48 protein-coding genes and 2 tRNA genes are annotated in these 50,997 nt (G+C 43.0%); 15 read left to right on the top strand and 35 right to left on the bottom strand.

The window, feature by feature from the left end; genetic code table 11:
* Nucleotides 1-1,592 precede the first annotated feature (1,592 nt).
* Entirely contained in the window at nt 1,593-3,131 is a 1,539-nt protein-coding gene (locus L2748_RS15640; protein ID WP_220780018.1) for a M17 family metallopeptidase, read from the bottom strand.
* A gap of 288 nt (nt 3,132-3,419) precedes the next feature.
* Here L2748_RS15640 and L2748_RS15635 point away from each other — a divergent pair, with 288 nt between their 5' ends.
* Nucleotides 3,420-4,880: an aminoacyl-histidine dipeptidase gene (locus tag L2748_RS15635; RefSeq protein WP_220780020.1), complete on the top strand. Its 1,461-nt coding sequence runs from the start codon at nt 3,420-3,422 to the stop codon at nt 4,878-4,880.
* 120 nt (nt 4,881-5,000) lie between these two features.
* Here the strand turns inward: L2748_RS15635 and dinB are convergent, their stop codons facing one another.
* The 16 genes from dinB to L2748_RS15555 form a co-directional block, all read right to left on the bottom strand.
* Nucleotides 5,001-6,080 carry a DNA polymerase IV gene (gene dinB / locus L2748_RS15630; protein ID WP_220780028.1) on the bottom strand — a complete coding sequence of 360 codons (1,080 nt, stop codon included), beginning with the start codon at nt 6,078-6,080 and terminating at the stop codon, nt 5,001-5,003.
* Between the two features lie 127 nt (nt 6,081-6,207).
* Entirely contained in the window at nt 6,208-8,208 is a 2,001-nt protein-coding gene (locus L2748_RS15625; RefSeq protein ID WP_220780030.1) for a methyl-accepting chemotaxis protein, read from the bottom strand.
* 380 nt (nt 8,209-8,588) lie between these two features.
* Entirely contained in the window at nt 8,589-8,801 is a 213-nt protein-coding gene (locus tag L2748_RS15620; protein ID WP_220780031.1) for a hypothetical protein, read from the bottom strand.
* Nucleotides 8,802-9,164: 363 nt separating this feature from the next.
* On the bottom strand, nt 9,165-9,632 hold the full coding sequence (gene bfr / locus L2748_RS15615; protein WP_220780032.1) for a bacterioferritin: 468 nt from the start codon (nt 9,630-9,632) through the stop codon (nt 9,165-9,167).
* Between the two features lie 11 nt (nt 9,633-9,643).
* Nucleotides 9,644-10,111 (bottom strand): bacterioferritin, encoded by a 468-nt coding sequence (gene bfr, locus L2748_RS15610; protein ID WP_220780033.1) that lies wholly within the window; start codon nt 10,109-10,111, stop codon nt 9,644-9,646.
* Between the two features lie 334 nt (nt 10,112-10,445).
* Nucleotides 10,446-10,667, bottom strand: a complete 222-nt coding sequence (gene nqrM / locus L2748_RS15605; protein WP_012156314.1) for a (Na+)-NQR maturation NqrM — start codon at nt 10,665-10,667, stop codon at nt 10,446-10,448.
* 12 nt (nt 10,668-10,679) lie between these two features.
* Entirely contained in the window at nt 10,680-11,696 is a 1,017-nt protein-coding gene (locus tag L2748_RS15600; RefSeq protein ID WP_220780034.1) for an FAD:protein FMN transferase, read from the bottom strand.
* Between the two features lie 29 nt (nt 11,697-11,725).
* A complete protein-coding gene (gene nqrF, locus L2748_RS15595) occupies nt 11,726-12,973 on the bottom strand; it encodes an NADH:ubiquinone reductase (Na(+)-transporting) subunit F (RefSeq protein WP_220780035.1) in 1,248 nt (415 codons plus the stop codon).
* A gap of 47 nt (nt 12,974-13,020) precedes the next feature.
* Nucleotides 13,021-13,629, bottom strand: coding sequence for an NADH:ubiquinone reductase (Na(+)-transporting) subunit E (gene nqrE / locus L2748_RS15590; protein WP_220780036.1), 609 nt, complete (start codon nt 13,627-13,629; stop codon nt 13,021-13,023).
* Nucleotides 13,630-13,634: 5 nt separating this feature from the next.
* Nucleotides 13,635-14,267, bottom strand: a complete 633-nt coding sequence (locus L2748_RS15585) for an NADH:ubiquinone reductase (Na(+)-transporting) subunit D (RefSeq protein ID WP_028769180.1) — start codon at nt 14,265-14,267, stop codon at nt 13,635-13,637.
* Nucleotides 14,267-15,061, bottom strand: coding sequence for a Na(+)-translocating NADH-quinone reductase subunit C (locus tag L2748_RS15580; protein WP_220780037.1), 795 nt, complete (start codon nt 15,059-15,061; stop codon nt 14,267-14,269). Before L2748_RS15580 ends, L2748_RS15585 begins: the two co-directional genes overlap by 1 nt.
* The gene (locus tag L2748_RS15575; RefSeq protein WP_220780038.1) at nt 15,054-16,253 is read right to left on the bottom strand and encodes an NADH:ubiquinone reductase (Na(+)-transporting) subunit B; all 1,200 of its coding nucleotides are present in this window, start codon (nt 16,251-16,253) and stop codon (nt 15,054-15,056) included. Before L2748_RS15575 ends, L2748_RS15580 begins: the two co-directional genes overlap by 8 nt.
* Nucleotides 16,253-17,587, bottom strand: a complete 1,335-nt coding sequence (locus L2748_RS15570) for a Na(+)-translocating NADH-quinone reductase subunit A (protein WP_220780039.1) — start codon at nt 17,585-17,587, stop codon at nt 16,253-16,255. The genes L2748_RS15575 and L2748_RS15570 overlap by 1 nt, the downstream gene beginning before the upstream one ends.
* Before the next feature lie 781 nt (nt 17,588-18,368).
* A complete protein-coding gene (luxS, locus tag L2748_RS15565; protein WP_220780040.1) occupies nt 18,369-18,878 on the bottom strand; it encodes an S-ribosylhomocysteine lyase in 510 nt (169 codons plus the stop codon).
* A gap of 389 nt (nt 18,879-19,267) precedes the next feature.
* Nucleotides 19,268-19,567 (bottom strand): BolA family protein, encoded by a 300-nt coding sequence (locus L2748_RS15560; protein ID WP_220780041.1) that lies wholly within the window; start codon nt 19,565-19,567, stop codon nt 19,268-19,270.
* Between the two features lie 128 nt (nt 19,568-19,695).
* Entirely contained in the window at nt 19,696-20,325 is a 630-nt protein-coding gene (locus L2748_RS15555; protein ID WP_220780042.1) for an alpha-ketoglutarate-dependent dioxygenase AlkB family protein, read from the bottom strand.
* A 117-nt stretch (nt 20,326-20,442) separates the two neighbouring features.
* Between L2748_RS15555 and L2748_RS15550 the strand changes: the two genes are divergently transcribed.
* Nucleotides 20,443-21,702, top strand: coding sequence for a methyltransferase (locus tag L2748_RS15550; RefSeq protein WP_220780043.1), 1,260 nt, complete (start codon nt 20,443-20,445; stop codon nt 21,700-21,702).
* A gap of 80 nt (nt 21,703-21,782) precedes the next feature.
* Here L2748_RS15550 and L2748_RS15545 read toward each other — a convergent pair whose 3' ends face one another.
* The 6 genes from L2748_RS15545 to L2748_RS15520 form a co-directional block, all read right to left on the bottom strand.
* Nucleotides 21,783-22,841 (bottom strand): hypothetical protein, encoded by a 1,059-nt coding sequence (locus L2748_RS15545; protein ID WP_220780044.1) that lies wholly within the window; start codon nt 22,839-22,841, stop codon nt 21,783-21,785.
* Nucleotides 22,842-23,016: 175 nt separating this feature from the next.
* On the bottom strand, nt 23,017-24,495 hold the full coding sequence (locus L2748_RS15540) for a tetratricopeptide repeat protein (RefSeq protein WP_220780045.1): 1,479 nt from the start codon (nt 24,493-24,495) through the stop codon (nt 23,017-23,019).
* Nucleotides 24,496-24,616: 121 nt separating this feature from the next.
* A complete protein-coding gene (locus tag L2748_RS15535; RefSeq protein WP_220780046.1) occupies nt 24,617-25,528 on the bottom strand; it encodes a sterol desaturase family protein in 912 nt (303 codons plus the stop codon).
* Nucleotides 25,529-25,656: 128 nt separating this feature from the next.
* The gene (locus tag L2748_RS15530; protein WP_220780047.1) at nt 25,657-26,724 is read right to left on the bottom strand and encodes a DUF2804 domain-containing protein; all 1,068 of its coding nucleotides are present in this window, start codon (nt 26,722-26,724) and stop codon (nt 25,657-25,659) included.
* Nucleotides 26,725-26,865: 141 nt separating this feature from the next.
* Nucleotides 26,866-27,426, bottom strand: coding sequence for a porin family protein (locus L2748_RS15525; RefSeq protein ID WP_220780048.1), 561 nt, complete (start codon nt 27,424-27,426; stop codon nt 26,866-26,868).
* Nucleotides 27,427-27,606: 180 nt separating this feature from the next.
* A complete protein-coding gene (locus L2748_RS15520; RefSeq protein ID WP_220780049.1) occupies nt 27,607-28,164 on the bottom strand; it encodes a porin family protein in 558 nt (185 codons plus the stop codon).
* 228 nt (nt 28,165-28,392) lie between these two features.
* On the opposite strand from L2748_RS15520, the gene L2748_RS15515 reads away from it, so the two are divergent.
* The 5 genes from L2748_RS15515 (at nt 28,393) to L2748_RS15495 (ending at nt 32,224) form a co-directional block, all read left to right on the top strand.
* Entirely contained in the window at nt 28,393-28,959 is a 567-nt protein-coding gene (locus L2748_RS15515) for a YajG family lipoprotein (protein WP_220780050.1), read from the top strand.
* A gap of 32 nt (nt 28,960-28,991) precedes the next feature.
* Nucleotides 28,992-29,588, top strand: a complete 597-nt coding sequence (locus tag L2748_RS15510) for a peptidylprolyl isomerase (RefSeq protein ID WP_220780051.1) — start codon at nt 28,992-28,994, stop codon at nt 29,586-29,588.
* Between the two features lie 189 nt (nt 29,589-29,777).
* A complete protein-coding gene (locus L2748_RS15505; RefSeq protein ID WP_220780052.1) occupies nt 29,778-30,098 on the top strand; it encodes a hypothetical protein in 321 nt (106 codons plus the stop codon).
* A 293-nt stretch (nt 30,099-30,391) separates the two neighbouring features.
* A complete protein-coding gene (locus L2748_RS15500; protein ID WP_220780092.1) occupies nt 30,392-31,771 on the top strand; it encodes an AmpG family muropeptide MFS transporter in 1,380 nt (459 codons plus the stop codon).
* 219 nt (nt 31,772-31,990) lie between these two features.
* On the top strand, nt 31,991-32,224 hold the full coding sequence (locus L2748_RS15495) for a hypothetical protein (RefSeq protein ID WP_220780053.1): 234 nt from the start codon (nt 31,991-31,993) through the stop codon (nt 32,222-32,224).
* Nucleotides 32,225-32,284: 60 nt separating this feature from the next.
* Here L2748_RS15495 and L2748_RS15490 read toward each other — a convergent pair whose 3' ends face one another.
* On the bottom strand, nt 32,285-32,770 hold the full coding sequence (locus L2748_RS15490; protein WP_220764780.1) for a YajQ family cyclic di-GMP-binding protein: 486 nt from the start codon (nt 32,768-32,770) through the stop codon (nt 32,285-32,287).
* A 98-nt stretch (nt 32,771-32,868) separates the two neighbouring features.
* Between L2748_RS15490 and L2748_RS15485 the strand changes: the two genes are divergently transcribed.
* The 5 genes from L2748_RS15485 (at nt 32,869) to L2748_RS15465 (ending at nt 37,052) form a co-directional block, all read left to right on the top strand.
* Nucleotides 32,869-33,303, top strand: coding sequence for a VanZ family protein (locus L2748_RS15485; RefSeq protein ID WP_220780054.1), 435 nt, complete (start codon nt 32,869-32,871; stop codon nt 33,301-33,303).
* Nucleotides 33,304-33,376: 73 nt separating this feature from the next.
* Nucleotides 33,377-34,387 carry a ketopantoate reductase family protein gene (locus L2748_RS15480; RefSeq protein ID WP_220780055.1) on the top strand — a complete coding sequence of 337 codons (1,011 nt, stop codon included), beginning with the start codon at nt 33,377-33,379 and terminating at the stop codon, nt 34,385-34,387.
* Between the two features lie 292 nt (nt 34,388-34,679).
* The gene (locus L2748_RS15475) at nt 34,680-36,173 is read left to right on the top strand and encodes a sodium-dependent transporter (protein WP_220780056.1); all 1,494 of its coding nucleotides are present in this window, start codon (nt 34,680-34,682) and stop codon (nt 36,171-36,173) included.
* Nucleotides 36,173-36,283 carry a methionine/alanine import family NSS transporter small subunit gene (locus L2748_RS15470; protein WP_220780057.1) on the top strand — a complete coding sequence of 37 codons (111 nt, stop codon included), beginning with the start codon at nt 36,173-36,175 and terminating at the stop codon, nt 36,281-36,283. Before L2748_RS15475 ends, L2748_RS15470 begins: the two co-directional genes overlap by 1 nt.
* Nucleotides 36,284-36,356: 73 nt before the next feature.
* Nucleotides 36,357-37,052 carry a phosphatase PAP2 family protein gene (locus L2748_RS15465; protein ID WP_246616097.1) on the top strand — a complete coding sequence of 232 codons (696 nt, stop codon included), beginning with the start codon at nt 36,357-36,359 and terminating at the stop codon, nt 37,050-37,052.
* On the opposite strand, the gene L2748_RS15460 is transcribed toward L2748_RS15465, so the two are convergent.
* From L2748_RS15460 to hemA, 9 genes are all read right to left on the bottom strand, one after another.
* The gene (locus L2748_RS15460) at nt 37,049-37,924 is read right to left on the bottom strand and encodes a DMT family transporter (RefSeq protein WP_220780058.1); all 876 of its coding nucleotides are present in this window, start codon (nt 37,922-37,924) and stop codon (nt 37,049-37,051) included. The genes L2748_RS15465 and L2748_RS15460 overlap by 4 nt on opposite strands.
* A gap of 192 nt (nt 37,925-38,116) precedes the next feature.
* Nucleotides 38,117-39,679 carry an AbgT family transporter gene (locus L2748_RS15455; protein WP_220780094.1) on the bottom strand — a complete coding sequence of 521 codons (1,563 nt, stop codon included), beginning with the start codon at nt 39,677-39,679 and terminating at the stop codon, nt 38,117-38,119.
* Between the two features lie 208 nt (nt 39,680-39,887).
* Entirely contained in the window at nt 39,888-40,736 is an 849-nt protein-coding gene (gene kdsA / locus L2748_RS15450) for a 3-deoxy-8-phosphooctulonate synthase (RefSeq protein WP_220780059.1), read from the bottom strand.
* Nucleotides 40,737-40,804: 68 nt separating this feature from the next.
* Nucleotides 40,805-42,073 carry a DUF819 family protein gene (locus L2748_RS15445; RefSeq protein ID WP_220780060.1) on the bottom strand — a complete coding sequence of 423 codons (1,269 nt, stop codon included), beginning with the start codon at nt 42,071-42,073 and terminating at the stop codon, nt 40,805-40,807.
* 182 nt (nt 42,074-42,255) lie between these two features.
* The gene (locus tag L2748_RS15440; protein ID WP_220780061.1) at nt 42,256-43,044 is read right to left on the bottom strand and encodes a transglutaminase family protein; all 789 of its coding nucleotides are present in this window, start codon (nt 43,042-43,044) and stop codon (nt 42,256-42,258) included.
* The gene (locus L2748_RS15435; RefSeq protein ID WP_220780062.1) at nt 43,044-43,439 is read right to left on the bottom strand and encodes a SirB2 family protein; all 396 of its coding nucleotides are present in this window, start codon (nt 43,437-43,439) and stop codon (nt 43,044-43,046) included. Before L2748_RS15435 ends, L2748_RS15440 begins: the two co-directional genes overlap by 1 nt.
* A 185-nt stretch (nt 43,440-43,624) precedes the next feature.
* Nucleotides 43,625-44,467: a peptide chain release factor N(5)-glutamine methyltransferase gene (gene prmC / locus L2748_RS15430; RefSeq protein ID WP_220780063.1), complete on the bottom strand. Its 843-nt coding sequence runs from the start codon at nt 44,465-44,467 to the stop codon at nt 43,625-43,627.
* Between the two features lie 46 nt (nt 44,468-44,513).
* Complete coding sequence (prfA, locus tag L2748_RS15425; protein ID WP_220780064.1) at nt 44,514-45,599, bottom strand: peptide chain release factor 1; 1,086 nt, start codon at nt 45,597-45,599, stop codon at nt 44,514-44,516.
* 13 nt (nt 45,600-45,612) lie between these two features.
* Nucleotides 45,613-46,863, bottom strand: coding sequence for a glutamyl-tRNA reductase (gene hemA / locus L2748_RS15420; RefSeq protein ID WP_220780065.1), 1,251 nt, complete (start codon nt 46,861-46,863; stop codon nt 45,613-45,615).
* A 269-nt stretch (nt 46,864-47,132) separates the two neighbouring features.
* Between hemA and lolB the strand changes: the two genes are divergently transcribed.
* From lolB to L2748_RS15405, 3 genes are all read left to right on the top strand, one after another.
* Entirely contained in the window at nt 47,133-47,792 is a 660-nt protein-coding gene (lolB, locus tag L2748_RS15415; protein ID WP_220780066.1) for a lipoprotein insertase outer membrane protein LolB, read from the top strand.
* A complete protein-coding gene (gene ispE / locus L2748_RS15410) occupies nt 47,789-48,643 on the top strand; it encodes a 4-(cytidine 5'-diphospho)-2-C-methyl-D-erythritol kinase (RefSeq protein ID WP_220780067.1) in 855 nt (284 codons plus the stop codon). Before lolB ends, ispE begins: the two co-directional genes overlap by 4 nt.
* 65 nt (nt 48,644-48,708) lie before the next feature.
* Nucleotides 48,709-49,656, top strand: a complete 948-nt coding sequence (locus tag L2748_RS15405; protein WP_028769213.1) for a ribose-phosphate pyrophosphokinase — start codon at nt 48,709-48,711, stop codon at nt 49,654-49,656.
* A gap of 1,159 nt (nt 49,657-50,815) precedes the next feature.
* On the opposite strand, the gene L2748_RS15400 is transcribed toward L2748_RS15405, so the two are convergent.
* A tRNA-Gln gene (locus L2748_RS15400) sits at nt 50,816-50,890 on the bottom strand.
* A gap of 20 nt (nt 50,891-50,910) precedes the next feature.
* Nucleotides 50,911-50,995: transfer RNA gene (locus L2748_RS15395), tRNA-Leu, on the bottom strand.
* Nucleotides 50,996-50,997 lie beyond the last annotated feature (2 nt).

Below are 50,997 nucleotides of genomic sequence, written 5' to 3'. Positions count from 1 at the left end.
AGTTACAATAATTACATGACACCAACAGCGGCTGAAACGGCTGCGTAAATACGTATCCCCTATTGGTGTACAGTTTTAGTTGACCACATCAAAGCCCAGATGCAACCTGATTTCAAACCTTAAATCCAAGGTAAAAAAAACCAGCTCAAAGGAGCTGGTTAAGACATTTCAAGCATCTCGAATAAAGAGTAAAAAGGAAATCGGCATAATGTTGCTAGCGTTAGTTCATAACGATACCTGTATTAATGCCCCACCATGAAGCAATCATAAAAATTTAGACAAAAAAAACCAGCTCAAAGGAGCTGGTTAAGACATTTCAAGTGTTCCATAAGGAAATCGGCATAATGTTGCTAGCGTTGGTTCATAGCAATATTAGTATTGATATCAACCTACCTTCAAACCCCATTAAATTTAGGTAAAAAAAAACCAGCTCAAAGGAGCTGGTTAAGACATTTCAAGTGTTCCATAAGGAAATCGGTTAGCGCGCTAGCGTTAATCAATGGCATATCGACATGGTCAATATACAACTTGAGTCTAAAAACACCCAAAAGGTGCTATAAGGTTGATGGAAACTTAAAGCGACTTTAAAGGTAAGTGAACCTTTAAACGTCTCAGCGATTAATCGCTGCGCCAAACCACCGCTAAACGCCCTGTGATTTGCCTATAAACTCGACTTGGCTGACAGCTGTCTAACCAAAGAAGGGGAGGATTATAGAGAGTTGTAATTTTATTACAACCCATTACGTTAAATAAGATAAAAAAAGCGGCTTAAGTGTAATAACCCAACAAGCAAACAAGATCTAAATCACATAAAACACCGTTATCTGCATACCGCATCGCCTTTCTCATTAATTTAGATCGATTAATTACCAAATTATCCATGCAGAGGAAGATACCAGGCTGCGACACTTTCTTACCCATGCTTAAAATTAAGATAAAAAAAAGCCCACTCAATGAGTGGGCAAGACATTTCAAGTGTTCCTAGCGGAAATTGGTTAGCGCGCTAGCGTTAATCAATGGCAAATAGCGGGAGTATACTAACTCAGGCTATCAGCGACTTGGTCTTAGGTATCTAAAAGATACAATAAAGGTTGATGGAAACTGATGCGACTTAATATAAGGAGGGTTAGCCCTTAAAAGTCATGGCGTATAAACCGCCACGCAAAATTTCTGTGTTTAACCAAAAGCTCTGCGAATAAATTGTGTGACTAAAATACATATTGATTACTCCAAACAAAGTTGAATTCCTAATACTCTACTTTCGTAAAAGCCGTTCGCTGGCTTGTAGAGTCAACTTGTCGCTCGATTCCTTGGAGAATTATCCTTCCTGGATAGACTAAGTGCCGATAAGCACCATTGCTTACCCGACGAAAGCAATTATAGAGAAATGTAGTTTTATTACAAGCTTTTTTATTAAAAAAGCTAAAAAAAGCACTTTTACGTTATTTTATTACAAGATTTATTAGTGAATGCCCCGATACCTAAATTAACTTATGCCGACCTAGCTGTTGTTAAAAATAAAAAAGCAGCGCCTAAAGCACTGCTTTTATTCAACATATAGATTTTAAGTTTGTATGGCTTTACTCGATAGCTTATGAATTAGCCATCATGTAATGGTACAAACCCACTAGCGGCGTGGCTGTTGGGGCACCATATTGTGGGTGGCCCTCTGTTGCACTGCCGGCAATATCGATATGGCTATAGGCAATTGGCGTTGCAGCATTCAACCCATGTTGACTCAAACCAGATGCTTCAAGCAAAAATGCAGCAGGATATTGATGACCTCGCGCCGTCACCGATGACGGGGCATTATTTGATGACAACATATCAGCAGCCCCCGATGGGTCGACAATCTTACTAAAGTCATCACGGCGCAATTGGCTGACCTCAATAGGTTCGCCCCAGAGTGATGCAAGGCTTTGCATATGAGTCGCTACATTTGCCTGCTTAGCTACACTGTTTTCAACAACCGCTGTATAGCCGCCATAACAACGCACCACATGGCCGGTTAATGTCGCCACTGAAAACATTTGTGGTTTCACCGCATCAACCGCTTTTAAACGCAGGTGTGATAACAGGTCTGCTAACACTAAACGCCCTTCTGCGTCAGTATTGCCAATACGTACACGTTTGCCAGCATGGCTGGTGATGATCTCGTCAGTAACAAAGGCTTCGCTACCGATACTGTTACGCACTAAACCAAGCTCTGCAATAATACGGATCCCTTTAGGCTTTAACATGCTGACTGTTTTCATTAAGCCAGCAACAGCCGCCGCGCCACCTTTGTCGCGGCTCATACCCGCCATACTGCCTGCAATTTTTAGATCGGCGCCGCCTGTGTCATACACCACGCCTTTACCGGCAAATAAGAATGTGTGTTCAATTGGGCCATCACCGACATATTCCAATTTAACCACGCGTGGCTGATGTCTTAACACGGCAAATGATGAACGGCCAACAGCGCTAAGTAACGGGTAGTCTCGCTCAAGAATATCTCGGTCTTCAACCACGCTAATGTTAAGATTAGAACCTTGTAGTGAGTCTAAGCAGTAATCGGCAAACGCTGGAGCTGACATGCGCTCAGGTTCAGTGCCACATAAGTCACGCGCTAGCACTCGTCCAGCTTCGATTGCCGTTAACATATCGCCATGCTGTTCATCAGCTAATAAGCCTATTGCCTCAAGAGGCTCGTCTCCGCCGCCCGCTTCTCTGAGCTCTAATGCTTGCCAAAGCTCTTGCCCACAAGCCAGTGCTGCAACTTGCGCTGCATACTCATAGCGTTGCTCGCTTAAACGATTAACCAGTAGTAGTGGGCGTTTCGCACCGGCGTCTTTAGCCAATTTAATCCCTTGCCTTGCAGCATCGGCAAACACACGCACATCTTGATAGTCATCATCGGCTTTTTTAACCGGGGCAATAATCAGCCTTCCGCCTGCCATTCCTGGCGCAAATAACAAGGTTGCAGACTGCCCCACTCGTTTATCTATCTTCTGACCATGATTCGCCAGCATCGCAATTTCTTCAAATTGCAACGATTCAAGATCTGCAGTCACAACCACTAATGCATCCCAGCCACTTCCTTCAAAAATGGCATCTTGCTCTACTACATCAACAAACTTAACTGACCCCATAACCTTTCCTTCTTAGATTTTATTATTGTCATTGCCTGTTTGCTTGTATGGCAACTTAACTTATTTGCTAACGCATTATTCACCGAATATGCCTTGAATACCAATCACATTATGTTGCATCAAAATGACAGTGGAAACTTAGGCTGACAAGCTAAATACCTCGCCTCTGTAAACGACTCCGCAGCGTACTTAGACTATGTTAAACTGTCGGCATTTTCAGCCTCAAGCCCACATGTGCCCTACTGTTTGAATCAAACGGGGCACTTTAATTAGAATAGGGGAATATACGTGACCACACTTAGTCAATTACAACCACAAGCACTTTGGCAATGGTTCGAGCAAATCTGTGCCATTCCGCACCCATCTAAGCATGAACAAGCACTTAGCGCTCATATTCAAGCTTGGGCTAAAGACAAGCAGTTAGATGTTGTCGAAGATAAAGTCGGTAACCTGATCATTAAAAAACCAGCCACTGCCGGAATGGAAAACTGTAAAACAGTAGTGCTACAAGCGCATATTGATATGGTGCCGCAGAAAAATGCTGACAAAGAGCATGATTTTGAAAAAGATCCAATTGAAGCTTATGTCGATGGCGACTGGGTTAAGGCTAAGGGGACAACCTTAGGTGCAGATAATGGTATTGGCATGGCGTCTGCACTTGCAGTTTTAGGCGCTGACGATATTGCTCACGGTCCACTGGAAGTGCTACTCACTATCGACGAAGAAGCGGGCATGACAGGCGCATTTGGCCTAGAAGCCGGCATGCTTGAGGCTGAGATCTTAATTAATACCGACTCAGAACAAGAAGGCGAGATCTACATGGGTTGTGCTGGCGGCGTAGATGCCCAGCTAACTGTGCCTATGGTATGGCAATCTCCAGAGCCAACAAATGCCAGCTACAAGCTGTCTGTTTCAGGTTTAAAGGGTGGTCACTCAGGAGTGAACATTCATTTAGGTCGTGGTAACGCTAACAAACTACTAGCGCGCTTCTTATTTGATCACGCTGACGAGCTTGCCATTGAGCTAACACAATTTGTTGGCGGCTCACTGCGTAATGCGATTCCACGTGAAGCGGCTATCAGCTTTATGATCCCGCCAGAGAACCTAACACTACTGCAGACTCGTATCGGTGAATTTCAAGCACTAGTGCGCGAAGAGTTAGCAATTGCCGATCCAGGTACGCTACTTACACTTGAAGAGATCCCAGCTGAAAAGCAAGTGATGAGCGAAGATTGCCAACAGATCTTAGTTGATCTGCTAAATGCATGCCCTAATGGCGTTATTCGTATGAGTGATGAAGTTGAAGGCGTGACAGAAACCTCGCTTAACGTAGGTGTTATCAGCACTGAGAGTGACAGCGTACAAATCCTTTGTCTTATCCGTTCATTGATTGATTCTGGCCGCAGCGAAGTTGAAGGGGTATTAACCTCACTTGCCAACCTAGCTGGCGCAAATGTTGAGTTCAGCGGTGCATACCCAGGTTGGAAGCCAGACAACAGCTCACCCGTTATGGCAAGCGTGCGTCAAACTTATGAAGCGATTTACAACAAAGAGCCGACTATCATGGTGATCCATGCAGGCCTTGAGTGTGGTCTATTTAAGAAACCTTACCCAGAGATGGATATGGTCTCAATTGGCCCGACTATCCGCTACCCACATAGCCCAGACGAAAAAGTGAATATCACTACAGTAGGTCAGTACTGGAAGCTGTTGCTAGCAGTACTAGAACGCACCCCAGCTAAAGACTAATTTACACTTATACTTCCAATCGTTTTAGGAAGTAAAAATGAATAAGGCCACTTAGCTATTGATTAGCAATAAGTGGCCTTTTTGTTATTAAACAGCTTTTAGATTCATGGAAATTAAAGGTTAAAAACCTAAATCCATTTGGCTGGTATCGCGACTATCACTCTCTACTGTAGTTGTAGTATTAGACGCCAAACCTACTGATACCCCAAGCAAACGAATACCGCGTTCATGTTGTCGCTCCATCGCTTGTTCAAGTAGCTGATAAAACAAGTTTACCGAGATCTCGTCGCTACGATGCTCAATCGTGGTTTGCTTAAAGTCTTCAAACTTAAGCTTAACCACCTGTTTATGGATAACTCTATCTTTGGCACTGCGACTCACACGTGCCCCTAGCTCTTGAATAAGTTGCGGCATCACTGCACGGCACTGCTCAAGGGTATGAATGTCTTTGGCTAACGTGGTTTCGACACCCACTGATTTTCGTTCACGGTTAGGTGAAATTGCGCGCTTATCTATACCTTTTGCTCTCTCTATCAATACTGCGCCAAACTTACCAAAACGCTCGATGAGCTTTGCTTCTGGATAAGCTTGAATATCGCTGCAATTATGTAACCCTAAATCAGCTAACTTTTTGGCGGTAACCTTACCTACCCCGGGGATCTTTATTAGGGGTAAGGTTTTTACAAACTCATCAATCATGTCGGGGCGGATCACATATTGTCCATTGGGTTTATTTAAGTCAGACGCTATCTTGGCAAGAAACTTAACCGGCGCGATGCCTGCCGATGCGGTTAGCCCCGTCTCGGCTAAGATGTCGGCGCGAATTGCTTGTGCCATGAGGGTAGCAGAGCCTTTACAATGTGGACTATCAGTAACATCAAGGTAGGCTTCATCTAGAGACAGTGGCTCGATTAAGTCGGTATAGCGCTCAAACACCGCACGAATTTGGCTAGAAACCTCTTTATAAACCTGCATTCGCCCGGGGACTAATATTAAATCGGGACATAACTTTAAGGCGTAACCCGATGCCATTGCTGAGCGCACGCCAAATTGCCGCGCTTCATAATTACAGGTGCTGATCACTCCACGGCGATCACTGCGGCCGCCCACGGCAATTGGTTTTCCTCGTAACTCGGGAAAGTCGCGCATTTCCACTGCAGCGTAAAAGCAATCCATGTCGACGTGAATGATTTTTTGCAAGCCTATATCCTCCGCCGACAATGATACTGTATAAAAACACAGTGCACAATAAAAAGCGCATTTTCACCGACTCTGAAAACAAAAAAGGAAGCCTATGGCTTCCTTTTCGGTTATTCAAATAAGCTGTTTAAATCTTAAACTGCTTAATATTGTTACCCAATGACTGACTTACCTCTGCAAACTCATCAAAGTTATGCGATAGCGCTTCACTTGCAGCAAGCGACTCATCCGATAAAGTACGCACATTTTCAATGTTACAAGCGACTTCTTCTGCAACTACAGCTTGCTGGCCTACAGCTGCAGAGATCTCTATTGTTTGCTGCTGTATCGCTTCAATCGCATCGGTAATATCGCCTAATGCCACTTCGACTTTGGCGGTAAGATCTTGACCAATATTTGCTTGCTCAACACCGGCCTCCATCACTTGCTCAGCTTCATTAGCGTTGAGCTGCAGTGTTTGAATGATCTCTTGAATATTGGTGGTTGAATCTTGTGTGCGCGATGCAAGAGTTCTCACTTCATCTGCGACCACAGCAAAGCCACGTCCTTGCTCGCCCGCTCTCGCGGCTTCAATTGCAGCGTTAAGTGCCAGTAAGTTAGTTTGCTCGGCAATGCCACGAATAACATTAAGCACCTCACCGATTTGCTCTGAACGAGTTCTAAGCTGTTTAACGACCTTAGCCGCTTCAATCACTTGAACTGATAAAGACTGCATGCCGTGCGTTGCCTGTGCGACAATCACACTGCCCTCGCTCGACTGAGTTTGGGCTTTATCTGCAAACTCACTGGCGCGCTGAGCACTTGCTGCCATCTCTTGGCTAGTGTGCGCCATCTCAGTTGCAGCAGTGGCAACTGACGCAATTTCTTGCTTTTGCTGGCTCACTGACTGCAGTGCTCTGGTGCTCACATCAGATGCAGAGCGCACCCCCTGTTCAACCTGCAAAGTTAACTCACGGGTTTCTTGCAACATTCCCTGCACCTTGGCAGCAAAACGATTAAATGCATCGCCAAGTTTGCCGAGCTCATCTTCGCGGTTAATATCAATTCGTTTAGCAAGGTCGCTATCCCCCTCGGCTATATCTTCCATCGCCCAGAGTAAGTGATTAATCTGTTTTCTAAATGGCAGCAGAGTTGCCCATACAGTCATACCCACAAATACCATGATCAATATTGATAACAGTATTGAGTTTATAATCGCATCGGTAACAGGCGCTTCAATCACATCGACGGGTAACATAAACGCTAGGTGCCATTTCTGCTCCGGGTATTGACCGCCAACTTCCACAAAAATAACCCGCTGCGCTTCACCTTTAAAGGTTACCTCTGCAAATCCAGATGCTTGAGAACGCATCTGACGACTAAGATCCGCAAAACCATTTGACTGTTGAAACTTGCTATCGACTTGCGCTGCATCACTTCCCGGCGGAAAGCTTTCTGAAAAACCTGGGAAGTAAACTAACTTACCACCGTTGGTGAGCAAAAATGCCTGACCCGCGCCTTGATACTTAATCGGCGCCAATAGCTCGCTACCTATGGTATCGATAAGAATATCCATACCACCAATACCAATAAGCTTACCTGAACTGCCTTTTACAACTGTTTTAACGGTTGCTGAAATAGAACCATCGTTAGCGTCTACCGCTGGGTCGCCAACAAACATACCGTTTTTATCGATGGCTTCTTGCCACCAAGGACGTTTATTGGTGAAGTACTCGCTATCGTTATAGCGGCCATTTAAATCAAAATATTCAAAGGTATTAGCTGAACCAAAGAAAACCGATTTAATGTCACTATCTTGATCTGAAAAAAACTTAAAATACTCAACAACAGATTGATACTGTTTGTCTGCTGAGAGGTCGCTTAAACGTTGGCTATATTGGCTAAACCAGTCAACCACGGTCGGATTGGCAAAAATGGCATGAATAAGCTGACCTTTGGACTCAAAGTAGCTACGGACTTCTATGGACTTTAATTGCACTAGACTGGTGAGATCGTTATCGATTTGTTGACGTGTACTGCTGCTTTCATTTTTCACAAGCAAGACGGCGACTAGGGTAAATAGTACTGCGAGTGCACCAACAATAGTCACGACCAATTGTAGGCTCAGAGAACGTTTAAACCACTGCATCGAATCCCCTCTTTGTTATATTTTTAAGTAGGTTCTGTTATCAGGTAGTCACAAATCTAACAGAAAAGAGTTCAGATTAAAGTAGTTAATCTAGTAAGAAGGGTTAACGTTAGTAAAAGTACACATGTAACCAACAGTAACAATATTTAACCAGAGGCTAATATTAAGCAAAAACCGTTACTAATGCCGCAGCAACAAAAACAATGACCTGATTTATTGCTCTTTATTGGTCTATATACCTAGGCTGCGACAAGCCCAAATAATATGTAAATATTTAGTTTAATAAATGGGTATAAGAAATAAAGTCGAAAGACTGACGCTAACAACTTTACGATAAAGCTCTGCTAAGCACTTAATCTAAGTATTGCTGAGTTAAGGATTTAAAAAAGAGTGGTTAACATCGCTAGCTCTTCTCGAGATAACACCGAGCGCGTAGTGATAGGATTAGCCGGCACATCAATTGAGGATTTTCCCACGTTTACAAGCTTAGCTTGTTGCTTTTCATAGCGCTCAATGCATTCAAGCAAAAAGTCTACTTGGAACTGGCTATCGCGATCTAGGGTCGCTGTATTTGATTTTAAAACGCTAAACATAAGCTTCCTCCTCATGCCAGTTAACTAAAAGATCTCTAACCAATGATAAGGTGCTAATTAGCAAGAGTTAGTGTCGAATCTAAGCTCAATATACTGAGTACCTACATATAATAGGCCGCTTTAGCTGAATACTTGCTGTACAGCTATATTGAGCAACTTCCCTTTCAACGATTTAAGTATAGACAAGAATTTTTAAGCGGTAGCGCTTTCTGCGATGTTTTTCGCTGGTACCAGCTGACCTTAGCTCACAGCTGATACCCCCAAAAATGACTCCTTCATAAATCCTTGTTAGTTACTAGACTTTACCCATAAAAAAGACGCTATAAGCGTCTGTTTTTATTAAGTATGATATAGCGTATCTCGCTACATCTTACTTTGTAAGTAATTTTGCAAGCCTATTTTATCAATCAGTCCAAGCTGTTTCTCTAACCAGTACATATGGTCAGACTCTGTTTCTTCTAGTAGAACCTCAAGGATCTCACGGCTTTCATAGTCTTGTTTGCTTTCACAAAGTGCAATCGCCACTCGAAGATTATCCGCCACTTGGTACTCATAGGCTAAATCGTTCTTAAGCATCTGCTCAGTATCTTTACCAATATTAAGCGGCTCACGACTGGCCACATCAGGTGTACCTTCAAGGAATAAGATCCGCTGGACTAACTTTTTCGCGTGTTCACGTTCATCATCACTTTCATGGGAGATGCGCTCATGCAGCTCATTAAGGCCCCAATCTTCATACATTAGCCCATGCACGAAATACTGATCCATTGCTGATAATTCACCGGTCAGCAGCTTATTGAGTGTATCGATGACTTCTTGATTACCTTTCATAATGCCTCCAGTTAGTCCATCTTAGATTGTAAGTAGTTTTGAATACCTGTCAGCGTAATAAGCTCTAACTGCGCCTCTAACCAATCTAGGTGCTCTTCTTCATCTTCGAGCAAGTCTTCTAAAATATCGCGGCTGACATAATCTGCAGAGGACTCACAAAGTGCTATTGCTTCGCGTAGCACAACAAGTTGCTCTTCCAACATGACTTTGTCACATTCGAGCATCTCTTGGCTGTGTTCTCCAATACGAATTTTGTCTAATTGCTGCAGATTTGGCAGGCCTTCGAGGAACAACACCCGCTCAATTAACTTATCAGCATGCTTCATATCTTGAATCGACTTTTTGTAAGCCTTTTCATTTAGCTCACCTAAGCCCCAATTCTTGTACATTCGTGCATGTAAGAAGTACTGATTGATTGCAGTAAGCTCGCTGGTCAGCACTTTATTTAGCTGACTAATGACCTTAGGTTGTCCTTTCATCCGTTCATCCTTAGTTAAATTGATCTATATCAATATTTACAACCTAGAACAAAAAACAACCAATTACAAATAAACTTTATATTTCAAAAGCTTAATAAAGATAACCATTCTCATTACTACTACAATTATTAATAAGCAATTCATGAATTAAGCCAGCAATTACTGCAGCAAAACTAGGGGATTACAAGATATGAGGATTATAATGATAAAAGACCGTCGTAACGTTAGGCCATTATCGTGGATATTTCGGCAGTAATAAGCGCCTGCCTTAGTTAAAAATGATATAAAAAAGGCCCCTACATAAGGAGCCTTAATTGTCGTGAACTTAGCAGTATTAAATAATGCGATTCTGCTCTAGTTTTTCACGGCGTTCTTGTTCAGCCATTCTCGCCTTGCGCTTATCACATGGATCATCACAATCACAGGCTTTCTCAATACCCAGTGCACCGAGACCACCGCAACTTCCGGCCACGGCTTGTCGTTTGACTAAATAGCCTATCGACATTAAGAAAAAGAAACCTAATAAAACGACAAAGGCGGCAATAAATGTGCTCATATTCGACTCCAACTACTGAGTAACGAATGGTTTGAAAGCTTCACTATAGAAAACTTTAAAGCCATCATCTTGCTTTTCAATAAGCATTATCGCTAGATGCTCACGTTTAGCAAGCTCTAGTGACGCTTGAGTACCTAAAACCATCATAGCGGTAGCGTAACCATCTGCAATCATTGACTCTTCATGCAACACCGTTACTGAGGCTAATCTGTGGTTAATTGGGTAACCAGTGCGTGGATCAATCAAGTGTGAAAAACGCTGACCGTTTTCCTCGTAATAGTTACGATAATCACCCGATGTTGCCATCGCCATATTTTTTGGTGCAATAACTTGCTGTATACCATCGCCACTGTTGCCTGGCTTTTCTATCGCAATACGCCATAGAGAACCATCAGCTTTGGTGCCACGCAGGCTAATCTCGCCACCGATCTCAACCAAATAACCCATTGGTTGATATTTATCCAATAAGGCGGCTATTTTATCAACACCGAAGCCTTTTGCAATAGAAGACAGATCGACATAGATATCAGGATTCAATTTACTGATCCTATTACCTTCAACCACGATAGCGTCAATACCTGTACGCTGTCTTGCCTCATCAATCTCTTGCTGGCTCGGAATTTGGGTTGGGCGTTTATCCGGGCCAAAGCCCCATAAGTTAACTAACGGGCCTAAAGTAATATCTAGGGCGCCATCAGTGGTTTTATATAATGCTAATCCTTCAGCAATTACCTTGGCAGTGTCTGCCGATACTTCAACCTTATCTTGGCGAGTTAACTGATTAAATTTAGATAACTCAGAGTTCGGTCGGTATGTCGACATTTGATCGTTGACTTGCTCTAACGCTAAATCAATCTCTGCTTGCAGTAACTGGGGATCTGGCAACTTGTCATTAGGCACAACTTTGATGTGATAAGTTGTGCCCATAGTGTTGCCAGACAGTGAAATCACTTCAACTTGTTTAGTACAAGCTGAAATAAAAAAGGCTAACCCGATAAGGGCCAGCCAATTTACTAAGGTCTTAAACATATTGACCTAGATCTCCAATAAGAGAAGGGTTAGCCACCGAAGTCATCCAATAGGATGTTTTCATCTTCGACACCAAGATCTTTAAGCATGCCAATTACAGCTGCGTTCATCATTGGTGGGCCACACATGTAGTACTCACAGTCTTCAGGTGCTTCATGGTCACGTAAGTAGTTTTCGTACAATACGTTATGAATAAAGCCGGTGTAACCATCCCAGTTATCTTCAGGCTGTGGATCAGACAGGGCAACATGCCACTTAAAGTTGTCATTGTCTGCCGCTAGGCCATCGAAATCTTCTACATAGAACATTTCACGACTTGAACGCGCACCGTACCAGAAGCTCATCTTACGCTTAGAGTTAAGACGCTTAAGTTGGTCGAAGATATGTGAACGCATTGGCGCCATACCTGCACCACCACCGATAAATACCATTTCAGCGTCAGTTTCTTTAGCGAAGAACTCACCAAATGGACCTGAAATAGTCACCTTATCACCCGCTTTTAGGCTAAAGATGTATGAAGACATCTTACCACAAGGCAGAGATAGATCGCGTGGAGGCGGCGATGCAATACGTACGTTCAACATGATGATACCTTCCTCAAGAGGATAGTTCGCCATAGAGTATGCACGGATTGTTTCGTCTTCAACAGTTGACTCTAAGTTGAAGAAGCCAAAGTGTTCCCAGTCGCCACGGTATTCTGCAGGAATATCGTAATCTGCATATTTAACATGGTGCGCTGGCGCTTCAATCTGAATATAACCACCCGCACGGAATGGAACAGAGTCGCCATCAGGAATTTGTAGCTTAAGCTCTTTAATGAAGGTCGCTTTGCTATCGTTAGAGATAACTTCACATTCCCACTTCTTAACACCAAAGATCTCTTCTTCTAGTTCAATCTCCATGTCAGTTTTTACGTTTACCTGACAAGATAAACGGCAACCGCCACGAGCTTCACCTTTGCTGATATGGTCCATTTCAGTTGGCAGAATATCACCACCACCTGACTTAACGTGGACTTTACACTGACCACAAGTACCACCGCCACCACAAGCAGACGATACGAAAATACCGCTTTCTGCTAGTGCGCCAAGTAGTTTGCCACCCGCTGCAGTTTTAATTGCTTTATCTGCATCATCGTTGATGCCGATAGTGACGTCACCGCTTGCTACTAGCTTTGACTTAGCGAATAAAATCACTAATACCAAGACCAATACGATTGCGGTAAACATACTCACACCGAGATATACATCGATTGGTGTAGATTCTAGAATACCCATTAACTTATCCTTAAAGGTTCAAATTAAGACGTCGTTATGGTGCCCCTTTACAGAGACACACCAGAGAACGACATGAAACCTAGAGCCATCAAACCAGCGGTAACAAAGGTAATACCTAGACCGCGAAGCCCATCAGGAACATCAGCATATTTTAACTTCTCACGGATACCAGCAAGCAGCACAAGTGCTAATGCCCAACCGATACCAGAACCAATACCAAACACTAAACTTTCACCTAGGTTGTAATCACGCTCAACCATGAAAGATACCGCACCGAAAATTGCGCAGTTTACTGTGATAAGTGGTAAGAAGATCCCCAACGCGTTATAAAGTGGTGGGAAATATTTATCCAATGTCATTTCAAGGATTTGAACCAAAGCTGCAATCACACCAATAAAGGTGATGAACTTCAAGAAGCTCAAGTCAGCATCTGGAACACCCGCCCAAGCTAATGCGCCTGGAGCAAGAATACCTTGATAGATGATTTGGTTAACCGGTACTGAAATTGCCAGTACAACGATAACTGCAACACCTAGACCCATGGCCGTTTTTACTTTCTTAGATACCGCAAGGAAAGTACACATACCAAGGAAAAAGGATAGCGCCATGTTTTCAATGAAAACAGAACGGATTAATAGACTAATATAATGTTCCATTATGCTTATCCTTTCGCTTCTACTTGCTCAGGCTTCATCACACGAATAATCCAGATCAATGCACCGATCAGGAAGAACGCACTAGGAGGAAGCAGCAATAGGCCGTTAGGCTGATACCAGCCACCATCTGAAATCTTGCTTAAGATTTCAATGCCAAATAGTGAACCATTACCAAATAATTCACGTACGAAGCCAACTGACAACAAAATTGCACCGTAGCCTAGACCATTACCGATACCGTCCATAAAGCTCATCATTGGCGGTGTCTTCATAGCATAAGCTTCAGCACGGCCCATTACGATACAGTTAGTAATAATCAAACCAACGAATACAGACAGCTGCTTAGCAACATCGTAAGCGTAAGCTTGCAGTACTTGGTCAACCACGATTACCAGCGACGCAATAATCGTCATCTGCACGATAATACGTACACTGCTTGGAATGTGGTTACGGATCAGCGAGATGAATAAGTTAGACAAAGCACATACAGCAGTAAGTGCAATAGTCATTACCAAAGCGGTTTCCATTTTACTGGTTACAGCCAAGGCACTACATACACCCAAGATTTGCAAAGCAATCGGGTTGTTGCTGACAATAGGTCCAATTAGAACCGATTTAAGTTCTTTAGCATCAGCCATTAGCTAAGCCCTCCATTGCGAGCCTTTTCGATAAAGCGTGCAAAACCTTCTTCACCTAACCAAAATTCAAGTGAGTTTTGTACACCATTACCGGTAAGCGTTGCACCAGATAATGCATCAACACCGTATGGCGAAGCAGCTACAGTTGGGTTTTTAGTGACGCTAATCGCTAGCTCACCCTTGTCGTTATATAGCTTCTTACCAGTCCACTTAGCGATCCACTGAGGATTTTGAACTTCACCACCTAGACCTGGTGTTTCACCAGAGCCGGTAAAGCTGTAGTAGACCAAACTACGAATCGTGTTCAAGTCTGGCTCAACCGCTAAGAAAGCAAACATTGTTGACCACAAGCCGTAACCTTTAACAGGGATAATCACTGTTTGTAGTTGCTTGTTATCATCATGCACTAGGTAAACTACAGCTTCATTAGCTACGCGTTTAACTGATGCAATGTCGTTTTCAGGCACAAATGAAGTAGCCGGAGTACGTGCTGCTTTTTCGGTATCAAAAGTATCAGCGTCGCCTGCAACAAACTCACCTGTTTTCAGGTCAACTAGTCTAGCTTCAACATACTTGTTGTATGTTTCTAGTACTTGCGCCTTTTCAATTTTACCTTCACGAGGATTGATAAGACCTGCCGCTTCTAGAATGTACTTTTGCTTATCAAGAAGCTTGTTTTCTTGTTGAGTTGGTTTCAACAATACTGCTGCCGTCGAAACGAACATCGAGCAGATGAAACACAAACCAACAACAACAAACAGCGTTCTACCGAAAGAATCTTTATTACTAGCCACGTGCAATCCTCCGCTTGATATTCGACTGAACCACGAAATGGTCAAATAATGGAGCAAATAGATTCGCGAATAAGATAGCCAACATCATGCCTTCTGGGAACGCAGGGTTGATAACGCGAATGAATACTGCCATAGCACCGATAAGAATACCGTAAGCCCATTTTGCATTATTAGTGAAAGACGCTGAAACAGGGTCTGTCGCCATAAACATCATACCGAACGCAAAGCCACCTAAAACAAGGTGCCAGTACCAAGGCATTGCAAACATTGGATTGGTATCGCTACCGATAAAGTTAAGTAGGTAAGAAACGGCAATCATACCGACCATCACACCACTTACGATACGCCATGAAGCGATACGGGTGTAGATGATAACCGCGCCACCAATTAAGATAGCTAAGGTAGAAACTTCACCAACAGAACCAGGAATGAAACCGAAGAATGCGTTCCACCAGTCTTGCGTTAAACCGTATTCTAATGTGCCTTGCGCTGCTTGACTCAGTGCAGTTGCACCAGAGAAGCCGTCTGCAACAACCCAAGTGGTGTCGCCTGACATATTTAGCGGATAAGCGAAGAATAGGAATGCACGACCAGCAAGAGCAGGGTTTAAGAAGTTACGGCCTGTACCACCAAAGATCTCTTTCGCAACCACAACACCAAAGGTAATACCTAGTGCAACCATCCATAGTGGGATTGTTGCTGGCAGTGTTAATGCGAAAAGGATTGAGGTAACAAAGAAACCTTCATTAACTTCATGCCCACGTACTGATGCAAATAGCACTTCCCAAATACCACCGACAGCGAATGTCACAGCATATATGGGTAAGAACCAACAGGCGCCATACCACATTAATGCGGCAACCCCCGAATTTGCAGTTAATTCAGTACCGAACATACCGAACATTGCAACCTGCCAAGTGTCAGGAGTTGCAAAACCTGCCGCTAATGCATCTTGTGCTTGTAAGCCGACGTTGAACATACCCAAAAACATTGCAGGGAATGTACATGCCCAAACCGTAATCATCATACGCTTTAGGTCCAGATTATCACGAACGTGGGTACGACCCTTGTTTACGTAACCTGGCGTATAAAAGACAGTATATGCAGCTTCAAAAAGTGCATAAAACTTCTCATATTTACCGCCTTTTTCAAACTGCGGTTCAATATTTTCGAAAAACTGTTTTAAGCCCATTAGCCTTCCCTCACAATCGTATCTAAGCAGTCACGTAGATATGACGCATAGTCATATTTACCAGGACATACGAAAGTACACAGTGCCAAATCTTCTTCGTCTAACTCCAATGCACCCAATGTAGCAGCGCCATCGTAGTCACCTGAAACCAGATCACGAAGTAGCATAGTTGGCAAAATATCTAGCGGCATTACGCGCTCATAGTTACCAATTGGCACCATTGCACGGTCACTACCACCTGTGCTCGTTGTCATGTTGAACAAACGAGAAGATGAAAGGTGCCCAAGGAATGCACGAGTAATAGAGAACTTATCAGCACCAGGCATTGCCCAACCGAATAGTTCTTTCTCTGTGCCTTCTTCTAGCAAGCTCACTTGGTTGTGGTAACGACCAAGGTAAGCATGAGGACCCATCGCATTACGGCCGTTTAAAACTGAACCTGAGATAGAGCGAACTGTACCCTCAGCGGTTTCACCTTCAACTAATTGCACCATAGATGCACCTACCTGAGTACGCACTAAGCGAGGCTTAACAGCTTTAGGGCCACCAATAGCGACAACGCGCTGAGCATAAAGCTCACCCGTTGTGAACAACTTACCAACCGCAATCACGTCTTGGTAGTTGATGTGCCAAACAGTTCTCGTTGCAGAAGCTGGTAATAGGTTATGAATGTGCGTACCTGGCAATCCAGCTGGATGCAGCCCGGCAAACTCTTCAACCTGAGCATTAGCGCCTGGAATATCAGCGCCTGGTGCTTTACAAAGGTAAACCTTACCTTCAGTTAACTTTGAAAGTAGTTTTAAACCATTTTCAAAATCAGCTTTATGCTCTGCAATCACGACAACAGGATCTGCTGCCAATGGTTGAGTATCGATAGCGGTGACGAAAATACCTGCTGCTGTTGAATCTACACTAGGTACTTTACTGAAAGGACGCGTACGCAAAGCAGTCCACAAGCCTGACTGAATCAGGTTGTCACGTACTTGCTGTGTCTCAATCGTGTCGATAGCAGTGGCGTCATATTTAGCAAAAGAGATGCTTTCATCTCCTTCCACTTCTATAACAACAGACTGCAGAACACGCTGAGCGCCCCGGTTAACTTCGGAAATTGTGCCACTGGCTGAAGCTGTGTATATCACGCCTAGGTTCTTCTTATCTTCAAAAAGAATCTGACCTTTTTTAACTTTATCCCCTACCTTAATTTTCATGGTAGGACGTAAGCCAATATACTCTTCACCCAAAATAGCTACATGTTTGATGGTATTACCATCATGGATAACTTGCTCTGGCCCACCTGCAATAGGCAGATCCAATCCTTTCTTTATTGTAATCATATCCACAAGCACTACGTTATGAAGGAAAGACAATGCGCCGCGTTCCTGCTAAACACACAAGTTTTAAACAAACCTCTAATTCGTGTTGAGCTAGCGCTAATTTATCGCCAAAGTGCGATCAAAATCACGCTGGTCGCGCGCATTTTACCCCAAATATCACGAGCTCGCCACGAAAATTGTCTCTGTTTTAAATGCTTGGGAGCGTTTTAGTAACAAACATCTTAAATTCGCGAAGATATTAAGAATCAATTAATATAGCTACAAGCCACATTCCCTATACATTTAAAGAGGTTAATTAACTTTTACGCTTTCATAACACTGTTATAGTTATTGTTAATAATAAAATTTACACTTTAGTCCGAATGCTGCTTAAATAATCTAGCGAGAGCTGAGTCACAATTCAAAAAAGGCAAATAAAACCCACCGCAAACTCCATTTCAAGCATTCAAAGGTGCTCACATATCGCCATAGCCAATACCTGGCATTAGCCATAGAAAAGCATGCAAAAAAGCTAAATAAGCGAATAATGGAGTGCCTTTTGTTAACAATATGAAGATTCTGGCCTTTGCCCAAGAGTTAGAATTTGAAAGGCGAACACAGTCTGCCGCAGGCGCAAACGATGAAGCACAGTGCTAATTCTAATGCCGATGAATATTGTGATAAACAATGATATTCGTTGGCCGCATGCGAGGTTTATCTGAACAATTAGCCACTGAAAGCAAAAAAAGCAGCCTAAGCTGCTTTTTTGTATATTTTAGACATCCCCTAAAGACTTATCTCATCAGAGACCTTTTAAAATTTCATCACTTAGGCTGAGGTCATCATTGCGGTTAACGTTGATGCCTGCTGCAATAATATTGCGGGCAATCTCTTTCGCTTGATCGAGTGAATGCATCTCATACGTTCCACACTGGTATTCATTCAGCTCCGGGATCTCTGATTGCTCAGCAACCTTTAGTACATCTTGCATAGCCGCTAACCATGAGTCAGCAACAACAGATTCGCTAGGAGTGCCGATTAAGCTCATATAAAATCCGGTGCGGCAGCCCATTGGTGAAATATCGATAATTTCAATATCACCACCATTTAAGTGATCACGCATAAAACCAGCAAAAAGGTGTTCTAACGTGTGTATGCCGCGCTCACTCAAAATATCTTTATTTGGCACACAAAAACGTAGATCAAACACAGTGATAGTGTCGCCCTTAGGTGTCGCCATCGATTTTGCAACACGTACTGCTGGCGCATTCATGCGAGTATGGTCAACGGTAAAACTATCTAATAACGGCATGGTATTTCTCCAAATTCACCTAAGTTATATACACTCACAAAGCGTCTAGCCCGTGAACCTATTGTTATTTGCGATATTGCCTCGGTGACAATAAGGCTATTTTTATCGCAAATGATACTTACCCAGCCTAGAGCTGTAGTCAACAATAACTATCACAAAGTTTTTTCATGAGAATCGGTTTGATAACATTTACGCTTAAACAGCAGCCAAACATGGGTAGATATAAAGCGAGTAGCCATCGCCAAAGTTAAACCTATTACAACTACATATTGTTCCAGCAAGATGACAGGGGTATTTGCTTAAGCTCAAAATCCACATACAAAAAAGCCACAGCAAATTGCCATGGCTTTAGATTACCTAACCGTCTTGTCCTAAATGTGTTTACACATTTAACCTTTGCATTTAGGTGAAGCTGGTACGTCTGTTTCAGCAGCCCACTCTTCAGGCGTGTAAGTGTGCATTGATAATGCATGTAAGCCTTGAGCAAACTCCTCAGCTAATGCCTCATTTACCGCACGATGACGGCCAATTAAGCGCTTACCTTCAAAGTCACTACTCGTCACAATGACTTTAAAGTGTGTTTCAGAGTTTGGCGGTACGTGATGATTGTGGCTTTCGTTAATCACTTCTAAATGTGATGGTGAAAGTGCTGCGGTGAGTTTTTCGGTAATGATCTTTTCTACTGACATAACGATGATCTCAATAAGGCATAAATGCGATTGCGGCAGATTACTGCGATAACCTTTAAAGATCAACTCAGCGCTTCAAACCATCAAACGTTAGATTTTAGTCAACGCGATAAATATCACCGCAATAGTTAACCAGCTTGGTGAAAACCAACGATTAAGCGCCTAAAAGTATAATTTAGCCTAGGTTGACTCACGGTGAGCCGTTTCGGTAGCGAGTGCTCCCAATCTTGTTGCATCGGCCAATGCATGATCAACAAGTCTCCGCTGTCTAGCATGAGACTGACTTTTTGTTTTGTTTGCTTGTGCCGGATAAAAAACTCTCGACTCGCCCCAAGCGTCACTGAAGCAATATCACTGTTAGGCTCAATCTCTTTTTCATTATCACTGTGCCAGCCCATAGACTCCTGTCCATTGGCGTAGCGATTAACTAAAACGCCATTACTGAGTAGCGAAAACTCACGCTCTAGTTTGATTCTGAGCTTTTGCGCATAACGAGGCCAAGGTAAGGCCTCAATAAATAAACCAGAATAAACATAGTCGCAGCCTTTATCAGCAAACCATACTTGGCTTCGGGGAATAGGATGGCTTTTACCAAATACCGTCACTTCGGGGCGAGTTAATGGATAATCAGCCGACTCAATTAATAAAGCCTGCTGCTGAGCCGGATTAAGGTAGCCTTTTATCAACGTCCACGGCGGGCTAAGTTGATTTCCCCCTGTGGGCTCTTCTTGACCAAAACCGAGATCTGCTTGTTTCATTTCATCCTCAATTTACTATTAGTTCACAGAGTCGAAAAGTCCGTCATTGACATCATATACCTGTGATCATAAATCTGCGATAATATGCGCCCTAATTTATTTGGTACTTATTGGCATATGACTACACAATTTTCTGTATCGGGTATTGAACTCGAGCTTTTCCGTTACCCTAGCAGACAAGAATCTAATCTGCAGGCGTGGGACGCTGCCGATGAGCACCTTATAAAACACCTTATTGATACAGAGCAAACGGCGCTAAATACCGTAATCGTCAATGATAGCTTCGGCGCATTGACGGCCGGACTACTATCTATAGAACCAAGCTGGCCGTTAACGTTAGAAACTGACGCTAAGACTAGCTTATTAGGCACAAACCAGAATCTTGAGCGTAATCAGTTAGCTGCTAACACCATTAGTTGGGTTAACAGCCGTGATGAGTTACCACAAGGGCTTGAGTTAGTGTTAATGAAGCTTCCTAAAAATCTTAATTACTTTGGCCACCAGCTAAGTAGATTGTCACAAGTACTGCCAGCAGGCACCCAAGTGCTAATCGGCGCCAAAGCAAAGTCGATCAATAAGTCTTTGTTAGAAACAATTAATCAAAACCTAGGTCCGGCAAGTGCAAGCCTGACTTGGAAGAAAACCCGAGTTATTACTTGTGTAAGTGATGGCAAAGCCCGCACCTTACCAAAAGCCACCACTTGGTCAGTGCCAGAATTTAAGCTACAGATTAGTAATCTGAGTAACGTATTTGCCGCCAATAAACTTGATATTGGTGCGCGTATCATGCTCGATAACATGCCAAAAGGTGACTTTAAATCAATCGTCGACCTAGGTTGTGGCAATGGCATTTTAGGCTTACATGCTAAGCAAGTGTTCCCAGAGGCTTATATTCACTTTATTGATGACTCTGAAATGGCCGTTGCTTCTGCAAGAGAGAACTGGGCACTTAATAAGTTAGATAATGCAGCACTTGTTGGTGAACAGGCGACGTTTGGCTGGGATGACTGTTTAACCAATATGAGCGAAGGCTTCCGTCCAGATCTTGTGTTGTGTAACCCTCCCTTTCATCAAGGTGAAGCGATTACAGACCATATTGCTTGGCAGATGTTTTTAGATGCCTTTAGACGTTTGAAAAACGGCGGCATTTTGCATGTTGTTGGTAATCGGCATTTGGCTTACCACGTAAAGCTGCAGCGCATTTTTAAAAACTGTACCACGGTCGCTTCTAACGGTAAGTTCGTTATTCTGCAGGCGCAGAAAATCAGTAAAAAGGCACAAGATATTGATGCTTTTGATACCGAAGCAGAGCTTGCAGCCCAAACAAGTGATGAGCCACACCCTCAAAGCGCGCTTTATGGTGCGCCTAAGTCATAATCTTATTCGTTAGCCGTTTTAAATAAAAAGGTGAGCGTTATGCTCACCTTTTTATTAACTATGAACCAGCCAAAGTCACCTTAACTGCTAGTGTTAACCTCGACCAAGACACGATCTACAAGCTGCAGCGCAGATGTCATCCCCGATAGATCTACATGCACCTTGCCATCTTGACCTGAGTGATGACCGCGACCAATAAGTTCCATAACAAACAGCTTGTTTGGCTTATCAAAGTTAATTTCAGCTTCATAAATTACTGAGGGCTGCGCTGAGTAGCCGCTACCAGAGTAAATAGCATCTTCAGGAAAGCGATCGCTAGAGTAATACTGGTTAAAATCAAACGACTGATTAACTTCAAGCCGCAGCTTATAGGCGCCACTCAGCTTTTGCTCAATACCCGATTTATAAATAAAGTTATTCATCATTGTCGGACCCGAATAGCCGTCAACTAAGCGACTTATCTTGCTACTTATATTTGGTGAGTTAGCAGCTTGATTATCTTTGCCCGCAAGCTGATGTAAAAACACCGGCAAAGACTCTGAGCGGAATCTATCTGAACGAGTCTCTGGCTCTACCACTAGCTCAAATGCTTGCTTCATGGTAAAGCCTGGGCGTTCAAAAGGATTATCGGTAAACACGGTATCTTTATCTCGCGTCGACACCCGATTAGCAAAGTTATTTTCAGCCAGTTTTTGCGTCACATAAACAGGCTGCACAAACTCGCCATCCAATGTTTCTAACCAAATAGCATATTGCGGCCAATGAAAGGCGGGGCCGGCTTTAAACTCAACTGATAATTGCTGCGCCGATGGTTCTCGAAGCGCTTTATCAACTAATAGATAGCGTACTTCTTGGTTTTCAAAACCTAAATCACTCGATCTTAAGGTCATACCCCATTGATAAAACTGTTGCACGGGGGCTATACCAAACCAAGATAACCCAGCAAGTAAGCCAACTGATAAAAACGCTAAAGGCAATGTCAGTTTATAACGGGATTGTTTACCCCAGAACCGTAGCCTTAAGTAACCTTTTAACGGGCTAAAGTTATTTTTCAGATGCCATAGCGCCGCAAATAATAAGCAAAAACCCACCATAGTATGCAAAGTGGCCACGGGAGCGTAATGGCTTTTAACAAACATAAATATCGAAGAACCTAGCATGATAATGATGCTAGCAAGAATAATGAGACTAATTAGAGCGCGAAAGTTAAACCATGAACGAAACATAAAATTATTAAGTTGAGAAGTGATTACTCACTGTTGACTCTCGTCATCCTTACCGCCACCAAAACTTTCTAAAATTTTATAAAATACCTTATTTATCAACAGCTACAGCTAGTGGCAGCTCATGCAAACGGATCTGTAACTCAGCAGCGTCTAAATAGGTTGATGAAAGCTGTTCTCGCCCTTGTTGCAAGTAAAGCTGGGCTAACAACAGTTTGACGGTACTGACTCCCATAGGGCAGTAAATCATTTGATGATAGCTCAGCGCTTTTAGCAATGATTCTTCGGCTAAAGTCAGTTGCCCTTGGTCATTATATAACTGAGCTTTTAGCTGATAGGCGTAACCTAAATATAAAAAGTCATTCTCTTGCTCGCTGTACTCAATTGAACCAACAATTGCCTTAAGGCTATCGGCCCCATCATCTGCAACAAAACTCATGGCTAACCAATAGTAGTACCGTCCTAAATACGCTATTGATAAATCGGGGGTATTATTATCAATCGTATGCCGTAATTGAACCCTGCCAACATTCGTCTCACCAGTTTGAATAAGCCATTGAGCCAACAATAAGCGTACTCTATGATTTTCAGGCTCCAACGCTAATGTGCTTTCGAGCATCTGGATCGCTGCAACAAACTTGCTCTGTTTATATAAATCTATCGCCTGATATACCAATTCATTTTTTAGCTCGCTTTGAAAATCTGTCTTAATGTTTACCGCCTTATCTCCAATGTGCTGATTGATAATTTCTGCTAGCTGCAACAAAGCATCATCAACTGTGGTGCTAAAAACCACTCCAGCACTATCGCCCTGTTTAGCATAAAGACGATAAGCCAATTGGTAGTCTCGAACATGACCATTAAGCTCAGTTTCTACCACTAAACTCGCACCAGTTCGTTTAAAGATGTAATCAACATCTGCTAACGCCTTAGCTGAATTAGCAGGTAACTTGGTTATCAAGGGCAAGACATACTCTGTACTCATGACCCTGCCACGATGATTTAAATTACCAATAAGCTGATCCATGGCACCTAAAGGCACCCAAGCATGATCGCGGCCAATCACATTATTATTCACGGGTAAAATAATAACCGTTCCTTCATCTATGACGGAGGCCGAACGGTTGAACGAAAAAATGGCAAGTAAGCCAGCAATGATTAACACTAAGGAAACTGAAGATACCCAAAAACCGACCTTGTGAGATCTGGGCTTGAGTTTATCTGTACATACTTCAGGGTCTACAGTTGTAGCCTCTATACTAGGATCTTGTTTCGATACTGGCGCACACCAGCTATAACCTTTCCTAGGAAAGGTCTGAACCACTTTATGCGGCGAAAAAATTCGCCTGATCTCACTAATGGTTTGAAATAACACTTGCTCATCGCACTGCACGTCATCCCAAATCGTTTCCAGTAACTCTGCTTTAGGACAAATCTCCGTATCGGACTCAATTAGGTGGATAATTAAGGCCAAGGTTTTAGGGCGAACTTCTACAATATGTTCAGCAAAATAAACCGTGCGCTGCCGACAACAAATCTTAAAACCTTGTCCATAATATACTTGTTGCACATCCATTCCTTGCGTTAGCGCGATTGTTCAGCGTGAATCCTACGGTAATTAAATAGCGATAGATAGCTGACCACTAAACCAGAAAACCTATCCACTTTTGTCACGCCCATTCGCCGATAACTTAAGATTTATCTTTTATTACCTGAGTGTGAGTTAACTCAACTTGTGACGGGATCTCTGGTTTTTGAGTTTTTGGCGGAGCAAACAACGCACTTAAACGCTGGGATAAGGTCCGATTAGCTGCAAAGCATTCTGCCAACATATCACGCCACTCAGTAAACGTGACCACCAGCGGGTTAAAGCTATTAATCGGCTTAGTAATGCCATACTGGACAGTTTCAACTTCTTTTTCAAAGGTGCCAAATAGGCGATCCCAAATAATTAAAATGCCGGCATAGTTTTTATCTATGTACTGTGGATTACGTCCATGATGCACCCTATGGTGTGACGGTGTATTAATAACCCACTCTAGCATTCCCAACGATTTGACCGCTTGAGTGTGCACAAAAAACTGCAAGCCTAAATTCAGCAGCACCACAAAAACCACCCAATTAGGGTCAAACCCGACAATCACTAAAGGTAACCAGAATAGCCACATACCAGCTAAGGGATACATTAAGCTTTGACGAAATGCAGTACTAAAGTTCATATTCTCAGAGCTATGATGTGCAACGTGCGCTGCCCACATCCAGCGTATACGATGGCTGGCTCGATGAAACCAGTAATAACAAAAATCTTGTGCAACCATTAGCGCAATAAAGCTTCCGACATTCATTTCGATATCAAATAAACGCCAACCAAAAAACATCAAATACAGTTTTGCAATTAATAAACCAGTGAGGATATCGGTTAACTGATGCATGGCTGCCAAGCCAAAATTACACAGCACCTCAGGCAGGTGATAGCGGGCGTTAACAGGCAGCTTGTTTTGCCTATCACCCACATACCATTCAAGCAAAATACAAATAAAAAATACGGGTGCTAACACAAGTAGCAGCACCTCTGGATGAGCAATCAGTGAATTAAAATCCATCTTTTATTATCCTTGTTCCATGCTATTTCCGAGTAGTAACCATTTGCAATTACAGCTTAGCAACTGACTGAAGTTATCATCGCGAGGCTATTATCGACCTCGCGACTTTCAATTACTTGGTAGCGAAGTTACCAGCGAGCAAAGTGATCCTCAGTTAGCCCCAATACATTATTCAACAGATGCTTTTGACCGAAGTTATCAATAATGTAACCGTCGAAATAGCCGATATACTGCCTAAAATTACTCTTTAACAAGCCTAAGTTAAGCTTCTCTTGGCGACAGTTTTTAGGCTTAAAACTTAGCGCTAACTGACCATTATCGGTATAGATCTGCCATAACCCCATGTTGTCAGTTTTACGAGTGCTTTGCCGCTGAAATTTAAAATGTACAGGCCCCAGCAAGTGTCGCTCACCATCAATCCAAAACACATTCTCATTACAGCCGGTTTCATTGACTCCTGCCGCTAAATTAAGCCCTAAGCTTCCGCACTCAGTTAGGCTGTTAATACTTGCCCAACGCCAGCTGGTTTCTCGGCGCATATAACCCGCGCTGAAGTCATAACCCGCTATGGCTCGCTGCAAAGGCTGCGGCTCATGATGAATCACTAAGCGACCAGTAACCTTCAAGGCATTATGTTTCTGGGTGTATGTCCAGCCGCTATAACCAGTAGGGTTACACATTGCCATAGGTAAACTCAACACATCAGGCTGTAGCGTTAAATCCGCCTCTATACCTAATGTTTTCAACCTTAAGTGCCAACGTCCCTGCTCAATCTCAAACTCAATAGAGCCTTTTGCACCTTTGATATTCGCATTGCCTTGCATGGGAGAATCTGACATTTGATAACCCAAACCTAAAGGTTTAAGCCAATTACTTTCAATAAGCTGGTTAGTTTTAATGTCATACAGATAGCAAAAAGCACTACCAACATAGCGAATATCCGCTAAGGCAACGCCAATCACGTAATGGGGAGTGGTAATACTGACAAACTGGAACTGTTTATAGTCAAAATACTTCGCCCAGCTAGATGCTGGTTTATCCATCTCGTTGAAGTAGTTGAAGTGTTCGATACCAAGCTCAGATACTGGTCCATCGAAGTGGCCAAACACCGGCTGGCCCACATCATCAATTAATCGCAGTGGCGCTGCAGAACTTGTGAGTGTTTTTGGCGCCCAATGAGCAGCATTCGCTAGCATAAGTCTTAGGTCTCTGAAGCTTATTTGACCTTTTACTCTAACTGGAACGGAAGCAGGTTAAAAGCGGTAGAACACAATTTTGTTGCTCACATGTAAATTGGCAGCGATGCCTATGCCACTACAACTTTAAGAGCACACCACTCAAAAGCGGTAATTAACACCTACCGAAAAATTATTAACCGTCATTTCTTGAATGGGTAAATATTGATACTCAGCTGTCACGCCAAGCCCAGACTTAAAGTCCATCCCCCACCCTAAGGCAACAAATAAATCTGAGCCATGACTAGAAACATCTCGAGAAGGTTGCTGGTTCCATATATTAGTTAGCTTATATTTTAAATGTGACTGACTGACACCGACTTTAGCAAATAGCTTGTTAGATTCTGATACATGCATTTGCCCATATACCGAACCTCTTACACCGGTATAACGCATGTCTTTAACATCAAATAACACACCGCCTAATGTGCTCAATACTCCGCCGGTTCCTGTATAAGTCGCAGCTTCAATACCAAAGTATTCAGATAACATATAGCGATAAAATAATTCGGTATTAATGCCATCACTTACACCGAGTTCTTCACCATTAACAGACTCAAAGTCTTGCAGACCAATACCAGCAGCGCCACCTATAACATGCTCAGCTTGAGCTGGTAGGCAGACTACAGCCGCTATGACGGCAACCGTCAATTTCATTTTCATCGCTACACTCTATAATCACCATTATGCGTCTTAGCCTACTCAATTGGCCTTAAGCTCAAATTAAGTCACGCCTAAGCCGCCTTAACTTGGCGAACTGTAGCGACTATCCATATAAAGGTGTTATTTGGCAGTTAGGAAGCAAGGTCAAACATAAAAATAGCGCTATTCGGTCAGTAATACTTAAAAACGGTAGCTAATACCAATACTCAAATTTTGTACCGTCAACTCTTGAATTGGAATATATTGATATTCAATGTTCATGCCTAAATCGGAGTTAAATCGAATCCCCCAACCTACAGCGCTGAATAGATCCACATCTTTGTCACTGATAGACGTAACACCATCATTGCGACCTTCTAAATCGTAGCTAAGTTCATTCGCACTAGCCCCCAATTTAGCGTAAAGGCGATTGCTTCTAGAAAGCATATACTCGCCATATAAAGCAGTTCTAAAGCCCTTATATTCAATGCTATTCACTTTAGTTATGATCCCAACAAACGCGCTCATAATGCCGCCACTTCCTGAAAAATAACCCGCTTCAACACCAAGGTTTTCCTGCCACATATAACGATAATAAATATCATACATAACATTATCACCGCTAGTTGAGCTATCGCTTGAAACCCCCTCAAAATCTTGAGAGCCGTAACCTACATTGACGCCCATAATATGCTCGCCTTGAGCAGCCAATGCATTACAACTTAATAACCAGGCAATCAGCACAGAAAGTATTCGCATATTAACTCCTTTAAATGCGCTTATAGAACAAAGGTAAAACAACTAATATATGAATAAGCTTACGTCTTACATCTATCAATTTCGCCATACTACAACAAGTTATTAAGGTTAAGCCACCACCAATATTAGCTATCGATAAGCAACAATAAAAAGAGCCGCGTAGCGCTGGAATACCAACGTTATTCTGGTATGCTGATGTCATCATTTTTTTGCTAATTTACGATAATAATGAAATCTTTACTTTTAATACTGACCACCGCATTAACTATGGTTGGCTGCGCTAGCCAAGGTCCATCTCATATTGCATTAAATCCTGAAGTTCCGGCTATTACAGTGCAAACAGAAACCTCGATCCCTGTCGCGTTAGAGACCATAGATACCCGCTCAGCCAATTTTATTGTTCGCTTCAATGATGGCGATAATGCTGCACGCTTAGTTAGCCCTACTGAAGCGCCGCGAGTGCAAGTGGATCAGGTATTTAGAGAAGGTTTTGCTCAAGCCGGTTATCGAATTGACCCAAGCTCTGTAAACCATATGCAGATCCAGCTAGAGCAGCTACTTACCGATGTAAAGGAAAGCACTTTTGGATTTGAGGCCAATAGCCAAGTTATCATCAATGTAATTGCCAAAAATGCCAATCAAGAGCTAACCAAACGCTACCGCGCCAAAGGTCTATTAAAAGGTCCTTTCGGTGCAGACTTCGCTACCCTTGAACTTGAAATGAACAAACTCATTGGCGAGTTAACTCGTGACATTATTAATGACCCTGAGTTAAACCAGTTCATTCAACAATAACCAGACCGCTTACGTAAACATAAGGGAATAGAATGAAATCTTGGATTTTAAAAGCGCTGGCGCCATTAAGCCTATTACTTGTCAGTCAGCTCAGCCATGCCGTCGATATCCAACCAAATACGCTTTACCCTCAAGTTGAATTAGATACTAGCATGGGAAAAATCGTGGTTGAACTTGATAGAACTCGCGCGCCAATAACCGTTGATAACTTTTTAACTTATGTGGTTAAAGGTCACTATGACAATACGTTATTTCACCGGGTTATTAGTGACTTTGTCGTGCAAGGTGGTGGGTTAGAGTTAGATAAACAAGAGCGTCCTACCGACCAGCCGATTGTCAATGAATCGGGTAATGGTTTATCAAACCTCACAGGTACCATAGCAATGGCACGTGAAGCAGAGCCGCATACAGCCACCAGCCAGTTTTATTTCAACCTGGTAGACAACGAGAAGCTCGATCCCTCCTCTCGTCGCTGGGGCTATGCGGTCTTTGGTGAAGTAACCTCAGGTATGGAAGTGCTACAAGCCATGTCTGCAGTGCCAACTGAGTTTAACACCACTATTGAATGGCCAGATTTCCCAGTTACCGACATAGTGCTAAAAAAGGCCACTTTATTACCACGCAATTAAGCCAGACAAATTTTATATCTGTTATAATGAAGCTTAAAGCAAAGCTAATTTAAGCTTCATTTAACAATCACTTAATACTCACTTCAGCAAACTTCCCAGTTGTAAAAAAAATGTAGCCAATCGAAAAAAAATCGAGCAACAACTGCCATTATGTGCCTATACTTATTCTGCAAATAAGGAGGCGGTTCAATGACGGTAAATGACTTCGTTGATGATAAAGCGCCCCAGCTGGCTTTCTATGGAAAAGCATTTTTGAGCAATCAACTCGACTTCAATGAAATCCAGTTATATCTATGGGACACCCTCGAAGAGTGGCAAATGTACAATCATCAGGGTGATGCGCAGTCAGACATGGAACGTGTGTTTTGGCACTTATTACATGCCTTTGATAGATGGCCCTGCTGGGCAATTAGAGGAAATCAGTTTTTGCGCAAGCAAATAGACGATTGTTGTGACTACCTGAGTATCGGTGGTCAAGTACCTCAAGGCTGTATTGGGATCAGACCTTGAATCCAAAGCTGTAATATCACATCAAAAAGTAAGTAAAACCCAAACCATTAATTGGTTTGGGTTTTTTATTGTCTTTAAATGAGGTAAATCTCGTGCAGGTATTAACCCCTCCGGCAGTAATCACTATCGTGAAGTAAAAAACATTATTGTGCCCTTGAACCCGGGCACCGTCCTACGTAAGCTAGTTGAACTCATTGTTATTTCTCTACCTTAGGTGGTTCGCCTCCGTGCATTCTTTCTTTTCGCGTTTTAAAGACGCTGCATCAATCTATTGCCATAAACGCGTTCTGGTTATGCTATTACTCGGATTCTCGGCTGGTCTGCCGTTAATGTTGGTGTTTTCAACCCTATCGTTCTGGCTTAGAGAAGCGGGTGTCGACCGCACAGCAATTGGTTACTTTAGCTGGATAGCCCTAGCCTACGGGTTCAAATGGGCGTGGTCGCCACTGGTTGATAGAATGTCTTTGCCTATATTTACTCACCTACTTGGTCGCAGGCGGGGCTGGATGATGTTCGCTCAGTTACTGTTGGTGGTTGCCATACTAGGCATGAGCCAAAGCGATCCGTTAGTGGATATAAAGCGCATGGCGCTTTTTGCTCTAATGGTCGCCATAGCGTCTGCAACACAAGACATCGTTATTGACGCCTTTCGTATTGAGTCCGCCCCTGCAAAAATGCAGGCAGCACTTGCCGCGGCTTACCAAGTTGGCTATCGCAGTGCCATGATTATCGCAACAGCGGGCTCATTGACCATTGCTGCTTGGATAAAGCCAGATGGTGATGCTTACAGCTTAGTATCCTGGCAAACAGCTTATATCGTGATGGCTGGATTGATGTCGATTGGCATACTCACGACTCTGTTTAGTAACGAGCCAGTTACTACAAGCAAAGACGTTGATGCAAAAGAAGTTGAACTTAAATCAAGTCTGAGCAACCGCCTAAACAAAGTCGCGCCCGCTAGATTATCTAAAATAATTGCAGCCAGCTTATCTTGGCTTTATACCGCTAGCGTACTGCCGTTTATCGACTTCTTTAAACGCTATGGCCGCAGTGCGATTTTGATTTTATTACTTATCTCTTGCTACCGAATTTCCGATATTGTGATGGGCATTATGGCTAATGTGTTTTACGTTGATATGGGCTTTTCAAAAAAAGAAATTGCCACATTGAGTAAAATATATGGCCTAATAATGACCTTAGTAGGTGCCGGTGCAGGCGGCTTACTCATTGCTCGCTACGGTACAATGAAGATCCTATTTTTAGGTGCACTGCTTGTCGCGGTAACCAACTTATTATTCGCCTATCAAGCCATGATTGGCTACAACGTGCCTTTTTTAACCTTTGCAATTTCAGTCGATAATTTTAGTGCAGGTATTGCCACCGCCGCATTTATTGCCTATTTATCGAGCTTAACCAGCAGTGGTTACAGTGCTACTCAATACGCGTTGCTATCGTCAATTATGTTGTTGTTTCCTAAATTTGTTGCCGGTTTCTCTGGCGCCTATATCGATGCTTATAATTACGTCAGTTTCTTTATTGCCGCCAGCTTAATCGGTTTCCCTGTATTAGGGCTTATCATGCTGGTACAAAAGTATGCGCCTAATCCAAACCTAAGTGACGCAACCGAAACTGATTTAGTAGAGCAAGAAAAGCAAAAAGAGCTAGGAAGCTAAAATAAGCCCTTTTGAGATCAGTCATTATGGCCAGCGGCATAAATAACCAACAAGTGAGCAAAATAATTAATTTTATGTGATTATAAATATTACAAGTTGCGACTCTAAAACGTAAAACCCTGAAAATAAACAACTTTTACTATTGGCACTTATTTTGCTAATTTATTTGCTAATGTTTATTGATGATGTGACTAACTTGGAATAGTAAAGGAAAAGAATATGGATATCGGTCAAATTATTATTGTTGCGATTATTGTTTTTGCCATCTTTGGCACAGACTTTTTTAAATATCGCTTTCGCATGAAGCAGCTTGAAGCGAAGATTGATAGTAGTGATAAAATGAAGCTAATTGATGAGGTAAAAAGCATCCAACACCGTTTAGTGGTTTTGGAGAAAATCATCACCGATAAAGGTTATGAAGTTAACGAAGAAATTAATAAACTCAAAGATTAGCCTTTAAAACAAGGGCTGCCAATATGGCAGCCCTTGTCGAGAATCATACCGTTCGGTCGATTAATCTCTAAAGTTATTAAACTGGAAAGGTTGACCAAGCTCTGACTCACGAGCTAAAGCCATCACCTGTTGCAAGTCATCACGCTTCTTACCAGTAACACGCACAGAATCACCTTGAATAGATGATTGAACTTTCAACTTACTGTCTTTAATAAGTTTTACTAACTTCTTAGCGACTAAGGTTTCGATACCTTCTTTAAACTTCACTTTCAAAGAGAAGGTTTTACCACTGTGCACCGCTTTTTCATCAACGTCCATCGACTTAGGATCGACATCGCGTTTACTCATCTGCATACGCAAAATATCAACCAACTGACGACACTGAAAATCATCTTCAGCTGTTAAAGTCACTACGTGATCTTTGTACTCAATGCTGGCTTCTTTACCACGAAAGTCAAAACGTCCTTTCAATTCGCGCACAGAGTTATCAACCGCGTTACGCAGTTCAACTTCATTTACTTCTGAAACAATATCCATTGAAGGCATAAGTTTGGTCCTTAAAAAATGTCTGAGACCGTATTTTACGCATAGGCACTGTGAACTTGAAGCAAATAAATCATTATATCTAGCGAATTTTCGCCTTTATGGTGACTTTGCTTATCGGTTTTCTTATGATTGAAGCAAATAACTCAAATGACCATGATGTGATAAACAGACAAACTATTTTTAAATCTGCCTTAGCTTTAATGCTTGTACTCGTGAGTTATCTGGTATTTTCTAAGCCTAACTACTATCCAACAGGGATCCCGTATTTTGATAAATTCGGTCATGTTGGTAGCTTCTTTGTTCTGTCTTATCTCACATACTTAGCGTTTAAGCCTAAATGGTATATTTTAGCGATAATCTTAGCCTTTTATGCAGTTTTTATCGAAATAGTGCAATCACAGCTATCCTATCGCAGTGCGTCTATTGGTGACTTTATCGCTGATATGCTTGGGATCTCGCTGTTCTACATTACTCATTGGTTATATTGCCGCTATATCAAAGCCACTAAGTTAATAGAACCTGGCAGCAAGTAGCTATGTTCATCCTTAAACTTTCACTATTAAACAGCCGTAGAACAAGGCAATAAATAGAAGGGCCTGCGTGCCAATGTCTTTACCCAATGCCACTCTAGCTGGCACAACAAACTGCAATCAGTTAGCCACTCAATCCATCACGATATTAGGTGCAGGGGCTATCGGTCAGCTTATTTACCATCAGCTACAAGCGAAACCTAACCCATTTGAAGTCAACTTTATAAGCAGAGATTCTGATTCGGCAAGCCTTGCGCTTACATTGACCAATATTGAAGGCGAAATAACCACGCTGAATGCCCAGTTCATTGGCTGCAATGATTATCAACAAGCGTTATCGAAAAGCGCATTATTGATTGTTTGCGTGAAAGCTTATCAAGTTGCCTCAGCGCTAAATTCAGTCCTGCCTTTTTTATCGAGTAACGCGCATATTTTATTGCTCCACAACGGCATGGGACCACATATCGATGTTATCTCTAGCCTTAATGGCCGAGGGTTAAGCTTAGGCACCACTTCGCAAGGCTCATTAAAAATGGCTCAATGGCATATTCAGCAAACCGGCGCCGGTCTCACTCAGTTAGGGTCTTTGAATGGCGATGTTAAAACGCCACCACTGAGCCCACTGTTAAAAAACATATTACTCAATAGTATTAAAAACAGTGAGTGGCATGCAGATATTTTGCCCTTGTTATGGCAAAAACTTGCGGTAAATGTAGCCATCAACCCACTCACCGCGATTCATCAATGCGCCAATGGTGAACTGGCCGCTGATAAGTATCGCGATATTATAAACTGCGCCGTTGCAGAACTAGTTGAAGTTGCTCATGCCGACGGTATAAATTTGTCACACGCTTTTTTAATTGAACGCGTGTATCAAGTCATCGCATTAACCGCTAACAACCTATCATCAATGCACCAAGATGTGTGCCACCAGCGTAAAACGGAAGTAAATGCCATTAATGGTTTTGTTGTTGCGCGAGGCAAAGCGTTACGAATCGATACTCCCTATAATCAGCAGCTACTTAAGCAGATCCAGCAAATAGAGGCTAAATACCTGCCCCCAGCCCCTAGTTCAATATCTCAATAGTTCAATATCTCAATGGTTCAATAGCTAATCAGCGCGACAATTGGTCGCTCAACTAGAGAGCCAGCCTAGTCAGCACAGCACTAGGCTAGATAACTGTCGAGGCTTCCCCATTTAACATAGCGCAACTCACTGCCCTTCTTTGTTCTTTGTTCTTTGTTCTATGTTCTATGTCCTATGTTTGCTACCGAGTTAAACGTTAGTCCCTGCAAGTTCTTCAATCCTGACTAAAATTAGTGCAAAAGACGTTTCTAATACTAATTGCGATTACACAGCGCAAGGACAGGTGCAAACCATGCAAAGAGAGCAATGGAACTCAAGGACAGGTTTTATTCTTGCAGCTGTCGGCTCAGCGATTGGCTTAGGCAATATTTGGCGCTTTCCCTACATGGCCTATGAAAACGGCGGCGGCGCATTTTTAATCCCCTACCTATTTGCCATGGTCACCGCCGGTATTCCCTTTATGATTATGGAATTCACTCTCGGTCATAAGTATCGTGGTGCGGCACCAAAGGTTTTTGCACAGCTAGGGCAATCAACGGGTTTAAAGCTGGAGTGGCTTGGCTGGTTTCAGGTTTTCATCGCTGCGGTTATCGCAATTTATTATGTTGCTATCATCGGTTGGGCAATATCGTTTTTTAGCTACTCTTTTTCCCAAAGCTGGGGAACTGATACCAATGCGTTTTTCTTCACCGAATACCTACAACTCGGCGATAATTCACCGACTAAACTCGGCTCCATTCAACTGCATATCGCCATCCCAATGGCAATAGCATGGGCGATAACAACTTTAGCTGTATATAGCGGAGTAAAAGGCGGTATTGAGCGTGCAAGCAAGATAATGATGCCTTTACTTTTTATCATGGTGTTACTGCTAATTGGTCGGATAGTGTTTTTACCCGGTGCACTAGATGGACTGAATTATTTATTTAGGCCAGATTTCAGCATGATTTTAGATGCAAAAGTTTGGTCTGCAGCCTACGGGCAAATATTCTTCACCTTAAGTGTCGGCTTTGCCATAATGCTTGCCTATTCGAGCTACCTGCCTGAAAAGTCAGATATCAATAACAATGCCTTTATGACCGTATTGATTAACTGTGGATTTTCAATACTTGGCGGCATAATGATTTTTGCAGTATTAGGCTACATGGCGGCCGAGCAAGCGAAACCTATTACCGACGTTGTATCATCAGGTGTTGGCCTCGCTTTTGTCACTATTCCCGCTGCTATCAATTTACTGCCTATACCTTATATTCTAGGGCCTGTATTTTTCTTAGCCCTTGTGGTCGCAGGCATAAGCTCGCATATTTCAATAATAGAAGCCGTAGTTTCTGCAGTAATGGACAAACTTGCTCTATCACGTAAAAAATCAGCACTACTGGTATGTGGTTTCGGTTTTATTGCATCAATGGCATTTTCAAGCAATGGCGGTCTCTTATTACTTGATCTTATAGACTACTTCATTAATAACATTGCTTTACTTTCTAGCTGCTTAATAGAGCTGATAATACTGACTTGGTTAGTTAAAATTGCAGATATACGCCAATATGCAAATCGCTGTAGTGAATTTGCAGTAGGTAAATGGCTAGAAATCTGCTTACGCTTCCTTGGCCCCCTCATGCTGGCGATTATCTTAGTCAAAAACCTTATAAACACACTCAAAAATGGCTACGAGGACTATCCGATAGCAGACCAACTCTTTCTAGGATGGGGCTTGATTGCAGTTATGCTATTTATTGCTATCTTTATCAGCGTAATTTCAAACCATCACATTGAGGAGAAGAAATAATGAGTACTGGAGCAGTCGTAATGATGGTATTGGCTTTACTAATAACCTGGGGCGGCGCAGCTGTTTGCATTTCAATTGCAATGAAAGCAGCAAACAAGTCCAAAGATTAGCGCGGCATTATCAGCGCTAAACAGCTATTGTAGTTCACTAAGTAAGTCCATAAACTCCTGCTAAGCTCCCCGCATGACTTTTAAATTTATGGATCATTTAGAGACCGCCTCAAGTAAGCCACCTCGCGCAAACAAGACGCTCGCTTTGCGAACATGTGCTTGGCTGTACCTAGCCGCAATCTGCAGTATTGTTTTTAGTGTGTATTTTCTAGATCGGCCTATTTCAACATGGATGCATCACAACATTGATGCAAGCACTTTGTTTAAGCCTCTAAGCCAAATGCCAATATTGTTTGAGTCGCTATCCGCCATCATCATATTAGCCTGCCTACATAAAGCGTGGCGCTTAAAGCTTGCCCCCGTGGCAATCGCATTAGTCATTACCTTATGCTTAGCGAGTGTTGTCAGAGTCAGTGCCAAATATATATTTGGTCGCACTTGGCCAGAAACCTGGTTACATTCTGCAACAGGCAGTAACCCTTCTTGGATTAGTGATGGCGTAGAAGCCTTTCACCCTTTTATGGCAGGCGCTGCCTATAACTCATTTCCCTCTGGTCACGCACTATTTACCTTTGCGCTTGTCAGCGTGTTCTGGTGGCGTTTTCCCAATCTATCCCCACTCTGGCTAGCGGCTATGTTGGGAGCGATTGCAGGGCAATTAGGGCAAAACTATCACTTTTTAGGCGACTTACTTGCCGGTGCAACCTTAGGTCTACTTTGCGCACAAATCTCCATAGCAATAAGTAAGCGAGTATTAAAGCACCACTAGTTCCACATCACCAAAATAGCAGCGATGGCGATCAAAACCAGCGCCAGCATATCTTTAATCTTTACCTTATCTTTAAGCCACAAGGTGGCGATAAGTAAGGTAAAGAACACTTCTATCTGTCCAAGTGTTTTCACATAAGGCACTGCTTGCAACGACATAGCACTAAACCAGCCAATTGAACCAATGCAGCTTGTAGCGCTGGTTAATAACGTCAGCTTAGGCCTTTGCATTAACCCTTCAAGGGTATTTTTATCAACAAGGCTTGAGTAAATCAGTAACGCTGTCGTTTGAATCGCAATCACAAATAACAATACCCACGCTGCACGGTGGGGAAAAGGTAAATCAAGATTCAAACTTGCCTCACGAACCCAGAGCGAGGTCAGCGCAAATGCTGTACCGCAAGCAAGCCCAAGCAAAACAGTCGGCATTGACAGCTGTTTGAATCCATTTTTACTGCTCATCATAAATACGGCAATAGCGCCAATAAAGACGCCTAGCCAGCCAAGTAGCGACAAGTGAGTACCGAAAAAAAACACGCCAAGGATAGCTGCAACTAAGGCTTCACTCTTGGCAAGCCCCGCCCCGACAGCGAAGTTTTTCATTTTAAAAAGCTTCACCATCAATGCAGTTGCCAGTATTTGCATTGCAGCTGCACCTAGCACATAAGCACTAAACTTAAGGGTGATAAAAGGCAATCCCACAGGCTGCCACACATACAATCCTGCCAAGTAGAGCATCGCTATCGGCGTGGCCCAAATAAAGCGCGCTAAGGTGACACCAGCAATATTAACGTCTTTACTTAATTGACTTTGAAACGCATTGCGCCAGGCCTGCATAAAGGCTGCAAGAAAGGTAAAAAAGATCCAAGCCATATTAATTAGCGCCAATATTCAAAATGCTATTATGCATGCAGTGAAGACTTTAGGGTGAATTAGTCTCAAATACTGAAAATAACTCTTATTGATGGTGGGTGAGAATTGTAAAAATAAAGTCAGTAAAAAAGGCAACGTCTACACGTTGCCCTTGTTCACTTAAAACTTTCAATTAAGCCGCTGACTTAATATTTAAAGTCCGTAAGTGTAACTAGCACCTAGACCGAGTGGGAAACCTAACGCCCAGTAAGCCAGTAACCACACACTCCAGATAGACATCAGTGCCAAGCTAAATGGCAGCATCATAGAGATCAGTGTACCAATACCAATGTTGTTCACATAGCGCTGACAGTAAACCACTACTAACGGGAAGTAAGGCATTAATGGCGTAATGATGTTTGAGCTTGAATCACCGACGCGGTAAGCCGCTTGTGATAGATCTGGGCTGATATTAAGTTGCATCAACATTGGCACAAGTACTGGACCAATCAATGCCCACTTGGCTGATGATGAACCCACAAACAGATTCACAAAGCCCACTAAAATAATCATACCCACAACGGTAATTTCAGCTGGTAGATTAAGGGCTTTTAGACCACCAGCACCTTCAACCGCAATCAGCGCACCAAGGTTAGATGCCGAAAATGCTGCCACAAACTGCGCACAGAAAAAAGCCATAACGATGTAATGTGACATGCCGCTCATCGATTTAGACATAGCCTGAACAACATCGCCAGAGGTTTTAAATGAGCCTGTCATATAACCATAGACCAGACCTGGCAGCATAAAGAAGATAAAAATAAGCGGTACAATCGACTGCATCAACGGCGCTTTAAAGCTCGTTAGTGAACCATCAGCGTCACGCAGTGTTGAGGTTTCTGGCACAGTTAACGAGAAGAACGCTGCAATCGCCACGACCATGACTAAGGTTGCTACGCGGAATGCTTTAATCTCAGATGGTTTTTCTTCTTCCATCGCAGGAAGATCCACCTCTTCACGATTAACCTTGTGGGTACGATTTAAGCGAGGCTCTAGCACTTTATCTGTTAGATACCAGATAAGCAGAGTAATCGGGATACAAGATGAGGCCGCAAAGAACCAATTGTTTAATGGATTAACTTCAATATCAGGATCCACGATTTGCGCCGCTGCCTGAGTAAAGCTTTGCAGTAACGGGTCAATACCTGACGGGATAAAGTTAGCGCAGAAACCACCAGATACACCAGCAAACGCCGCAGCAATACCTGCTAACGGGTGACGTCCAACAGTAAAGAAGATCACGCCAGCAAGCGGAATAACCACTACGTAGCCCGCATCAGTTGCAGTGTGCGAGATAATACCCACTAAAACCACCGCTGGAGTTAAAAATTTAGCAGGAGTAATTTTTAGCATGCGCTTAAGCGCGGTGTTAATAAAGCCTGAATGCTCAGCAACGCCGACACCTAGCATTGCCACTAATACAACACCTAATGGCGCAAAAGCAGTAAAGGTGGTCACCATTGAGGTTAGAAAATGCGTTAACGCATCGGCACTGAGCAGATTATTTACAACGATTGGAGAATTAGTACGAGGATCTATCGCATCAAAACTCACACCGGATAACAGTGCAGACAATGCCCAAACACCAAACATCAAAATCAAAAATAGCATTGCTGGATCGGGTAACTTATTACCTACCCTTTCGATGCCGTCTAACGCCTTACCTAACATTCCTTGTGCCCCTTCATCAGGAAGCACCTGTTTGTCTGCTTTCATCATTCAACCTATTTATTATGTTCTTACACTTAAAGTTTGCCAGCTATAGAAGCCATCACTTCATCGTGTGTCTTTTTTATAACTTACTAGAATAAATGTCTAATCTGTATCGAAACTTAATTTACATGGATCAAAACAATAAAACCCTGACATGATGCAGGGTTTTATTTTATTTAATAAGCCTAAAACAGCTTAAAACACTCAGGAATTACTTACTGGTATCGATTGGGGCAAAAGATTTGACTAAGTCATCAATTGCTTTCATCTGAGTTAAGTAGTTCTCTAGTTGGTGTAATGGCAATGCACATGGACCGTCGCACTTAGCATTATCTGGATCTGGGTGAGCTTCGATAAACAAACCTGCCAAACCAAGTGCCATACCACTACGTGCAAGCTCTGTGGCTTGAGCGCGGCGTCCACCAGCACTATCGCTACGTCCACCAGGGCGCTGTAGAGCATGCGTCGCATCGAAGATCACTGGGTAACCCGTTTGCTTCATCTCGTCCATACCAAGCATATCCACAACTAGGTTGTTGTAACCAAAGCTTGAACCACGCTCACAAAGCATGATTTCATCATTACCTGCTTCGTTAAACTTTGTGATGATATGACGCATCTCATGTGGTGCAAGGAACTGCGGCTTTTTCACGTTAATGATGGCGCCAGTTTTTGCCATTGCAACAACTAAGTCTGTTTGGCGTGCTAGGAAAGCAGGCAACTGAATCACATCAACCACTTCAGCAACAGGTGCACATTGGTGTACTTCGTGCACATCTGTGATTAACGGTAGGTTAAAAGTCGACTTAATCTCTTCAAAGATCTTCAAGCCTTCTTCCATGCCTGGACCACGGTAAGAATTCACTGATGAGCGGTTAGCCTTATCAAAAGAAGCCTTAAACACATAAGGGATCCCTAGCTTTTGAGTGACTTCGGCATAGGTTTCAGCAATTTGCATTGCTAAATCGCGTGACTCAAGTACGTTCATACCGCCAAACAGCACGAAAGGCTTATCGTTAGCGATCTCAATCGAACCTAAACTAATGATTTTATTGCTCATCAATCTTTTCTCTCTTCGTGAGCCAAGGTCAATACCTTGGCGTTAATCAACTGGATTTGGCTGCCGCGTTAACTCGCTACAGCTTGTAAAATCTGGCCACAGATCCATGCCATATAAGTGCCTAAAGCATAGCCCAATACCGCAAGGAGCACACCTACTGGCGCAAGCGCAGGATGGAAGGCCGCTGCCACAACAGGCGCCGATGCCGCGCCACCCACATTCGCCTGGCTACCCACTGCCATGTAGAACAATGGCGCTTTAATTAATTTAGCCACGATCAGCATAAAGCTGGCGTGCACTATCATCCAAATCATACCGATTGCAAAATACCAAAGGTTCTCAGCATCTAGTAGCTTAGATACATCCATATGCAAACCAATGGTTGCCACTAGAATATACAAGAAAGCCGTCGCGACTTTTGACGCGCCAGCCGCTTCAATGTGTCTCACACGAGTAAATGACAACGCTAAACCTATGGTAGTAACAGTCACTATCAACCAAAAGAACTTAGACGTTAAACTGTAATCACGCGTCCATGGGTAATTGGTTTCAAAAAATGGACCGAGTAAATCAGCGACGATATGAGCAAAACCTGTCACACCAAAACCGATCGCCACAATCATCATTAAATCGTTAAGGCTTGGAATACGTGCATTTTCAGCATGGTATTTTTCAACTTTGTCTTTCAAAGCTTCAAGTGCAGTGGTGTCTGCCCCTGTTCTGGCATCAATCTGCTTAGCTTTTGACGCCATAAACAGTAGCACTGCCATCCAAATATTGGCCACGATGACATCGACTGTCACCATAATTGAGAAAATATCGCCACCTACTTCATAAATCTCTTTCATCGCAGCTTGGTTGGCGCCACCGCCAATCCAGCTACCCGCAAGCGTGGTCATGCCACGCCATACGGCATCAGGCCCAGAAACACCTAAAATTTCAGGATGAATAGCCGAAACAATAAGCAGCGCAATCGGTCCACCGATAACAATGCCGACAGTACCGGTCAAAAACATCACAATGGCCTTAGGGCCGAGGGAGAGGATCGCTTTTAGGTCGACACTCAAAATCAGTAACACTAAACAAGCTGGTAATAGGTAACGCGAAGCAACAAAGTAAAGCTCTGATGTCTTACCGTCGATAATATCAAAGGTATTCAATAGCGAAGGCAAGAAGTAACACATTAACAATGCTGGAACGAAGGTATAAAACTTCTTCCAAAAAGGATTGCTACTGTTACTGGTATAAAACACAAAGCCGAGCACGACCGCTAAAATACCTAACGCAGTCGCGTCATTGGTCACCAGCGCACTGGTCACTGTATCCGTACTACTCATGAACTCTATCCCCTAGAAATTGGCAATGATTTGCCTAATTATTATTCTTACAATTCAATTTATTGGTGTAACGTTTTTAATATTAACGCTTTTATTGCCATCGCTATGTGGCGGCGTTTTTCCTGCTGACTTTCAACACTCGATTTCAACACAAAAGGGCCTTAAAGGCCCTGTTGTGATACTTAATGGAAAGTTTCTACTTCCTCTTTAAGTTCTTTCAATTGCATCTTCACCAGTTCAATAACCGGATCGTGTGGACTATTTTCCACAAAATGGGTTAAATCTGCGGTGGCAACGCTAATGCAACCTAACTGCTGTGCAATAAAGGCTCGCTCACGATTGAGGTTCAAATCGTCACTATGCCATTGCAATAGCAAGTTACAGCACTCCAATGCTGGCTCAAAATTATGCGCAACGATGCTACCCGCTTTCATTTCATGGATCATCCGAGAAATGATACGTTTAAGCGTTGCGGGTTTTAAATAACTAGGCTTAAACTTGGCCGAATTACCTAATTCTCCACGCACAAACACGTGTAGCTGATGTTTAGATAAATCCGTCCCCGTTAATGGATCTATATAGCGCACCTCATCATCAATACGGCTACATAAAATGGATTGTCCTGGCAGTAACAGTAACTCAAGCGATAAGTCGAGCTGCTTGCCCAATAACATCAACACTGTCGCCAACGTTGTGCTATTGCCTTGTTTTGACGTCAGGCACTTACCTAAATCCGCAGCTTCAGCACTGTAGTATGCTTCTCGGGCGCAAAAGCCTAAATCGTTATAAAACCACTTAAGGAGCCCATTTAAACGATCGTGCCTATCAACCACGTAGAAACTTAACACTGAGCCAGCTAATTCTAGCCAGGCCCAGTTTGCATTTTTTTGCTTAGAAAAACCTAAATGCTCTGCAATTTCAAAAGCGGTCTCAGGAAGCTGTATTGAGTCGTTTTGTGTTAAATCAGTCATTAACCGAGCAACACCCCTTGCTTAAGGATCGCAAGTTTAGCGGCATAAACCACCCAACCAATTGCGCCAAAAGCAGCAAACACTTTAAACAGCGTATTGCGATTAGCTTTAAGGGCGATAGCAGCCAATACAATATAAGCCACTACAGCACCTAGTTTTTCTGTCATCCATGGGTCAACAAAAGGATACTGCTGGATAGAAACACACAAGATCAAGCCCGATAGCAGTAAGAAAGTATCAATAACATGGGGCGCAATTTTAATTGCTTTCTTTTCTAATACTGGGGATTTACGTAAATGCAGCACGAAACGGACTAAGAAAAACAATACACTCGTCGCGATTAACGTCATGTGCATATGTTTAAACGCTGGGTACAAACTGTAAAAAGTTTCCATGAATAAAGATCTATTAGTCGACAAAGGCGGCTAGTGTACCCCATACGTTAAGCCATAACCAATATCCCGCTATGACAAGCTGTAGAACCGCACAAAGTTTAACCACCGCTTTTTTGGCGGTAAAAAATAAGTAATAAAAAAGGCACTATTAATAGTGCCTTTTAAAGTTGAATCAATTGCTAGCATTAACGTGGCCAACGACCTAAAGTACAGCGGTCATTACTGCCAAAATCACGCACAGTGGCAACGTTTTCATAGCCAAGTTCAATTAACTTTTCTCTTAGCTCGATTGCTTGCTGGTAACCATGTTCAAGTAGCAAATAGCCACCTGGTGCCAAATAATCGCGAGCACAGTCGGCAATATGAAACAGATCCGCAAAACCTCTTAGCGGCGCTGTTAATGCACTTTGTGGCTCAAATCTGACATCGCCCTGTGAAAGATGTTCATCTTCTTCGTCGATATAAGGAGGGTTCGACACAATTAAATTAAAGTCATAACACTCAACAGCATCAAACCAATCACTTTGAAACACATCAACTTGATCAAGTTTTAGATTAGTACGGTTTTCTTTAGCAAGCTCAACCGCATCATCCACTTTATCGATCGCACATACTTGCCACTCATTGCGCTCATGGGCTAACGATAACGCAATCGCGCCAGTGCCAGTACCTAAATCAAGCACCTTAGCATTTTCAGCCAAAGGTAAATTCAGCGCCGTTTCAACCAGTATTTCAGTATCTGGGCGTGGGATAAGCGTGGTTAGATTCACTCTAAATGGCAGTGACCAAAATTCACGTTCACCGACAATATGCGCAATAGGATTGCCGCGAAGACGCTTGGCTAACATCTGCTTAAACTCGAAAACCTCTTCGGGTTCTAAGCTTTTTTCTGGCCAAGTATATAAATAGCTGCGCGGTTTGCTAATAACGTGAAGTAGCATCACTTCAGCATCAAGTGATGCTGAGTCTGAAATGCTTTCAAGCTGAGAAGAGGCCCAATTAAGCGCCCCTGAAATAGTTAATTGCAAGGAACATCCTTATTCATTTGTAGCACAGTCATAATGAGATAAAGGTTTAGCCTTCACCCAGTGCTGCAAGCATATCCGCTTGGTTTTCTAAAATGAGAGGCTCAATAACGCAATCGATATCACCTTCCATAAATTCGCCTAAACGGTACAGAGTTAAGTTAATTCTGTGCTCACTTACACGACCTTGTGGGAAGTTATAAGTACGAATACGCTCTGAGCGATCACCAGACGATACCAAGTTACGACGAGTACTTTCTTCAGCACTACGACGCTTCTCGTCTTCTACTGCTTGAATACGTGCAGCAAGTACACTCATTGCCTGGGCGCGGTTCTTATGCTGTGAACGTTGATCCTGACATTCAACCACGATACCGGTTGGAATGTGGGTAATACGAATCGCAGAGTCAGTTTTGTTAACGTGCTGACCACCGGCACCTGATGCGCGGAACGTATCCACTTTCAAGTCGGCTTTATTGATTTCAATCGCTTCAGCTTCTGGCACTTCAGGCAATACGATAACGGTACAAGCAGAAGTATGTACACGACCTTGAGATTCTGTTTCTGGCACGCGTTGTACACGGTGTCCACCTGACTCAAACTTAAGCTTACCGTAAACGCCTTCACCGCTGATTTTGGCAATCACTTCTTTAAAGCCGCCATGCTCACCTTCGTTGGTGTTCATGACTTCAATTTGCCAGCGCTTGCCTTCAGCAAACTTGCTGTACATGCGGAACAAGTCGCCCGCAAAAATAGCCGCTTCATCACCACCCGCGCCAGCGCGAATTTCAATAAAGCAGTTATTATCATCATTAGGATCTTTTGGCAGTAACAGGATTTGCAGTTCGTCTTCTAATTCTGCAATTTTTGCTTTTGCTTCTTTGTACTCTTCCTGAGCCATCTCTTTAAGGTCGGCATCGTCTTCTTCCATCATCTCTTTAGCAGACTCTAAGTCTTCTTCTGCTTGCTGAAATGCTTTAAAAGCACGAACCACATCCTCTAATTGAGAATATTCCTTAGACAAGGCGCGAAAACGCTCCTGATCAGCGATAACACCTGCATCGCTCAGTAACGCCAATACTTCTTCGTTACGTTCAAGTAAGCCTTCAAGCTTACGAATCACACTGTCCTTCATTTAAACGCTAACCTTAGTCTTTATCTAGTCCAAGCACAGCTCTTAATTGTCCAAGAGAGTTTAAATCCCCTTGGCGACTCGCAGCGGTAAGCGCTTGTGTCGGTGCGTGGATCAGCTTGTTGGTCAGCTTATTGGCCAGCTCCAGTAAGACTTGCTCACTATTACCACCTTGGGCCAACTTGTTGACCGCTCGCTCTACCAACTCATCTTTAATCGCCATACTTTGGGTGCGATATTCACGGATACTGTCTACCGACTCTAATGAGCGGATCCATTCCATAAATAGATGAGCTTGATCGTCTGCAATTAATTCTGCTTGCTCGGCGGCTTCTCGTCGAGAAGCCATATTCTGTTCAATAATGCTTTGCAGGTCATCAACGGTGTAGAGGAATGCATCATCTAAATCCGCGACTTCAGCCTCGATATCTCGAGGAACTGCTATATCTACCAACAACATAGGTTGATGACGACGTTGCTTAAGCGCTTTTTCTACCATGCCTTTACCAAGAATTGGCAATGGGCTAGCCGTAGAGGATATCACGATATCGGCCTTAGGGAGAAAATCTGGGATCTGTTCTAGTGTAATTGCTGTTGCACCGAACTCATCACACATGGCTTCGGCACGTGAAATTGTACGGTTTGCCACCACCATGGCTTTAACACCATTGTCTTTTAGGTGGCGCGCCACTAGCTCAATCGTCTCACCTGCACCGACCAATAATACTTGGGTCGTACTCAGGGAAGAGAAGATGTGCTTGGCCATGCTAACAGCAGCAAAAGCGACTGATACTGCAGCGGCACCGATTTCAGTTTCTGTGCGGATTTTTTTAGCAACGGAAAAGGTATTTTGAAATAGCTTATCCATTGTTGAAGCCACTGTTCCCGCCTCTTTTGCTTTTACAAAAGATTGCTTAACTTGGCCTAAAATCTGCGGCTCACCTAAAATCAAAGAATCTAGACCAGCAGATACACGCATTAAATGTTTAACTGCTTCTTGCCCTTTGTATTGGTACAAGCAGGGCTCAACATCTTCATGCGACAGTTGATGGTATTCTTCCAGCCACGCAACTACGTCAGCAGCTTCACTGTTATTACAATAAAGTTCTGTACGGTTACAGGTGGAGATAATAACGGCTTCGCCCGATTGAGTACGAGACGCAAGACTCTTCATAGCATCATGAATTCTGTCTGGTGCGAATGCGACTTTCTCACGTAGGTCGACCGTGGCCGTTTTATGGTTAATTCCGATTGCTACAAGGCTCATTTGACTCGTTCTGGACTCTTGGGCATCTCATTTATGGCTGCCATTCTACTGAATTGATTTTGTTAAAAACAGAATACGCTTAACAAAACCGAATAATAATCTCTGTTCTTACCCATTTTTTCAATTAGCATCACTTTTTTAACTATTCGTATATAGATATTTCACGCTTAAACGACATTAAGCATTGTACAAATGGTTATTTTTGCATATGGGCATTGGTAAATTACTCAAGCCCTCGTATCATAAGGGCTCTTTTATATCAGTAATAGATGAATAATTTGAGCAGCTTCACAAAAAACACTTATCTATGGGTGATATTGAGCATCTTTTTAATTAGCGGTTGCTCAACTACCATACCAGACAACCTAGTTCCCGTCTCTGTTAACAAAGTGCAGCAAGCTAGTGCATGGGAAATGCAGGGAAAACTTGCAGTTAGAACACCAGAGGACAGGTTCAGTACCAACCTTTATTGGTTACATAGCCCTGAGCGAGACGAGCTCAAACTAACCACTATGCTTGGCACTACCGTATTGTCTTTATCTAGCCAAGCCGGCTTAGTCACACTTGAAGTTGACGGCAACACATATCAAGACACTGATGCCCAGCGTTTGCTTACGCGCGTATCTGGCTGGTCAATACCGATAGATTCATTACCATTATGGATCACCGGGCAACTAACTGCTGACGACAAACTGATTAGCAGTGACAGTCAACAACGGCCGATTAAATTAATCAATGCAGAGCAGTTTCCACCTTGGGAAGTTGAATTTAATAGCTGGCAGACCCAAAGCGGTGCCGAAGTGCCGCGTTTACTCGAATTACAACGTGATAAAGTCCGCTTGAAGTTACAATTGAATCAATGGCAAGCTCTAGCACCAGAAAGCCAAGTAATAATTAAACCTAACTCAGACATTGAGAACTCTTTATGACTGCGTCACTTTCCTTGGGCTGGCCAGCACCAGCCAAGTTGAACCTGTTTTTACACATTAATGGCAGACGCCCTGATGGTTATCATGAACTACAAACATTGTTTCAATTTGTAGAACATTGTGATTACCTAGACTTCAAAGTAGTCAATAAGCCAACACTAACATTACACTCCAATCTAGCTGGCGTTGTCGCTGACAGCGATAACTTAATTCTCAAGGCTGCAAAATCATTGCAAGCTCATACAAATTGTCAGCAAGGTGCAGAAATCTGGCTTGATAAACGCTTACCTATGGGAGGCGGTCTTGGTGGTGGTTCTTCAGATGCAGCGACCACACTTGTCGCACTGAACCAGCTATGGGGAACCGGCTTACCCTCCGGTGAACTTGCAAAAATAGGACTCACACTTGGTGCTGATGTACCTGTTTTTATTAATGGTTTTTCTGCTTTTGCCGAAGGCGTCGGTGAAAAATTGATTAATGTAGAGCCAACTGAACCCTGGTATTTAGTGCTCATTCCTCAAGTACACGTGTCAACGGCAGAAGTATTTCAGGATGCCGAACTGCCGCGTAACACGCCAAAGCTAGATCTCGGTACATTAATGAGCAGCCCATGGCAAAACGACTGCCAAACATTAGTCGCAAAACGTCACCCTCAAGTTGCCAAAACCTTGGGCTGGCTGCTAGAATATGCGCCGTCCAGAATGACCGGAACCGGAGCATGCGTTTTTGGTCAATTCGAACAAGAGCATGAAGCTAAAGATGTATTGGCGAAATTGCCTGCATCGATACAAGGCTTTGTTGCAAAAGGGGCAAATATATCGCCGTTAACATTGAGATTAGCTCAGTGTTAACCAAATTCTGGGATACTTTTTTTAATCCCAGCCACTATCATGAAGCATACGCCTGAGGTTCAACAGTGCCTGACATTAAACTTTTTGCCGGTAACGCAACACCTAGTCTCGCTAAGAAGATAGCCGATCGTCTATTTTGTAAACTTGGAGACGCAGAAGTAGGCGTTTTCAGTGACGGCGAAATCAGTGTCCAAATTAATGAAAATGTACGTGGTGCGGATGTATTTATCATTCAATCTACATGCGCTCCTACTAACGATAACCTAATGGAACTTATCGTTATGGTTGACGCGCTTCGCCGTGCATCAGCTGGTCGTATTACAGCGGTTATTCCTTACTTTGGTTACGCGCGTCAGGACCGTCGTGTTCGTAGTGCTCGTGTACCTATCACTGCTAAAGTTGTTGCAGATTTCCTTTCAAGCGTTGGTGTTGACCGCGTATTGACTTGTGATCTACACGCAGAGCAAATTCAAGGTTTCTTTGACGTTCCAGTTGATAACGTATTCGGTAGCCCAGTGTTACTAGAAGATATGTTAGCTAAGAACCTAGAAAACCCAGTAGTTGTTTCTCCAGACATCGGTGGTGTTGTACGTGCTCGTGCAGTAGCTAAACTACTTGATGATTCTGACTTAGCAATTATCGATAAGCGTCGTCCACAAGCCAACGTTGCGCAAGTTATGCACATCATTGGTGACGTTCAAGGCCGTGATTGCATCATCGTTGATGACATGATCGATACTGGCGGCACACTGTGTAAAGCTGCTGAAGCATTAAAAGAACACGGTGCAAACCGCGTTTTCGCTTACGCGACTCACCCAGTATTTTCTGGTAACGCTGCGAAGAACATCGCTGAATCAGTAATTGATGAAGTGATTGTGACTGACACGATTCCATTAAGCCCTGAAATTGCTGCTCTAGACAAAGTTTCACAGTTAACTATGTCTACTGTTATGGCTGAAGCAATTCGCCGCGTAAGCAACGAAGAATCTATTTCTGCAATGTTCAAGCACTAATTCACTACGAATTAGTCTTTAACTGAAGTAGTAATAAAAACGCACTCCGTGGAGTGCGTTTTTTTATGCCGTTAGATTGGTATAACATCAAACCTAGTGGGAGGCTTTTGATAAATCGACGATATTTTAGCTTATGTAGTAGGCTATGAGCTTATTTTTGCTGAATAAGGACAAGTGTATGCTTAATATGAAAAGCGCCGAAACGAGCAAGAACTATTCTGTTCAGGTATCGGTCACTAATGGTAAATAGTCGATATGCTTTCAAACTAGGCTCAGACAACATCAGATAGCGCTGCTTTATGTAGGCTGCTTCTAATACCAATCAGTATAAATGACCCCGCTTCATTAAAAGCACAAAAATGCTCTAGCATCTATGCCATCCATTCCGCTCACCCTCAACATCTATAAGCATCGCGGCATACTCGGCTTCTGACCGCTTACAGCCATCTCTATCCTCTATAAACCACTCACGACGAGTCCCTTTGACATGTTCAGCTAAGCAGACTGGCTTGCTATAGCATTTTCTGCGTGCCATCAAGTAAACACTCGGGCAAAGCACAATAGTCGATATAAATGACATTGGGACCGCTCCAGAACACATACCACCCTGAATGCGTCAGCCATGTCGACTTCAGCTTGTTTACCTTCTTGATAGCTATTACCAATCAGTAATGAGTTATACCAATTAGTATAAAGGTTTGGTCGCTCAGCGAGAATTTAGCGGCACTGAGACAAGGCAACGAGTGAAGAGCATAGTTATTCTACGTTCAAACTTGTTAACGCAGTATCAGAGCCGCTAAAACTCGCCATTCTGGAGCGTTTTTGGCTGCCTACTTCTACGTTGAATAACTTCACAAGGGAACAACCATTCTTTCAGTTATTCGCCTTGAATTAGTTTGCCAAAAACGCTCTGAGCAGATCAACTTCTTATACTAATTGGTATTATGATCTCATATCCTCATTTAAAAACTTATACCTATGAAGAGGGTATAACTTTATCTCGATCAGAAAAAGAGTGATGTCACTGTGCCAAAGAGATTGGGCAAAGATGACTAAGTGTTAAGATGGAATGGTATAACAAGATATGCTAAAGCGAATCGAAAGGGGTATAAAACGCCAAATGCAAAAAAGCTCATCCTAAGATGAGCTTTCTTTTATATGGCTGGGGTACCAGGATTTGAACCTGGGAATGCCGAGATCAAAACCCGGTGCCTTACCGCTTGGCGATACCCCAACAAAACTACTTAAACTCGATGGTACGGGAAGAGAGACTTGAACTCTCACACCTTGCGGCACCAGAACCTAAATCTGGCGTGTCTACCAATTCCACCACTCCCGCAT

Source organism: Shewanella sairae (genome assembly GCF_023283535.1).
GTDB classification, from domain to species: domain Bacteria; phylum Pseudomonadota; class Gammaproteobacteria; order Enterobacterales; family Shewanellaceae; genus Shewanella; species Shewanella sairae.
The sequence above is the reverse complement of the archived record's forward strand: the minus strand, read 5'-3'. Positions and strand labels throughout refer to the sequence as shown.

Bases quoted from the DNA above. Each gene is read 5' to 3' on its own strand.
- L2748_RS15640 (WP_220780018.1), bottom strand. From the start codon at position 3,131: ATGGGGTCAGTTAAGTTTGTTGATGTAGTAGAGCAAGATGCCATTTTT.
- L2748_RS15625 (WP_220780030.1), bottom strand. From the start codon at position 8,208: ATGCAGTGGTTTAAACGTTCTCTGAGCCTACAATTGGTCGTGACTATT.
- L2748_RS15620 (WP_220780031.1), bottom strand. From the start codon at position 8,801: ATGTTTAGCGTTTTAAAATCAAATACAGCGACCCTAGATCGCGATAGC.
- bfr (WP_220780032.1), bottom strand. From the start codon at position 9,632: ATGAAAGGTAATCAAGAAGTCATCGATACACTCAATAAGCTGCTGACC.
- bfr (WP_220780033.1), bottom strand. From the start codon at position 10,111: ATGAAAGGACAACCTAAGGTCATTAGTCAGCTAAATAAAGTGCTGACC.
- nqrM (WP_012156314.1), bottom strand. From the start codon at position 10,667: ATGAGCACATTTATTGCCGCCTTTGTCGTTTTATTAGGTTTCTTTTTC.
- L2748_RS15600 (WP_220780034.1), bottom strand. From the start codon at position 11,696: ATGTTTAAGACCTTAGTAAATTGGCTGGCCCTTATCGGGTTAGCCTTT.
- nqrF (WP_220780035.1), bottom strand. From the start codon at position 12,973: ATGGGTATTCTAGAATCTACACCAATCGATGTATATCTCGGTGTGAGT.
- nqrE (WP_220780036.1), bottom strand. From the start codon at position 13,629: ATGGAACATTATATTAGTCTATTAATCCGTTCTGTTTTCATTGAAAAC.
- L2748_RS15585 (WP_028769180.1), bottom strand. From the start codon at position 14,267: ATGGCTGATGCTAAAGAACTTAAATCGGTTCTAATTGGACCTATTGTC.
- L2748_RS15575 (WP_220780038.1), bottom strand. From the start codon at position 16,253: ATGGGCTTAAAACAGTTTTTCGAAAATATTGAACCGCAGTTTGAAAAA.
- L2748_RS15570 (WP_220780039.1), bottom strand. From the start codon at position 17,587: ATGATTACAATAAAGAAAGGATTGGATCTGCCTATTGCAGGTGGGCCA.
- luxS (WP_220780040.1), bottom strand. From the start codon at position 18,878: ATGCCGTTATTAGATAGTTTTACCGTTGACCATACTCGCATGAATGCG.
- L2748_RS15560 (WP_220780041.1), bottom strand. From the start codon at position 19,567: ATGTCAGTAGAAAAGATCATTACCGAAAAACTCACCGCAGCACTTTCA.
- L2748_RS15555 (WP_220780042.1), bottom strand. From the start codon at position 20,325: ATGAAACAAGCAGATCTCGGTTTTGGTCAAGAAGAGCCCACAGGGGGA.
- L2748_RS15550 (WP_220780043.1), top strand. From the start codon at position 20,443: ATGACTACACAATTTTCTGTATCGGGTATTGAACTCGAGCTTTTCCGT.
- L2748_RS15545 (WP_220780044.1), bottom strand. From the start codon at position 22,841: ATGTTTGTTAAAAGCCATTACGCTCCCGTGGCCACTTTGCATACTATG.
- L2748_RS15535 (WP_220780046.1), bottom strand. From the start codon at position 25,528: ATGGATTTTAATTCACTGATTGCTCATCCAGAGGTGCTGCTACTTGTG.
- L2748_RS15530 (WP_220780047.1), bottom strand. From the start codon at position 26,724: ATGCTAGCGAATGCTGCTCATTGGGCGCCAAAAACACTCACAAGTTCT.
- L2748_RS15525 (WP_220780048.1), bottom strand. From the start codon at position 27,426: ATGAAAATGAAATTGACGGTTGCCGTCATAGCGGCTGTAGTCTGCCTA.
- L2748_RS15520 (WP_220780049.1), bottom strand. From the start codon at position 28,164: ATGCGAATACTTTCTGTGCTGATTGCCTGGTTATTAAGTTGTAATGCA.
- L2748_RS15515 (WP_220780050.1), top strand. From the start codon at position 28,393: ATGAAATCTTTACTTTTAATACTGACCACCGCATTAACTATGGTTGGC.
- L2748_RS15510 (WP_220780051.1), top strand. From the start codon at position 28,992: ATGAAATCTTGGATTTTAAAAGCGCTGGCGCCATTAAGCCTATTACTT.
- L2748_RS15505 (WP_220780052.1), top strand. From the start codon at position 29,778: ATGACGGTAAATGACTTCGTTGATGATAAAGCGCCCCAGCTGGCTTTC.
- L2748_RS15500 (WP_220780092.1), top strand. From the start codon at position 30,392: ATGCTATTACTCGGATTCTCGGCTGGTCTGCCGTTAATGTTGGTGTTT.
- L2748_RS15495 (WP_220780053.1), top strand. From the start codon at position 31,991: ATGGATATCGGTCAAATTATTATTGTTGCGATTATTGTTTTTGCCATC.
- L2748_RS15490 (WP_220764780.1), bottom strand. From the start codon at position 32,770: ATGCCTTCAATGGATATTGTTTCAGAAGTAAATGAAGTTGAACTGCGT.
- L2748_RS15485 (WP_220780054.1), top strand. From the start codon at position 32,869: ATGGTGACTTTGCTTATCGGTTTTCTTATGATTGAAGCAAATAACTCA.
- L2748_RS15480 (WP_220780055.1), top strand. From the start codon at position 33,377: ATGTCTTTACCCAATGCCACTCTAGCTGGCACAACAAACTGCAATCAG.
- L2748_RS15475 (WP_220780056.1), top strand. From the start codon at position 34,680: ATGCAAAGAGAGCAATGGAACTCAAGGACAGGTTTTATTCTTGCAGCT.
- L2748_RS15470 (WP_220780057.1), top strand. From the start codon at position 36,173: ATGAGTACTGGAGCAGTCGTAATGATGGTATTGGCTTTACTAATAACC.
- L2748_RS15465 (WP_246616097.1), top strand. From the start codon at position 36,357: ATGACTTTTAAATTTATGGATCATTTAGAGACCGCCTCAAGTAAGCCA.
- L2748_RS15460 (WP_220780058.1), bottom strand. From the start codon at position 37,924: ATGGCTTGGATCTTTTTTACCTTTCTTGCAGCCTTTATGCAGGCCTGG.
- L2748_RS15455 (WP_220780094.1), bottom strand. From the start codon at position 39,679: ATGAAAGCAGACAAACAGGTGCTTCCTGATGAAGGGGCACAAGGAATG.
- kdsA (WP_220780059.1), bottom strand. From the start codon at position 40,736: ATGAGCAATAAAATCATTAGTTTAGGTTCGATTGAGATCGCTAACGAT.
- L2748_RS15445 (WP_220780060.1), bottom strand. From the start codon at position 42,073: ATGAGTAGTACGGATACAGTGACCAGTGCGCTGGTGACCAATGACGCG.
- L2748_RS15440 (WP_220780061.1), bottom strand. From the start codon at position 43,044: ATGACTGATTTAACACAAAACGACTCAATACAGCTTCCTGAGACCGCT.
- L2748_RS15435 (WP_220780062.1), bottom strand. From the start codon at position 43,439: ATGGAAACTTTTTACAGTTTGTACCCAGCGTTTAAACATATGCACATG.
- prfA (WP_220780064.1), bottom strand. From the start codon at position 45,599: ATGAAGGACAGTGTGATTCGTAAGCTTGAAGGCTTACTTGAACGTAAC.
- hemA (WP_220780065.1), bottom strand. From the start codon at position 46,863: ATGAGCCTTGTAGCAATCGGAATTAACCATAAAACGGCCACGGTCGAC.
- lolB (WP_220780066.1), top strand. From the start codon at position 47,133: ATGAATAATTTGAGCAGCTTCACAAAAAACACTTATCTATGGGTGATA.
- ispE (WP_220780067.1), top strand. From the start codon at position 47,789: ATGACTGCGTCACTTTCCTTGGGCTGGCCAGCACCAGCCAAGTTGAAC.